We start from the raw sequence: 54,337 nt of genomic DNA on the forward strand, positions 1-54,337 counted from the left end.
TCACGACGCATTCCAGGCCGGCTGCGTTGTCCGGGTTGCCGACGGCCGCGTTGAGGAGGGCGAAGGTGAGTTCGTCGACCGCGCCCGAAGGCGGTACGCCGACATCCCAGAGACCTTGCCGACCGGCCAGGTCCTGGATCGTGGTCTGCATTCCCGGCCGGACGACGGTGAGTCGAGCCATCAGTGCCACCAGCCGAGGAGCTGTACGGGAGTGGGGTTCCAGCCGTTGCAGGGGTTGTTCAGCTGGGGGCAGTTGCTGATCAGGACGAGTAGATCGCGAGACGCCGTGAGTTCGACGTACTTGCCTGGGGCCGAGAGGCCGTCGGCGAAGGACAGGTTGCCGCCCGGATCGACGGGGACGTTCATGAAGAAGTTGAGGTTGTGGCCGAGGTTGCGTTGGCCGATGCCGGCCTGCGCGCCGTACCGGAGGAAGGTCTGGCGACAGGCGTGCTGGTGACGCGTCGCCTCGCCGTACCGGATGACGTTGCTCTCCTGCGAGCAGGCGCCGCCGATCGTGTCGTGCCGGCCGCAGGTGTCGCCCGTGATGACCGCGAGCTCGTCGAGGCGGGTCGAAAGTAGGCGGGATCCGGTGGTGAGGAAGACCGCTCGCTGTTCGCGGACGGTGTCGAACGCGGAGTACCGGTTGTCGAGGTCATGGGCGTCGTAGAGCAAGGTGTCGACAGCCTGGTTGCCGTGCAGGTCGACGATGCGGAGCCGGCCGCCTGCCGGTACGGCGATCAGGGCACCGTCGCCCGCAGCGATGGTGGTGTCCAGGGTCGACTCGAGGATGGTCGTCATACCAGCGTCCTCCTCGACATCTCGAGAGCGCGGGCCGCCTCGTCCCGTTGGGGTCGATGGAGTTCTGTCGCGGGTGTCACCTCGACACGGACGGAGGCGGGGTCGTGGTAGGAGAGCGGGTGTGGGGCAGTCGAGATGACGACGAGGACGTCCTGCTCGGTGCGGAGATCGACGGTGTCGCCTGCTGCCGCGTGGCCGGGGCTGTAGGCCAGCCTCGTGTCGTCGGCGATGGCGACCTTCGAGAAGAAGTTGATGCTGGCGTGCAGGTCGGCCTCACCGAGACCGTGCTTCGCCAGTTCGGTGCAGAGGAGTTGGTCCTGCCGGAAACCGGTGAGGCAGTCGTGCCAGTCGAGAGTGGAGGCGGTCACGGACGCGAGCGCCAGGCCGCGATCCGACATGAGGACCATCGGGGGCCGGATGCACGCCGACATCTGCGCCTTCAACGTGTCCGGGACATTGAGACGGTCGAGACGGTCGGGGCCGAACAACAGCATGGTCGCGTTCGCGTCGGGGCCCAGGGCGGTCAATCTGATCAGGCGCCCGGCACGGACGGGGAACGACCAAGCGGTGCCGCCTGGGAGCTCGTGCTGGTAGCTCACGCGTTCACCTCCGCCACCTGGGGCGCCCGGCCGATGGACGCGTGGTACGGCGTGCGCTGGTACCGATAGGCCAGTACGCCGCCGATCGCGGTGACTGCCAGCGTGATCAGCGGGAGGTAGTGGAGGTACCAGCCGTCGCCGGCCGGGTCGTAAACAGCTGCTCGCGGCCAGCCGAGGTTGATCGCCATCGCGAGTCCGTAGACCACCGCGACGCCGTTGATCAGCAGACCGAATCGGCCCAGGGAGAAGAGTTTCCGACCGTCCTCGTCGACACCGTCCGGCAACGGATCGCCCTTGAGCCGCTGGACGAACAACGGCACGGTGACGAGCAGATAGGCGATGTAGAGCAGCGTGATGCACACGCTCGCGAGGCCGAGGAACAGGCCCGCGTTTCCGACGTTGACCACGAGGCAGAGGGCGGCCCCGATACCCGGTACGACGGTCGCGAGTACCGGCGTACCGGTTCGTGGTGAGACGCGGCGGAGCTGGCTGGAGAACGGGAGGACGTTGTCGCGGGCCATCGAGAAGATCATCCGTGCCGCGGCGGTCTGGATCGCCAGCGTACAAACGCAAACCGCGAAGGCGACGTCGAGCAGGAGGAGTTTGCCGGTGGTGGTTCCGAGGCTGCTGGTGAGCACATACGGCAGCCCGCCGAGCGCGAGTTTGCCGTCGGTGACCGACGGCGCCGCCATCAGTGCGGCGACGATGAGGAACGCGCCACCGATGCCCGAGGCAACGACCGCGCGGAAGATGGTGCGCGGCGTGGTGGCCCGCGGCTTGTGCGTTTCCTCGGCCAGTTCGCCTGCGCTGTCGAAGCCGACGAGAACGTACGCTGCCATCAACGCGGAGATCAGCAGCGGTACGACGTACCCGGTGGTGTGGTCCAGGTTGGTCGTGTGCAGCACCACCGAAGGGCCGCGCTTGGAGTGAGTGACCAGCAGGACGACGAGCAGGACCACGCCGATGAGCTCGCACGTGACACCGACGGAGTTGACGATCGCGGTGACACGAACGCTGACCGCGTTGAGTGTGGTGGTCACCACGAGCAGGAGGCAGCCGAGCAGTACGGCGTTGGCCGCGCCGTCGCGGGACGCCAGCGAGGGATCGGTGCCGATCAGTTGGAAGCCGGTCCAGACGGCTGGAAGCACCACCTGCAAGGCGATCGCGGCCGCCGCGACGGTGATGATCTGTGCGATCACCATCGTCCAGCCTGCGAACCAGCCGACCACCGCGCCACCGAGCCGTCGAGACCACTGGTAGATAGCGCCCGACAGCGGATAGCGGGCGGAGAGTTCGGCGAAGCAGAGGGCCACTGTCAACTGGCCCGCGAGAACGGCCGGCCAGGTCCAGAAGAACGCCGTACCGCCGAACCCGAAGCCCAGCCCGAACAGCTGGAACACCGTGGTCAGGATCGAGACGAACGAGAAGCCGGCCGCGAACGACGCGTAGCGCCCGACCCGCCGATGCAGTTGCTGCTCATAGCCGAAGCCGCCGAGCTCGGCCGCGCTGACACCGTCCGGCGTACCGGCCACCGCGGTGTGATCGAGGGTTGCTGACATTCGGGCCTCCCGCATCGTCGGCCCGGAACCCACACGGCAACCCGGGCCATCAAGGCCTCCCGGGCTTTTGTCCCGCCGTGGAACGGACCCGGCGACAGCACCCGGTCCGTCTCCCCTCTCGGACCAGCCCTCCCGTCACCGGAAGCGGAACCCTAGGGGCGCCCCACCACTCCGGCGGGTCCCCCTCAGTCCACCCCCCACGTGTTACCCCCCACCCCCTCCCCTGTAACACCCCCATGAACACACCCTCACACCCCCAGCCCCATCCCAACCGACACCTGTGAGGTCAGAAGCGGGTCCACTTCCCTTCGGAGGGTTACCCCACTGTCCTAGCAATGGGGTAACCCCTCGAAGGGGAGTGGACCCGTCTCTTCGGGCGTAGTACGGGGTGATGGGTTGCGCTACGGGTGGGGGTGGGTTTACGGTCCCGGTTAACGTTTAAGTGAGCGTTGGTGAGTGATTTGAGCAAGATTAGATCACTAACGGTCAGCGATGGGAGTGAGGTCAGCGATGTCTACGGAGAGTCACGTCAGCAGGCGGCGGTTTCTGCAGTTGACCGGCGGGGCGCTGGGGGCGGCTGCGCTCGGGCCCACCTTGGCGGGGTGTGGGGACGGCGGGACGGCGGACGGTGGGGCGAAGGCCTCGGGTGAGCTGAAGCTGCCGACGTACAAGGCGTTCGAAGGAGTGCAGCCGGATCTGCCCGGGGCCGAGTCGGGGCTGGAGCCGGGCTTCCTGCGGTTCCCGGAGAACGCGATCGCGAGTGTGCAGACCGCGCCGCTGAAGAACGCGGTGACCGCGCTGACCGAGACGTTCGCGACGCCGCCACCGCCGATGGGCAGCAACCAGATGTGGCAGGCGCTGAACCGGGCGCTCGGCGCGGACCTGAAGCTCACCATCGGTACCGACCCGGGCTACCCGGAGAAGTTCGCCACGCTGCTGGCCAGTGACTCGCTGCCGGACCTGATGTGGCTGCCGCCGAACCAGGGCATCCCGAACGTCGGTCCGATGCTCGAAGCCAAGTTCCAGGACCTCACCAAGTACCTGTCCGGCGACGCCGTACTGGAGTACCCGAACCTCGCCGCGCTCAAGCCCGCCTCATGGCGGACCGCGGTGGTGAACGGCAAGATCTGGGGCGCCCCGATCCCGTCCACGCCGTTCGGCCAGGTGATGATGGGCAACCCGAAGACGTGGGCCAAGGTCGGCGGCCTGCAGTGCTCGACGGCCGACGAGTTCTTCGCCAAGTGCAAGGAACTCACCAACGGCACCAACTACGCCCTCGAGCCGGCGATCATCAACATGCTGCACATGTTCGGCGAGTGGTTCGGCGCCCCGAACAGCTGGCGGGTCAACACCGACCGGTCGCTCACCCACCTGTACGAGACGGACAACTACAAGGCTGCCGTCGAGTACGCCGCGAAGCTGTGGGCCGCCAAGGTTTTCTACCCCGACCTCAACCTCGCCGACGCCACCCCGAAGACGGTCAACGGCCAGATCGCCGCCCAGGTCGTCGTCGGGCCGCGAGCGACCGCGGACTTCCGCGCGATCGACCCGACCTTGTTCGTCGAGACGATGATCCCGTTCGGCCACGACGGCAAGGCCAAGCCGGTCTACGACATGGGCTACGGCACCGTCGGTTTCACCCCGTTCAAGAAGACCGACGAGGGCCGGATCCGCGAACTCCTTGCCCTGATCAACTATCTCTCGGCGCCCTTCGGCACCAAGGAGTACCTGCAGAAGAACTTCGGTACGGCGGGTCAGCAGTACAACCTCGACGCCAACAAGAACCCGGTGCTCACCCAGGCCGGCAACCAGCAGGCACCGGGCCTGGTCAGCGCGCTGCAGATCATGACCTCGCCGGAGAGCGTGATCTTCAACCCCGCGTTCCCCGAGGACACCAAGAAAGTCCATGCCACCGAGCAGAAACTGCTCGAGCACGCGATGCGCAACCCGACCGCGGGCACGTACTCCGACACCAGCAGCAAGGTCGGGCCGAAGCTGACCGCGGCGTTCCGCGACACGATCGTCGACATCGTCACCGGACGGCAGAAGATCGGTGCGTACGACGAGGCGCTGAAGCGGTGGAAGAGCGGTGGCGGCGACAAGATGCGCGGCGAGTTCGAGGCCGTGCTGCCGTCGAGCGTCCCGGTCACCCAGTCCTGAGTCCGCCGATGGAGACCAGCACGCCGATGGATGCCAAGAGCACCAGCACGACAACGGAACCCAGCACGCTGACGACCAGCGCGACAGCCGCCCCGCCGCGCGGCACCGAGCCCACGCCACACGGCGCCGGCGCACGCAGTACGAGACGGGTGAAGGCGAAGTTGCCGTTCGGCGTCCGCTGGCGCCGAGACTGGCAGATGGTGCTGATGATGGTGCCCGGCGTGCTGTTCCTCATCGTCTTCTTCTACCTCCCGGTGCTCGGCAACGTCGTCGCGTTCCAGGACTTCCAGCCGTACCTCGGAATCATGCACAGCGAGTGGAACGGCCTGCAGAACTTCGTCAACCTCTACGCCAACCCGGACTTCTGGGACGCGCTGAGAAACACGATGATCCTGGCCGGCGTCCAGTTGCTGCTGTTCTTCCCGGTGCCGCTGGCGATGGCGCTGATCGTGGATTCGCTGGTGAGCAACAGGATCCGGCGCGCGTTCCAGACGATCGCGTACCTGCCGCACTTCCTCTCCTGGGTGCTGGTGATCGCGTTGTTCCAGCAGTCGCTGGGCGGTGCCGGGTTCGTCAACAACCTGCTCCGGCAGGCCGGCCTCGATCCGATCCCGTTCATGACGAACCCGGACACCTTCCCGCTGCTGGTCGTCGGACAGCTGATCTGGAAGGACGCCGGGTGGGCGATGATCATCTTCCTCGCCGCGCTGTCCGCCGTCGACGTCTCCCTGTACGAGGCGGCCGCAGCGGATGGTGCCGGCCGGTGGCGCCGGTTGTGGCACATCACCCTGCCGTCGATGCGAACCGTCATCGTCCTGCTGCTGATCCTGCGCATCGGCGACATCCTCAGCGTCGGCTTCGAGCAGTTCATCCTGCAACGCGACTCGGTCGGCCCGGGCGCAGCCGAAGTCCTCGACACCTTCACGTACTACGCAGGCGTGGTCGGCGGCGACTGGAGCAGCGGAGCAGCGGCCGGGTTGGCCAAGGGGGTCGTCGGTGCTCTGTTGCTGTGGGGCGCGAACTCGATCGCCCATCGCCTCGGTGAACCCGGCATCTTCCAGAAGCGGAGTGGATCATGACGACGCAGGTCTTCCGGGCGGCGGCCCGGCCAATCTGGAAGGAGCGCCCGGCACCGGCGTACCAGTCGATCAAGGCGCTCGTCCTCGGCGGGTTCGCGATCGCGATCATCGTCCCGATCCTGGTCGTGATCTCGACGTCGCTGGCCAGTGACAAGGACATCATCGAGGCCGGCGGCTACGTGCTCTGGCCGAAGCACCCGACGGTGAAGGCGTACGAGACGCTGTTCTCCGGCGGACTGATGGGCCGGGCGATCATGGTCAGCGTCTTCGTCACGCTGGTCGGTACGGCGTTGGCGCTGGTCACCACGATCTCATTGGCCTACGCGACCTCGCGGCCCGTGCTGTTCGGCCGGCCCGTGTTGTTGCTGGTGCTGTTCACGCTGTTGTTTGCCCCGGGCATCATTCCGATGTTCCTGATCGTCAAGCAGTTGGGGCTGATCGACAGCTTGTGGTCGCTGATCCTGCCCGGAGCGCTAGGCGCCTTCAACTTCGTGGTGATGCGCACGTTCTTCATGAACGTGCCGCAGGAGTTGCTGGAGAGCGCCCGGATCGACGGCGCCAGCGACTTCACCATCCTGCGCCGGATCGTGATGCCGCTGTCGAAGGCGGTGATCGCGGTGGTCGGGCTGTTCTACGCGGTCGGGTTCTGGAACGCGTTCTTCAACGCGTTGCTGTATCTCAACGACACGTCGAAGTGGCCGGTCCAGGTGATCCTGCGGACGTACGTGCTGCAGGGCAAGTCGCTGTCGGCCGATCAGCTCGGAGTGACCCCGCCGCCGCAGCCGCAGTCGCTGCAGATGGCGGTCGTGGTGGTCGCTCTGGTGCCGATCGCGATGGTCTACCCGTTCCTGCAGCGGCACTTCACCAAGGGAGTCATCACCGGCGCCGTCAAGGGCTGAGTTTCACCACCTCTGAGAGAATCGATGTCATGTCCACGGGGATGACCGACAAGCCGACACTCCGGACGGTCGCCGCGGCGGCGGGAGTGTCGATCGCGACCGTCTCCTACGTGCTGTCCGGGCACCCGCGCAGCCAGGCGATCTCCGAAACGACCGCGCGCCGGGTCCGGGACACCGCGAACCGGCTCGGGTATCGCCGCAACGACGCGGCCAGGGCGATCCGGACCGGCAAGTCCGACCTCGTCCTGCTGTCGCTCAGCGTGCTGGCCGACCCGTGGGCCCAGGCGGTCGCGGCCGAGATCAGCGCGGCGGTGACCCCGCTGGGCAAGACCGCTCTGATCGTCGCCGACGGTGACTGGCGCACAGTGTTGTCGAACCGGACGCCGGACGTCATCTTCATCGACCACGTGCCGCCCGACCCGGACCTGGTCGCCGATCTGCAGGCGTTCGCGGCCCGCGGCGTACAGATCGTCGCCTTCAGTGAGACTCTCGAGCCGCGCGGCTTCGACGTGATCCGGTCGGGCGCCGAGCCGCGCTGCCATCTGGCCGTCGAGCACCTGCTGGAGCGGCACACCCGGATCGGCGCGCTCACCTCGAAGACCGAGGGATCACCCCGCTTCGACGCCTACCGGAACACGATGGCCGCGGCCGGCCTCCCGCTGGGACCGGTGGCGACCTTCGAGCCGCATCCGGAGGGTGCCTACCGCGCCGCACGGGCGTTGTTGACCGAGACCGACCGGCCGACCGCGCTCTATTGCACGACTGACTTCGCGGCGATCGCCGCGATCCGGGTCGCCCACCGCTTGCACCTCGACGTACCGGGGGATCTCGCCGTCATCGGCGTCGGCAACACCCCGGAGGGCGAGCGCTACGACCCGTCCCTGTCGACCGTCGGTCCGGTCGGTTTCAACGAGGCTCTCAGCCAGATCATGGTCGACCGCCTGACCACCCGCGAGGGCGCGCCCGGCAAGGTCTTCGACTTCCCGTGGCAACTGATCGTCCGCGACTCGACCTCACCAGCCGCGGGCGCGCCAAGCCTGCAGTGACGGGGCTTCGGCTCCGACCGTGGTGGAGTCGCCGTGCCCAGGATGGATGCCGACAGCAACGTCGTACGCCGTGAGCAGGTGCTCGACCGAGGTCATGATCGTGTCGAAGTCCGACAACGGCCAGCCGGTCAAACCCGGACCGCCGGGGAACAACGTGTCCCCGGTGAGCAAGTGACCAGGCATCGCGAGCGTCACCCCGTCCGGCGTGTGCCCGGGGGTGTGCACGACCTGTACTACGAGTCCGCCGACGACCAACTCCTGCCCGTCAGCGAGCTCGCCGTCGATCCGGGCATCCCAGAGGCGTAGTCCGGGATCGAACTCGAGGAGACCGGTGGGCAGCAGCTCGCCCGTCGCCGTACCGGCATCCCAATGGCCTTGTTTTCTTGCCTGTTCGAGCTCATGTGCCCACACCTCGGTCGCCGCCCGATGGGCGAGTACCGGCGCGTCCACAAGCTCCGCGAGCAACGGCAATGCGAGAACGTGATCGAAATGCGCATGCGTCAGCACGATGCCCTGGATCCGGAGATCCTGTACTTCGGTGGCGAGCCGCTCCGGATCGTCGCCCGGATCCACCAGCAACGCGTCCCGGCTGCCCGCCGCGTGGACTACCCAGGTGTTCGTGTCCAGCACGCCGGCGACAGACCGCCGCAGTACGACGCTGTCGGTCATCTTCGCGCCGCACGCCGGAGGATGTCCTCGAAGACCTCCGGCCGATCGCTGTCGACGACCGGAAAGCCGGCCGCCCACGGACCTTCCCAATGCACGGTGATACCGGGGTTGTGCTCGGACGTACCGTCAGCCAGGAAAAGGTGCGGACTGCCCTTCACCTCGTCGCCCTGGCTGATCGCGAAGTCGTCCATCAGCGCACGCCGGTAGCTGCCGTTGTCGAGGTCCTCGGTCAACCGGGCCAGGTCGAGGTCGAGACCGCTCGCGATCCCGAGGATCACGCTGCGATGGCTGATCGACTTGCTCTCCAGCCAGAACCCGACCCGCAGCGCCCGGTCGAGCAGTTCACTCGCGCGCAGGCTCTGCGCCTTGGCGGCAAGAACGGCCTCGGCAGCCAGCAGGACCGTGTGGGGATAGAGATCGTCCGCGTGAGCCCAGACCCGGAAGCCGGCTTCCGGAGCGATCTGGCCGAGCCCGACCGCCTCGGTGTCGGTACCGCGCCGAGGGTGCGGCCCGTCGAACAGTTCGAGTGGGAACACATGATGGTCGAAGCCGACCACGTCCTCCAGGCCCAGCTTCGCCCGCGTCTCCCAGAGCCGATGGACGGCGACATGCGCGAACGGGCAGAGCAAGTCCGACCAGACCTGGACCGTCCGGGCCGCGACGGCCGGCCGCTGGATGCTGTTCATCCGTGCTCCTGATGCTCGGTCCCGGCCGGATTCGTGCGGAAGCGCCGTGGCGACAGCAGCACGGCCGTACGCCGCTCGCTCGCCATCACCCGGTCGTACTCGTCGAGGTCGTCGTGCTGCCCACCCGCGGCAAGGTAGATGTCGCGCAGCAGTTTCCTCAGGCCCTCCGTGTCGAGCCCGTCCAGTGGGTCGTCCGGTCCGGCGAGAGTGACCTCCCCTTCGACGGAGACCCACTCCCATCCGGCCCGGAACACCAACGTGGCTTGCGGATGCCGACGCAGGTACCGCGTTTTCGCAGTGTTGCCCCGGGCAACAAAAGCAACCACCTCGGCACCGGTGACCGGGTGCCGGACGATCCCGCTGTTCACCACACTGACGGCAGGCTCGCCCGACTCCCGCAACGTCACCAGTACTGCGAGCCAGCTGTCCGCGGCCCCGTACTTCCGAACCAGCCCGAGCCCATCGCTCGTCGTCAACGCCATCCCGGCAACCCCTCCCACATCGTCAATCGGACCATGGTCCGGTTGACGATGTTACGGACCGCGGTCCGCTATGGCAAGCCTGCGCTGACGGGTGGCGCCGGCTGCCTCAGCCGATGGCTTTGACGAGGGCCTCGTTGAACGCAGGCAGGTCGTCCGGCTTGCGGCTGGTGATGAGGTTGCCGTCGGTCACGAGTTCCTGGTCGACCCAGGTCGCGCCCGCGTTGCGCAGGTCGGTCTGCAGGCTGGGCCAGGACGTGACGGTCTTGCCCTGCACGACGCCGGCCTCGATCAACGTCCACGGCGCGTGGCAGATCGCCGCCACCGGCTTGCCCGAGTCCACGAACGCCTTCACGAAGCTCACCGCAGCGTCATCGGTACGAAGTGCGTCGGGGTTGGCCACGCCGCCAGGAAGGACCAGCGCCGCGAAGTCGTCGACCGACGCGTCGCCGACGGCCTGGTCGACCGGGCGCTTCTCGGCCGCGGTCAGGTGGTCGAAGGTCTGCACCTCGCCGGTCTTCGGGCTGAGCAGCACCGGCTGGTGACCGGCCTTCGAGACAGCCTCCCAGGGGTCGGTCAGCTCCACCCGCTCGATCCCCTCGGCGGCCACCAGGAACGCGACCTTCTTGCTGTCTGCCATATCCGTTCACCCTCTCGCTGTGTGATGTCGCGCCCCCTGTACCCGGTCGTCAGGATTTGAAGAGGGCGCTGTACGCATTCAGGGCGAGTTGGCCACCGAGGTGGGCGTAGAGGACGTTCGACGTCCGCGGGATGTCGCCCGAGCTGACCAGGTCGATCAGGCCGGCCATCGATTTGCCTTCGTAGACCGGATCGAGAATGACGCCTTCGAGGCTGCCGGTGAGCCGGATCGCGTCGAGCGTCGAGGCGACCGGGATCCCGTAGTACTCGCCGGCCCAGCCTGCCAGCACGGTGATCTCGTCGTCGCGGAGTTCCCGGCCGAGGCCGATCAGTTCCGCCGTACTACGGGCGATCCGCTCGACCTGGGCCCGGGTCTGCTCGATCTTGGCCGACGCGTCGATCCCGATCACCCGGCGCGGGCGGTCCTGGCCGGCGAACCCGGCGATCATCCCGGCGTGGGTCGACCCGGTGACCGAGCAGACCACGATCGTGTCGAAGAAGACGCCGAGTTCGGCCTCCTGTCGCTGGACCTCGTCGGCCCAGTTGGCGAACCCGAGGCCACCCAGGCGATGGTCGGAGGCGCCGGCCGGAATCGGGTACGGAACACCGCCCGCCGACCTGATGTCCTCCAGCGCGTTCTCCCAGCTCTCCTTGAAGCCGATGCCGAAGCCGGCGTCGACCAGCTCCACCTGGGCACCCATGATCCGCGACAGCAGGATGTTCCCGACGCGATCGTTGACGGAGTCGGGCCAGTCCACCCAGCTCTCCTGGACCAGGCGTGCCTTGAGCCCGAGTGAGGCGGCCACGGCGGCGACCTGGCGGGTGTGGTTCGACTGCACTCCGCCGATCGTGACCAGATGGGTGGCGCCTTGAGCGAGGGCCTCCGGTACGAGGTACTCGAGCTTGCGGGTCTTGTTACCGCCGAACGCGAGGCCGGAGTTGCAGTCCTCGCGCTTCGCCCAGATCGCCGCGCCGCCGAGGTGAGCGGAGAGTCGCTTGAGCGGGTGGACCGGGCTCGGACCGAACGTCAGCGGGTACCGCGGGAAGTCGCTCAGGCTCATTGGTCGCGCTCCGATTCCATCGTCAGCAAGGGTTCCAAGGTCTGCCAGTTCTCCCGGGCCGCGAGTCCGGCGGCGGTCGCGTCGCCGGCCGCTGCCAGGGTGATGATCCGCTCGTGCATCGCTACCGACGACCGGCCGGACAGGGACGAGAACTGGACGCGCTCGATCCGGCGCAGCATGGGCGTGACCTGCTCCAGTACTGCGCGCAGCATCGGGTTCGCGCTGGCGACGACGGCGACATCGTGGAAGTCGTCGTCGGCTTGGAGTGCGGCGTCGACATCGTTGGCCCGCAACGCCTTGGCGAACCGGTCGTTCGCCTCGCGCATCGCCGTGAGCTCGTGTTCCGACATGAGCGGAACGGCTTCCCGTACGGCGAGTTCGTGCATCGCCGCCGCGACGAGCTGGGCCGATCGTGTCTGGCGGAGATCGAGCGGACTCACGATGGTGAACCTGCCGGGCTTGGTCTGCACCAGACCGGCCTGTTCGAGTCGGGCGAGCGCCTCGCGGATCGGCGTACGGCTGATGCCGAGCCAGGCAACCAGTTCGGGGTCGCTCAGCCGCTCGCCAGGAGCAAGCGTGCCGTCGACGATCGCGTCCCGGATCGCACGGTAGGCGTCGTCGCGCAGCAGGGATCGGGCGACGAGACCTTGGGTCTGGGGGATCGGCATGCAATATATTGCACGCGAGATGCTGGGCGGTGTCAACTGAGAGGGTTGGGAAGAGGACGGAAAGCGTCTGGATCCGGTTCTACGATGACGCGCATGGAAGCTCAGTACGGCCCGCATCGGTTCTCCGGTGGCGGCGACGAGACCACGCAGTACCGGGGCGCGACCTTCGACGTCGCCGATCTGCGCGCGGCGAGATTCCGCGACTGCGACCTGAGTGGGGTCAAGATCATCGACTCCACGCTGGTCGATGTCGACATCTCCGGCTACGTGAGCGGCCTGGTCGTCAACGGCATCGATGTGACGGCGTTCGTGGAGTCCGAGCTGGACCGGCTTCATCCCGAGCGAGTGCAACTCCGCTCGATCCGCTCAGTCGACGACTTCCGCGCCATGTGGGAGACCATCGAGCAGCTCTGGGCAGAGACCACAGCTCGCGCCGACCGACTACCGGCTCCGGCGCAGCAACCTGTGGATAACTCCGCTGGAGCGGCGGAAGAAACAGTAGACTTTGCAAGGAAGGACAGAGGGCAGCACCAGCGGGTTGACGGCGAGTGGTCGTTCGCCGAGACGCTGCGGCACCTCATCTTCATCACCGACGCGTGGGCGAGCCGGACGATCCTCGACCAGGAGCGGCCCTACCATCCGATCGGCATCACCCAGAGCTGGTATCGCACCGAAGACGCGAAGGCCCTCGGGATCGACCCCGACGCGAACCCGACGTACGAGGAAGTGCTGGCGGTCCGGGCAGACCGGATGGCTGTGGTCCGCCGCATTCTCGACGGCCTCAGCAACGCCGAGCTGGGCCGCACCTGCCAGCGGACCCCCGCTCCCGGTTATCCCGAGGAGGATCGACCGGTGAGTGAGTGCCTGTGGGTCGTGATGGAAGAAGAGATCGAGCACCACCGGTACGCCACCCGGGACCTGAGCGTCCTCGAATCCCGTTCCCGGTAACGCGACCGGGCCGCCGGTGGTTGCCGGCGGCCCGTTTTCCAGCGGTGCCTACTGGATTGTTCCAGCGGTGCCTGTTGGTATTTGCGCGGTGCCTACTGGATGTCGTCGTCCTGGCCGTCGAGCGCGTCCAAGCGGTCCTTCGCCATGTCGCCGCCCTGGTCGATCTTGTCGCCGTACTTGCCGCCGGTCTTCTCGTCCAGGGCATCGCCGGCCTTGTCTACGCCTTCGCCGATCTTGTCGCCCTGGCTGTCGACCGCGTCGGCCGCCTTGTCCTTGAAACTGTCGAATGCACTCATCTCGCCGAACTTCCTTCCCGTTGGCGCCCCGTTGGAACCGTCTGGGGTGTACCGAGACGCTCCTGATGTTCACTCTGCGTGCCAGGTGCCCATCACTTCGATTGCCAAACGCAAGGAGTTCAGGAGGCCTTGCGGGCGAAGACGACGGTCTTCGCGCCGCTGTCCTCGACGCGAGTACCGGTTCGCTCGAAGCCGCACTTCTCCGCCACCCGGATCGACGCCGCGTTTCCTTCGTCGGCCTCCAGGATCAATTGGCCGAGTCCCAATTCGCCCAAGGCCCAGTCGCTCACCAGTTCGACCGCCCGCGGTGCGATTCCCTGACCACGGTGGGTCGGGAAGACGCTGTACGCGATGGTCGCCACCTCGTCGTCACGGAACTGCAGGTTCACGATGCCGACCGGCTCGTCGGAGTCGGCGGCCGCGATCACCATCGGTGCCGCCTGGCCGGTCCGCCACGCCTCGGCGACCCGGTCCAGACTCGTACGCCGGGCCTCGGTGTCCATCGGTGGATCCGTCAACCACCGCAGACTTTCTGGATCGTGACTGGCCGCCGCGATCGCCGCCAGGTCGGACTCGCGTCGCAGCCGCACTGCCACCACGCCGTCCGTCAACGGCCCACTTGGCGGCTCGATCGGTCCGGATCGCCCCATGCCTTGCTCCTTCCGCGTTCTCGAAGAGTCCATAGGAGCACGCGGAAGGTGCAGGCACGGCGGGATCAGGGTTTGTAGACGGCGGCGCTGTTGTAGAGCTTGTTGGTGAAGGACGAGATGTAGGTGTGGCTGTCGGTGCCGCCGAGGTCGTAGGTGAGGAACACGCCGTACCCCTCGTTCACGGTGCGGGTCGCCAGGCTTGCCGCGGTCGACGTGCTGGTCGCGTTGATCTGGATGGCGGCGGGGGAGAGCTTCGACTTGTCGCTCGGGCCGCGCGGTACGGACCACGTGCCGTAGTACGGGTTCCAGGCGTAGTCGAAGGTGTTGGCGATGCTCTGGCCGTTGTAGGTCAGGCGCTCGGCCGACGGGCCGATGTCGTACAGGGTGATCAGCTTGGTCGGCAGCTTCTGGCGCAATGCCCTGACCAGGTAGAAGAACGAGCTGTCGTTCGGCTGTCCGGTGCCGTTGTTCCCGTACTCCGCGTACTCGTCGTCGAAGTCGATCCCGTCCAGCCCGTACTGCGTGACCGCGTCCGCCAGCTCCTGCGCGAACGCCTCGGCCGCCTGCTGGGACGGGAAGTTGGCGAAGCCGGCGCCCTGGTGGTTGCCCAGCACGGACAGCAGCACCTTGATGCCTTTGGCCTGCAGCGGCCGGACCTCGGTGGCGACGTTGTCGAGGACGCGCTGGACGTTCTCGTTGAAGGACAGGTAGGCCTTCGTGCCGTCGTAGTTGATGTTGGCGGCGAAGATGACCCCGATGTCGAACACCTGGGCACCGCCGTTGGCGAGTGTGTACTTGCCGACGTTCACCATGCTGTTGTTGTTGACCTCGACGTAGGCGACCGAGATCGGGCCGGACTTCGCCGCATGCCGGCAGGCGGGTCGCGCCGCGGCGGCCGGGCCGGCCGAGGTCACTCCGGTCGCGGCCGCGGCGGTGCCGGCCGCGAGTAGCGACAGCAAGGTCCGGCGCCGCATGAGTTCTTGACTCATTCTCAACTCCTCTTCGGGCGGGGGGAGGGCGCTATACCGGTTAACCAACGATGACCCGCCCAATGGGCTGCCTGTGGATCACAGAGATAAACCGGTATAGCTCCCAGATCATCGAACGCCTCGCACCGTGTGTCAAGACGTGACCACGCCCGGTCAACTCACCAGGTTGTACTCCGGAAGCCGGGTCACGCCAAGACCCCGTAACTGAGCAGCACGAGGCCGTCGCCGACCCGCCGAGATCCGATCAGCTGCAGGTCTCGCAGTTTGCCGGCCGAGGCGAGCGGCTGATCGCCGGCACCGGCGATACAGGGATAGACCATCAACCGGAGCTCGTCCACCAGTCCATGCTCCATCAGCACGGGGACGAGCCGGCCGCTGGCGTAGACCACGATGTCTCCGTCCACCGCCTCCTTCAGCTTCGAGACCTCGGTCACCACGTCTCCCCGCAGTACGGTGGAGTTGGCCCACTCGAGGTCGTCCAGGGTCGAGGACACGACGTACTTCGGCAGGCTGCGCAGCCTGTCCGCCCACTCGCTGGTCCGCGAGCCCCAGCCTCGCGCCATGAAGTACTCGTAGCTGCGTCGGCCCATCAGCAGCGCCTCGGCGCTCTGTGCCTCCTCGAACTCGGACAAGACCCACGCCTCACGGTCCTTGGCACCGATGCTGTTGAACCAGCCGCCGCGCTCGAACCCGTCGTCCCCGGTCGGATCCTGTACGACGCCGTCGACCGTGATGGTCTCGCTGATGACGATCCTGCCCATCTCGGGCCTCCCATGGTTGTGTGTGACTGTCACCGGTACAGACACCGCCTTCGCGGGAGAAGGGCCGCCCCTTTTCGGCCTCGAGCGGTGTCCGTACTGGTGATGGCCTTTCCAGAGGAAGGTGGGAGAAGTGGCGACCGACCTGATCTCCAGGGCGCGCGCGGGCGACGGCGAGGCGTTCCGGCGACTGACCGAGCCCTACCGGCGAGAGTTGCAGGTGCATTGCTACCGGATGCTCGGTTCGCTGCAGGACGCCGAGGACACCTTGCAGGACACTCTGCTCGCCGCCTGGCGGGGCTTCGGCGGGTACGAGCGGCGCGCCTCGTTGCGAACGTGGCTCTATCGGATCGCCACCAACCAGTGCCTCAACGCACGCCGGTCGGCCGCCCGCCGCCCTGCCAAGGCGTGGGACGTGCCGAACGTCGAACCGCCCGAACCGACCCGGCTCGGCGAGATCGTCTGGCTGGAGCCGATTCCGGACGTCCTGCTCGAGGGTCCGGAGGCGCGCTTCGAGCAGACCGAGGCCGTCTCGCTGGCCTTCGTGACGGCTCTCCAGACGCTGCCGCCGCGCCAGGTCGCAGTACTGATCCTGCGGGACGTGCTCGAATTCCCCGCGGCCGAGGTGGCCGCGATGCTGGACACGACGGTCGAGTCGGTCAAGAGCGCGCTCAAGCGGGCGCGGGCGGGACTGCGGCAGCACCACGGTCACGAACGCCCACCCGCTGCCGGGTCGGCCGCCGAGAACGCGATCGTGGCCAGATTCGTCCGGGCGTGGGAGTCGGCCGATCTCGACGCGCTGCTGGCGCTGCTGACCGACGACATCACGCTGGCGATGCCGCCGATGCCCTTCGAGTACGAGGGGCAGGACGTCGTACGCCGGTTCTGTGCCGGCATCTTCGGGGCCGGCCGGAGATTCGACCTCGTGCCGACGCGAGCGAACGGGCAGCCGGCGTTCGGGGCCTATCTGCGGGGAGCCGAAGACGTCAGTCACGGCACCGGGCTCTATGTCCTCACCCTCCGTGGCGACCAGATCAGCGCGATGACCCGGTTCGAGAACAGCGTGTTCGAAGCCTTCGGGTTGCCGCGATCCTTGCCGAGCCGGTGACGCGGGCGGGATTTCGGCGAAACGCACATATCCGCACCGATCGTGGGCACTGGGGGTGCCTAGTGAAGGGAGGTTCCCGATGGGAGCCGGAGACAAGATGAAGAACACCGCCGACAAGCTCAAGGGTGACGCCAAGGAGAAGATCGGCGACGCCACGGACAACGAGGACCTGCAGGCCGAGGGCCGCGTCGAGGAAAGCAAGGCCGACCTGAAGCAGGCCACCGAGAAGGCCAAGGACGCCTTCAAGGGATGACACGCGTGTAACCAGGGCTCCTTGGGTACTCGGACCGCACGACTATCGGACCGGACCCAAGGAGCCGCTGATGTTACGGACCCTGGCGCTCGTCGCGACACTCCTGGCCGTGCTGGCCGGCTGTGGCGATCCGGATCAGAAGATGCTGACCGAGGGTGCACGGGCGGCTCGCGATGCTGCGTCCGCAGTCGGTACGGCGCGGCTGGCGGCCCAGTCCGCGCTCGACCACAAGCTCTGGAACGCCCCGGCGACCCAAATGGTCTCCGACGCCGAGAAGTCCATCGGTAAGGTCGCCACCACGTTCGATGCCCTGCAGCCCAAGACCGGGCATTCCCGCGCCACCTACGACTCGTACTCGAAGGCGCTCTCGACCGCTCAGGACGAGATCACCGACCTCCGGATCGCGCTGACCAACAACGATCTCGGCACCGTGGCCGATCAGGTCACCCAGCTGCAGACGCTCGGCCAGCAGTTACACCGGCTCGGGGAGCAGGCGAAATGAAGAAGTTGCTCGCCGTCACACTCGGCATCCTGACGGCGATCGGCGGCTTCGTCGACATCGGTGACCTGGTCACCAACGCGCTGGTCGGCGCCCGGTTCGGGATGCGGCTGGCCTGGGTGGTGGTGGTCGGCGTGATCGGCATCTGCCTGTACGCCGAGATGTCGGGCCGGGTTGTGGCGATGTCGGGCCGGCCGGTGTTCGACCTGATCCGTGAGCGGCTCGGCCGGCGTACCGGCTTGTTCGCCCTCATCGCGTCGTTCCTGGTGACGCTGCTGACGCTGATCGCCGAGATCGGTGGCGTGGCGCTTGCCTTCGAGCTGGCCAGCGGGGTGAACTACCTGCTCTGGATGCCGCTGGCCGCGATCGCTGTCTGGCTGGTGATCTGGCGGGTCAAGTTCTCCCATCTGGAGAAGGTCTTCGGCCTGCTGGGTCTATTGCTCATCGTCTTCGCCGTCGCCCTGTGGAAACTCGGTCCGAACTGGGGCCAGCTGGCACACCAGGTCACCCACCCCGTGCCGACCGGCCACGAGACCTGGCTGACCTACGCGTACTACGCGATCGCGCTGTTCGGCGCCGCGATGACGCCGTACGAGGTTTTCTTCTTCTCCTCCGGCGGGGTCGAGGAGAAGTGGAGCCGCAACGACCTCGGTACCGAGCGCGCGAACGTCTACCTCGGCTTCCCGCTGGGCGGCCTGCTGTCGCTTGCGATCGCCGGCTGTACGGCGGTGCTCTACCTGCCGGCCGGGATCAAGGTCGAGACCCTCGGCCAGGTCACCCTGCCGACAGCCGTTGCCCTGGGCAAGCTCGGACTGGCGATCGTGCTGGTCGGCGTGTTCGCGGCCACCTTCGGCGCGGCGCTGGAGACCGCGCTGTCGTGCGGCTACACGATCGCGCAGTACTTCGGCTGGCAGTGGGGCAAGTTCGTCCGGCCGCGGCAGGCCTCGCGGTTCCACCTGATCATCGTCATCTGCCTGGCTCTGTCCATCCTGGTGCTGCTGACCGCGGTGGATCCGGTGAAGGTGACGGAGTACTCGGTGGTCTTCGCGGCGATGGCGCTGCCGCTGACCTATCTGCCGATCCTGATCATCGCCAACGATCCCGACTACATGGGCGAGTCGACCAACGGCCGGGTGCTGAACTTCCTGGCCCTGATCTATCTGGGACTGTTGCTATTGGCATCGATCGCGGCGATACCGCTGATGATCGTGACGAAGGCGGGGCAATGAGATGACCGGAAAGATCCTGCACGCGCAGCTGCACCTGATGGACCGCCAGCTGATCGAGTACCGCAGCGGCGCCCTGCTCGGCAAGGTGGACGACGTCGAGCTGGACCTGCGCTCGGAGATACCGGTGGTCGCCGCGCTGATCTCCGGGCACCAGCGGATCCCGGCGGCCGACATCGCCGAGATCGACAGTGCCGTGAAGATCACGCCGTACCAGCTGAATCTGACCAAGGGCGACGACTGGGTCGAGCAGCACCTGATCGGCAAGATTCCGGGAGCCGGCAATGAGACTGAGTGACCTGCTCGGAGTACGCGTCGTCGATGCCCGTGGCAACAACGTCGGTACGGTGGCGGACGTCCGGCTGGTGCAGGACGGCCCGCTGCAACAGTCGAAACAAGCGGCACTGCGCGTCGACGGCCTGATCGTCGTCGAACGCCGGGTCACCAGACTCTTCGGCTACGAACGCCACGTCGGCCCGGCCCTCCTCCGCCGCATCGTCCACAGCCGCCTGGGTGCGGTCCGCTACCTCCCCTGGCAAGACATCGAGCACCTCTCGCCCGACCTCGTCCGCTCGCGCTCCACCGACCTGCAACCCTTCGAGGAGCTCCCCACCCGCCTCGACCCACACCAGCTCCCCAGCCACTGACATCGGCGGGTCGAGGTCAGCCGGTGATGTCGGCGGCCAGCTTCTCGGCGTCCGATTTGCTGAACCCCGACGCGATCTGCACGTCGCCGCCCGGAATCGCCGACATCACGGTCGGGGCGCTCACCACGCGACCGCGAACTACGATCGCGAGCTGATTCTGCGGCGGCTTCTTCTGGGCCAGGTCCGCGGTGAGCTCGCCGAACAACCGGCTGCCGGCGGAATCCAGCTTGAGGTTCACGTACCAGTCTGAGTTCTGACCAGCGACCGCCTTCACCTGGGTCACACTGCCGCCGTCCAACTCCACCTTGCCAAGCGAGTACCGATTCCCGCCCGAATCGCAGGCCACCCCCGCCGGCGCGGCATCACAGTTCCCAGCCTCCGCCTTGAGAACCCGCCTGAACTCCACCACTCCAGCCGCAGCCGGCCGCCTCCCCGACGCACTGTCCGCCTTGTGGTCATCACCTTTGACAAGCACCACAGCCCCCACCGCCACGACGACAACAAGCACCAGCACGAGCACACCCACCAACACCAGCGCCCCGCGCCCCTTCTTCGGCGGAGGCCCCCCGTACTGCGGCCCGCCGTACTGCGGACCCCCGTACTGCGGCGACTGCGAACTGTCACTCATGGTGCGAATCTATCGCTGACCAGAGTCACCGCTCCCCGTTCAAGCTCGCCTCATGACGGCACCGGAGGTCTCCCTGCGCCCCCTGGCTGCGTCCGATGGGGACACCTACGCGTCCTGGAGTGAGGACCATCGCTTCTGCGAGCACGCCGGCTGGACCGCCGGCCTGCCTTTGACTGAGCATCAGGCACATTGGCAGAAGATCATCACTCATCCGAAACCAGACCACCTGAGACTGGCAGCCGTTGCTGGCGAACAGGTGGTCGGCTATGTCGACTTCGCCGGCGACGAGCCGCGGCGACGCGAACTCGGGTACGTGATCGGACCCTCCGACCGCTGGGGTCAGGGGCTGGGCAGCGCGGTCGCGCGGCTCGGCCTCGACTATGGCTTCGGTCAGCTCGGCCTCGACGAGATCTGGGCCGAAGCCGTCGACGCCAATCACGCCTCGGTTCGTATTCTGACCTCTCTCGGAATGTCTGAGACAGGTCGCGGCGAGGACGAGCTGTTTCTCGGTACGCCGAGCTTCTACCGCCAGTTCAGGATCGACCGCACTGCTGATTGAAACTTCGGTGTCTCTTGGCGCATCTAGCAGGTGTCCAAGGGGGCATCGTGAAATCTCTTCACAGCATTCGTCCGGTTCATCTCCGCCGACCTGTCCGCTCCGCATGACCACCACGGTTGCGCTGCCGGACGATTACACCTTCCGCCCGCCTGAGCCGAACGACGCCGAGGCGATCGTTGACCTGCTCTCGGCCTACAACCTGGCAATGATCGGGTTCGCCGACTGCACGCTGGACGGCGTGACCGCCTTCCTCGCAGAGCCGGGCTTCGATCGGGGCACCGACAGCTGGCTCGTGCTCGCCGGCAACGGCCTGCCGATCGGGTTGGCAGCCTCGTTCGGCTTGGGTGACCGGCAGGTGGTCCAGATCGACCTGACATCGCAAGAGCCTGCGGTGGCGGCCTGGCTGTTCGAACGGGCGACCAGCCGTGCCCGCGAGATGGGACACGAACGCGGGCACGCCGAGGTCACCGTCGACTTCTTCATCTTTCGTGCCGACGAGCCGCTGCGTGCGTTGTTGAGCGACCGCGGCTGCGCGTTCGGTACGACGTACCACCGGATGCGGATCGACCACACCGCGGACGTCGCCGTTCCGGGCGTGCCTGAGGGCGTCGTGGTTCGCCGCGGGGCGTTCGACGACGCGGCCCGCTCGGCGGCTCAGAAGGTCGTCAACGAGAGCTTCCGCGGTCAGTTCGGGTTCGTTCCCCGGCCACACGACGAGTGGGTGGAGGCGCTCGAGGCGCTGCCGACGTTCGACTGGTCCCAGCTGACTGTGCTGGAGGTGGATGGGCGGGCCGTGGCGGTCCGGCAGTGCAACGACGGATTCGTCGAGGAGGAGAACTGTGGACACATCGCGATGCTCGGCGTGCTCGAAGAGTTCCGGGGGCGGGGACTGGCGAAGTTCTTGCTGCGCGACGCGTTCGCCCTCGACACGGCGGCCGGGCGAGCCGGCACGATGCTGCACGTCGACACGAACAACCCGACCCCGGCGCTCGGCCTCTACCTGTCGGTCGGCATGAACCCCATTCTCGTCATGGACGGGCTGCGTTGCGTTCTCCCCACCGCCCGAGTTGGAAGCTGACGGAATCGGGTACCGGAGGGTCAGCGAGCAATACCTTAGGAGGTACTGCGATGAGTTCGACGAATCCGATGCCGCCGGTTCCACCGGTGGTTCCGGTGCCTGATCCGGACAACCCGGACCCCGGCAACCCCGATACCGCTACCCCGGACATCGGCATCAGGCCGGGGGACGACAGTCCGTTGCAGCAGCCGGTTCCCGAGCCTGATCCGGACGAGGACCCCAACGAGCAGCTACCCCGCGACTGACCATGTCCACCACGGCCGAGCCGAATCCGATCGAGCCCCTGGGCAGGCCCGAGGATCCGGCGACGCCGGGCGGTCTGGATCCGGTGCACCCACTGGGTACACCGGATCCGGACGAGCCACCAGAACTCGACGACGAACCGAACCCTGCCGACGAACCAGCGCCCGGGACGAACTAGCGCCCCGGCGACGAATCAGCTCAGTGAAGAACCGGCGCCTGGTGACGAAGCTCAGCGACGAACCAGCGCCTGGTGACGAACCAGCTCTGCGAAGAACCGGCGCCTGGTGACGAAGCTCAGCGAAGAACCAGCGCCTGGTGACGAACCAGCTCTGCGAAGAACCAGCGCCCGGCGACGAACCAGCTCAACGAGGAACCGGCGTCCGGGACGAACTAGAGCCCGGCGACGAACCAGCGGCCGGCGACGAACCAGCGGCCGGCGACGAACCGGCGCCCGGCGACGAACCGGCGCCCGGTGACGAACCACCAGGGCCTGAGGTGGGTCAGGCGTCGTCCAGCTGGTTCAGCACCGACGTGTCCGCCTTGACCCAGATTCCCCAGACCTCGGCGATCTTGCCGTCGTCGAGGCGGTAGACGACGAATTCCTGTGTGCTGATTTTCCGCCCGTCCGGCAGCACGCCCGTGTCCTTGAACCGGGACGCCAGCCGGTCGCCGTCCGCGAGCAGGTCGAGTACCTGCCAGCGATAGTCCACGAACGGTTCGACCATCGCACGCAGCCCGGCGGCGTACTGCTCGAGGCCGGCAGGTTCATCGTTGATCCGCACGTCCTGATGGACGAACTCACCCAGCTCGTCGAACCGGTGGGCATTGCAGCGCTCCATGTATCGCCGATAGAAGTCTTCCGCGATCTCGTGATCCACGACCTCTCCTTTCTTTGCCGGCAAGTACCCAAAGCCGTCGCGATCAGATAGTTCAAGCCATAGATAAAGAGGTGAACTATGTCTAGGCTGTCGCCCGCAAGCGCTTTCCCCGCGCCTTGAAGGAGGCATCGTGAGGCGATCCATCTCCGCGGCGGTCCTCGTCGCCGCCGCGGCAGGCAGTGTGCTCGCGGCGACCGCAGGCCTACCCGCGACAGCCGGCCGGTCCCCCGCCGAAGGCCTGCTCGCGACAGCCGGCCGGCCCGTGACAGCTGGCCGGCCCGTGGCAGCCGGGACGGAGCCATCACTCACCCGGCCGGCCCACAGCCCGAGCGACGGCCCCGATCACAGCCCAGAGCACGGCACTGTTGTCACCGGCACATATTCGACCGGCGCTGCACAAGCCTGGCAGCCGCTGCCGACCACCCGGATGGGACGAGACGAGGGCGGCGCTGGTGACGCCGAAGTCGTCATCGACCCGAGCACGCTGCGGCAGCGCTACTCCGGTATCGGCTTCTCCCTCGACGAGACGAGCGTCTCCAATCTCTGGAAGCTGACCCCGGCCGAGCGGGACCGTGCGATCAAGCTCCTGGTCGACCCGAGGACCGGCGCAGGCTTCGACCGTTTCCGGCTGACCATCGGCAGCCCTGACCTGATCGAGCACCTGCCGTTCTGGTCGTACGACGAACTGCCGCCCGGCGTCACCGAAGACTTAGACCTGAAGTATTTCTCGATCCAGCGCGATCTCGATGCGCACATCGTCGACACGGTCAAGCTGATCCAGCGCTACAACCCGCGTGCCACCTTCTTCGCCTCGGCCTGGAGCGCTCCGGCTTGGATGAAGACGAACAACAAGTTCACCGGTGAGGTCGCGCTGAAGCCCGGCAGCACCACGTCGTACTACCAGGTCGGCAAGTTGCGCGACGATGCCATCGACGTGTTCGCCCGGTACTACGTGAAGTACGTGCAGACGTACGCGAAGCACGGGATCAAGGTCGACGCCCTGACCCTGCTGAACGAGCCCGGTATCGACGTCGTCTACCCGGCGATGGACATCAGCGTCGAGCAGCAGCAGAAGCTGGCGGTCGCGATCAAGCGCGAGGTCAAGCGGGCCGGCCTGCACACAGAGCTCTACGTGCACGACTTCAACTTCTGGGACTGGCGCGACCCGAACAGCACCGAGACCAAGAACTACTACCGGATTCTCAACGATCCGTTGGCCGCCAAGGCCGCGGACGCGATCGCGTTCCACCCGTACTGGGGTGACCCGACGGTGATGCGAGACGCGTACGAGCAGACCGGCAAGCCGGTGCACATGACCGAGACCAGCGACCTGAGTCCCGCCACGATCCTGAACTACTTCCGGCTGGACGCCTCGTCGTACGTCATGTGGGCGCAGACCACCGACCAGGACGGTGGCACCTTGCACTGGACTCCCGCGCGGGACAACAACATCGACTGGGAAGAGGTCGGCCGTACCACGAAGTGGCCGAACCGGCTGGTGAAGGTCGACACCACGACGAAGACGTTCAGCGTCCGCGACGAGTTGTACGCGATGGGCCAGTTCGCCAAGTACCTCACGCCGGACGACGTACGGGTCGAGTCCAGCGCGAGCACGGACGGAATCGCCAATGTCGTCTACAAGGACCGCGGCAACCACTTCGTCGCGATCCTCGGCAACAGCAACGCGACTCCCAAGACGGTCCGCGTGCTCCTCGCCGGAAAGTCGTTCACCACAACGGTTCCCGCGAACTCTTATGCCACCTACCGCTGGCAGGGCGACGTCCCGTCGGCGCACGGCAACCACGCTCCCGTACTGCGTGCCGTGGCTGATGTCGTCGCCGACCAGTACTCCACCACGCAGGTACAGCTGTCGGCGACCGACCGCGATCGTGACCGGCTCGCGTATTACGCGACCGAGCTGCCGGATGGCGTCAGCCTCAACGCCACCACCGGCGTGGTGACACTTCACCCGACGACGGCTGGAGAGCTGAACCTGAAGTTCCTGGTCACTGATGGCGCGGCGCACGACGAGGTGACCTTGCACGTGACCGTCCGCCCGCACGGTACGCCGATCGGCGAGAAGATCGAGGCGGAGTCGTATGTCGCCCAGCACGGTTGGACCGACGGCGGCGCGAACTTCATCGAGAGCAACTCGGCGGCCAGCGGCGGCAAGAACGTCGGCTGGACGGCGGCCGGCAACTGGTTGCAGTACCGGGTGGATGTCGCCCAGGCCGGCACCTACGACGTGGAGTTCCGCGTCGCGAACGGTACCGGTGCGGTCGCACCCGATGCGATCTCGCTTCGCGACGCGTCGGGCGCCGTACTGGCCAAGGTTTCGGTGCCGGACACGGGCGGCTGGGCGGCGTACCAGTCGATTCACACACAGGTGACGCTGCCCGCCGGCGAGCAGGTGGTCACGCTGTTCTGCGAGACCGGCGGGTTCAACGTCGACTACCTGAAGCTGAGCTAAACCAGGTCCGCGTCGTGGGCCAGGATGGCGAGTTGCACCCGGTTGTTCAGCTCGAGCTTCCGTAGCGCGCGCGTCAGATGGGTCTTGACGGTGGCAAGGCCGAGATCGAGTTCGTCGGCGATCTCGGCATTGCTCTTGCCCTGGGCAACGGCCAGCGCGACGTCGCGCTCGCGACCGGTGAGCACACTCAAGGTCGTGACGGCCGCTGCCCGGCGGCCGTCACGATCGGTCGAGCTCACGTAGTCCATCAGCTGACGCGTCGATCGCGCCGACAACACGGACTCGTCGGCAGCAACGCGTAGTACGGCGTCGACGATCTCGGCGGGGGCAGCGTCCTTGAGCAGATAGCCGGATGCGCCGGCCCGCAACGCGCTGAGCAGGTATGCGTCGGAGCCGAAGGTGGTCAACATGATCACGGCCGGTGGATCCGTACGCCGCCGGATCGCCGCGGTCGCCGCGACGCCGTCCAGCACCGGCATCCCGATATCCATCAGCACGACGTCAGGCCGGAGATCCCGTACTGCGTCGATCGCCTCGCGCCCATCACCGGCTTGGCCGACCAATTCCAGTTCCGGTACGCCGCCCAGCATCGCTGCCAGTCCGGCGCACACCAGCGGATCGTCGTCGACCAGCAAGAGGCGAACTGTCATCGTGCGTCCTTCGGCCAGGGGAGCCAGGCGGCCAGGCGGAAGTCGCCGGACCGCGTCTCGCCGTGTTCGATCCGACCACCCACCAGCGAAGCGCGCTCACCGAGCCCGATCAATCCGACCTGAGACCCCGGCCCACCCAAGCCTCCGTAGCCACCCGAGCCGGCCGAGCCACCCGAGCCGCCGAGGTCGGATGAGCTATCCGGGCCTTCGAAGCCGGCCCAGGCGGCCGAGCTGCGCGAGTCGCGGGATCTGGGTGGGGGCAGTGGGTTGAGAATCTCGATGGTCAGCCCGTCGGCGGGTTTTCCGTCTATTGCGACGCGTACCGGTTGGCCTGGGGCGTGTTTGCGGGCGTTGGTGAGGCCCTCCTGGACGATGCGGTAGGCATGGCGGCCGACGGATTCCGGGACTGTGGTCAGGTCGATGCCGACGGCAACTTCTACGGTCATGCCAGCCGAGCGGCAGTCGGCGACGAGGTCGTCGAACTCGGCAATGCCCCGGCGAGGACCGTCGGCCGTGGAGTGCGAGCGGAGTACGCCGACGATTTCCCGCAGGTCGCTGACTGCATCTCGGGCACTGCTGCGGATGACGCCGGCGATCCGGGAGAGTTCGTCGGGAGGTAGCTCGGGCCGGAACTCGACGGCGCCCGCGTGGACCGAGAGCAGCGACAACCGATGGCCGAGCGCGTCGTGCATCTCGCGGGCGATCCGCTCGCGTTCCTGCTGTCGGCCTTGCTCGACTCGCAGCCTCTGCTCGGTCTCCGCGCGGACCGCTCGTTCGGTGAGTGAGGCCATCAGTTCCCGCCGGGTCCGCACGACGATGCCCCAGGCGGTCAGCACCAGACAACCCAACGCGGCGATGCCGACCGCCAGCCAGTACGACGCCGACCCGGCCGGCGGGTAGACCCAGAACTGAACGATGCCGGAGGCAACGCCCGCTCCGCAGAGCGCCAGGCTGACCTCCGGCCTGCGATGGACAGCCGCGCTGAACAGCGCCAGCACGCTCGGACCACCGACGGGCGGGAAGAACACCGAGAGCAGGATCAGGACGACGGCCAGACCGACGGGCCACCGGCGCCGCAGGGCCAGTGACAACGCGGATGCGATCCAGGTGGTGACAATCAGCCAACCCGGCGGGTCGAATCTCGCCGTACTCGCGACGTCGCCGAGTCCGAGCGCTCCGAGCAGGAAGCCGACCACGACGAACGCGACGTCAACGACGCGGTCCCGCGGAGTCGGCCGGTCGTACCCGGGCGCGGCCCGCGAACCGGGCGTGATCAACGCGGCGAGCATCCCCGCCTCCGACTGACTAGCCACCCTCCCCAGGCTAACGGTTGTTCCGCACGACGATGCGCCGGCGGCACCGGGCTAGGGCTGCGGTGGGCGGTGCCGGGGTCAACCTTTAGTTGCTGAGTTGATGCTGTTGGGGGACTCGGTGAGGGGGGTGGAGAGGCGAGGCTGGGAGGATGTCGAGCGAACTGATCCAGCCTCAGCAGCCTCCGAAGAAGAAGCGGCACCGGATTCGCCGCGCGTTCGGCGGACTCGTAGTACTGGCCCTTGCCCTCGTCCTGGTCTTTCTTGCCGGGACGAAGATCTGGGCCTGGCAGGACGGGCGCAAGGCGGAGATGACGACCTCCGGGCCCTACACCGCGGATCTGAAGTCGCTGAACAAGCACCCGTTGCCGAAGTGGTTCCAGGATGCCAAGTTCGGCGTGATGATCCACTGGGGCCTGTACTCCGTGCCGGGCTACGCGCCGACCGGGACCACCTTCAACAAGCTGCTGGAAACCCAGTACGACCACGCGATCACGCGGAACCCGTATGCCGAGGACTACGCGAACGCGATGAAGGACCCGACGTCGCCAACCGCCAAGTTCCACCGGGAGCACTACGGCGACGCGCCGTACGCGGACTTCGCCAAGACCTTCACGGCCGGACTCACTCACTGGAACCCGGACCAGTGGGCGGCGCAGTTCAAGGCAGCCGGTGCCTCGTACGTCGTGGTGACAGCGAAGTACGCCGATGGGTACTCGATGTGGCCCACCGCAGTACGGAATCCGCACGCGCCTGACTTCCACGCCCAGCGGGACCTGATGGGGGAGCTGGCCACCGCGGTACGCAAGCAGGGGTTGAAGTTCGGAATGTACTACTCCGGCGGTGTCGACTGGACGTTCCAGCAGAAGGTCGTGCAGACCCTCGGCGACTACTCCTACCTGCGCTACGGCGAGGACTATCGCCGATATGCGATCGACCAGATGCACGAGTTGATCGACCGGTACAAGCCGGACATCCTCTGGAACGACATCTCCTGGCCTACCGGCTCGAAGCGGCTCTACTCGCTGATCGCGGACTACTACAACACGGTCCCCGAGGGCGTCGTCGACGACCGCTGGCGGACGGCGTCGTTCGGCAGCCAGGTGATGAGTCCCAAGCCGATGCGCTGGGGATTCGACACGCTGATGAAACCGTTGTTCAAGAACAAGGATGTTGCCGACAGCATCAGTACGCCGGCCGACGTGCCGCACAGCGACTTCCGGACCCCGGAGTACACCGACTTCGACAGCATCCAGGCCAAGTTCTGGCAGCAGGATCGGGGGATCGGCGGCTCGTTCGGCTACAACCGGGCGGAGACCGAGGCCGACTACGCCAAGACGCCCGACCTGATCGCTTCCCTGGCCAAAGCGGCCGCGAACAATGGTGCCTTCCTGCTCAACGTCGGCCCGAGCGGCGGCGAGGGCAAGATCGTCCCGGCGCAGCTCAGCTGCCTGACCGGAGTCGGCTCGTGGCTACGCACCAACCGCGAGGCGATGAATGGCACCCGCCCCTGGACCAGGTCGTCGACGACCACGGCCGCCGGCGACAAAGTCGTCTTCACTGCCAGAGGCAACGACCTGTACGTCGTTGTCCTCGGCAACCCGAAGGGCGACATCGTCCTCAACGACGTCTCCCTGAGCGGCAAGGCGACCAGGCTGAGCGGCAACACAGCCGTCCAGCTGACCATCGGCGGCGGCAAGACGGTACTGAAGGCCGCCGCCGATGGCCGCTATGGTCCCGTCTTCCGGATCACAGACGGGGCCGGTCAATAGGGCCTACCTGACCGTCACGACCTGACCGAGATCGTTGTAGCCGGTCGCGGGCTGCCAGGTGCCGACGTTGGCGAACCGGACCGAGTAGGCCGGGTTGCCCTGCAGCCGCGGCGACGCGTCGGCGACCTTGAGCAGGAGGCGGTACCGGCCCGGTACGACGGGCGCGTTCACCTGTTGTGTGAGTGTGGTCGTCGTGCCGGGAGCCCAGCGGCGCGGGTCGACCGGCAGCGTCACCTTGTAGGTGTGCTTGGCGCTCTGGAAGATCAGCTGGACCTTCCGTGGGTTGTACGGCGCAGCCCAGCCGCTGTTGCGGATGTCCAGGCTGACCGTCACCTTGCCGTGCGGGTGGGTGCTGTCGGTGAAGGTCCCCTTCACCAGTTCGAAGCGGCAACCGAGTTGCTTCTTCGCGGTGGCGACGTTGTCGCCCCAGGTGCTCAGTACATCCTGGTTGTAGTCGGTGTTCAGGAACGAGAAGTGCAACCGAGCCATCTCTTCGGAAGCGGACGGCCAGTCCGATCGGGGCGAGTTCACGGCGCAGGTCTCGCCGCCTTCCGGCACATAATTGGTGTCCTGGGCAACGAAATCCTTGTCGAGCTCGAGCGGATCGCTGAGGTAGGTACCGAAGTCGTCCGGACTGGCCAGGAAGCAGTCGTTGTGATGTCCGATCCGCGCCACCGGCGACCCGTCGTAGGCGTGCGCGGCGTCGAGCCCACCCGCAGCCCCGGTCGGGAGACCGTACATGCGCTGTTTCATGTACGGCGTGCGCACCTGGATCATCCGGTCGAGGGGGAGCGCGCGGAGAAGCGCGTCGGTGACGGCCTTGCGATCGGCCCAGTTCTGGTCGGTGACGATGCTCGGGTCGGCCGGGTCGGAGAAGTAGTCGGTGTAGTAGCCCTCGCCCCACAACCCGATGAAGCCCTGCTGCACGAGCTCGATGACGTCGGCGTTCTCACGCAGGATCGGTGTCAACTGCGCGATGTGCTTGAGCACCCGGGCCACCGGCGCATCGCCGTACGGCGTGGGTGGTGGCCACCCGTCGCCGGGCAGGGCGTAGGCGAAGCGGACGATCGTCTTCACCCCGGCCGCGCGGGCGGTCCTGAAGTCGGCGCGGACCTTGTCCAGATAGGCCTTGTCGAGGACGTCCTTGCCGGCGAACTTCTCCAGGTAGAAGACCCGCAGGATCTGGGTGATGTTCTCCTGGGTCCGGAAGTTGCGCAATGTCGTCACGTCGAGCGGCACGTAGCCGGTGCCGTCCGCGTAGTAGTGGGTCTCGGTGTGGTGGTAGAAACCACGCTCCGGGTTGGCGATCACGTCGGTGGACGACGTGTAGGTCCGGGTGGTGGTCTTCGATCCGTTGCTACTGGCAACAGCAGCCTGAGTCGGCAGGACCAGCCCCAGCAGGGCGATACCCGCGAACAGTCGTTTCACAGCGGTCTCCTTGAATCAACTGACGGTGAGGGTGCGGAGGAGCGAGTTCATGCCGGTCGCCGGCTCCCAGGTGGACTGGTTGGCGAAGCGCACGGAGTACTCGGGGCGACTGGACAGTTGCGGGTCGGGCAGGTTGAGGAGCAGGGCATAGCTGCCGGTCGGAAGGCCTGCGGGGATGGTGAGCGTCTGCGAGATGGTGGTCGTCGAACCGGCCGTCCATCGGCGCGGATCGGTGTTGATCGCCAGTCGCTGGGCGGCTCCGGTCGACGTGTTCCGCAGTACGAGCTCGACGCTGTGCGGGTTGTACGGGGTGGCGAAGCCGTCGTTGTGCAGGTTGATCGTCACGGGGAGGCTGCCACCTCGCGTGGCGGTGGTCGGGAAAGTGCTGTTCTGCAGGGTGAAGCGGTAGCCGAGTCGTTTGGTGATGTCCGCGAGGCAGCCGCCGGTGCTCCACGAGTTGAGGACGTTGGGTTCGTAGTCGGTGTTCAGGTAGGACCAGTGGAACTGCGCCAGTTCGGTCAGGGCCGTGGGACAGCTCGACCGTGGTGGGTTCGTGCCGCAGGTCTCGCCACCCATCGGCACATACGTCGTGTCGGACTGCAGGTAGGGATATTCGACCGAGGTGTTCTCGTAGGTGCCGAAGTCGTCCGCGCTCGCCAGGAAGCAGTCGTTGTGGTGACCCACCCTGGAGAGAGCCGATCCGTTGTAGGCCTGACCGGACGTGACCGGGCTGGTCGAGTAGAGCGTCCGCTTGAGCTTCGGTGTACGGACCTGGATCATCCGGTCCGACGGCAGCACGCTGAGGATCTTGTCGGTGACGGCCTTGCGGTTGGCCCAGTCGGCGGCGCTGATCACGCCGGCGTTGCCGAAGTTCTTGGTGTAGTACCACTCGCCCCAGGCGCCGATGAAGCCCGCCTGCATCACGGTGATCACGTCCTTGTTGCTGCTCAGGTAAGGCGCGAGCTGGTCGAGGTGGGACTTCACGCGGGACAAGGGCGCGTCGTCTCCGCTGGTCGAAGTGGTGTAGGCGAACCGCAGTACGACCTTGAGGCCGGCTGCCCGGACGGTCGCGAGCTGCTGCTGGAGATGATCCAGTGCGGACTGCGCGATCGCCGAGTTCTTGTACTCCGCGAGGTAGAAGATGCACATCACCAGCGAGATGCCCTGGCCGGTGCGATAGCTCTGCAGAGTGGCGAGCGAGAAGTCCGTCTTGTCGCAGTCTCCGGTGTGGTGGTAGAGCCCGCGCTCGGGGTTGGCGAAGTTGTCGGTCGCCGGCGTGTAGGTCAGCGGAGTCCCGGGGTCATCGGTTGCCGGGAGCGCGCTGGTGGTTGCGTGGGCGGGGAAGACGACGGCGAGGGTGGCAGCGAGCACGGCGGCGAGCAGTTCGAGTGGGCGGAGAGATTTCATGGCGGTGTCCTTCTGGGGCGGCGGAAGGGGTCAGCCTTTGATGCCGGAGGTGGCTATCCCTTGGATGAACTGGCGTTGCAGGACGGTGAAGACGGCGATGATGGGCAGGGAGGCGAGCAGCGATCCGGCCATCAGGACGGGGTAGTCGGTCTGGAACTGTCCTTGAAGGGAGGCGAGGCCGGCCGACAGCGTCATCTTGCCGGGGTCGGTGTTCACGACCAGCGGCCAGAACAGGTCGTTCCAGGACCAGAGCAGGACCAGCAGGGCGAGTGCGACCAGGCCGGGACGGGCCAGCGGCAGCACGATCGACCAGTAGATGCGTACCGGTCCGGCGCCGTCGATCGCCGCGGCCTCCTCGAGTTCCTTGGGCAGACCGAGAAAGAACTGCCGGAGCAGGAAGACGCCAAACGCGCTGAACAGACCCGGAACCACCAACGCCTGCAGGGAATTGAGCCAGCCGAGCGAGGAGATGATCTGGTACTGCGGAATGATGAACAGCTGCGGCGGCACCATCAGCACCGAGAGCAGGATCCCGAAGAGCACATTGCGTCCGGGGAACCGCAGCCGGGCGAACGCATAGGCGGCCATCGAGCAGAACAGCACCTGCCCGATCGTGCGCAGCCCGGCCATCAGCACGGTGTTGAGGAACTGATGACCGAACGGCAGAACGTCGAAGACCTTGCCGTAGTTGTCCCAGCGGCCCTCGGGCAGCAGCGACGGCGGAACTTTCGTTGCATTGCTCAACGACTTGAGTGAGGTGACGATCTGCCAGCAGAACGGCGCCACCATCGCAAGCGCGGCGGCGATCAGAATGGTGTGCACCCCGAGGTTCTTACGCATAGTGCACCCACCTCTTCTGGAACCGGAACTGCACGGCGGTCAGGACGACGATGACGAGCAGCAGCATCATCACGATCGCTGCCGCGTAACCACGGTCGTTCGTCACGAACGCCCGGTCGTAGAACAACTGGACGACGGTCTCCAGTCGCGGGAACGCAGGATTCGCCCGGGCGCCCGCGCCGGAGCCTGCCATCACGTAGACCAGGTCGAACAGTTGCAAGGAACCGATCACCGAGACCACCGACACGAAGAACGCCGTCGGCGAGAGCAGCGGCAGCGTGACGCTGAAGAACTGGCGGAACGGGCCGGCGCCGTCGATGGCGGCCGCCTCGTAGTACTCCTTGGGGATCGCCTGCAGCCCGGCCAGGAAGATGATCAGGTTGTAGCCGACGCTGCTCCAGACGCCGACGACGACCAACGCGTACAGGGCGGTCGCCGGATCGGCGACCCAGTTCGGTCCGTCGATCCCGATCAGCGACAGCAGGTAGTTGATGAGCCCGTAATCGCCGTTGTAGAGCCACCGCCACACCATCGCGATCGCTACCGGCATCGTGACGACGGGAAGGAAGAACAGCGTGCGGTAGAACCCGACGAACCGCATGCCCTTGCGGTTGAGCAGGACGGCGAAACCGATCGCCAACGGGATGCTGAGCAGGCCGAGGCCGGTATAGGTCAGCGTGTTGACCAACGCCCGGCCGACCTCGGGATCGCTGCTCAGCCGTCGGTAGTTGTCGAGACCGGTCCAGGTGTGGCCGCCGAACGCACCCCACTCGGTGAGTGAGAAGTACGCCGTCTGCAGGACCGGCCAGAGGTAGAAGACAGCGATCCCCAGGCCGGTCGGAGCGATGAAGGCGTAGCCCCACAACGCCTCTTTCCGGCGGCTGGGGCCTCGCCCCCGCCGCGGTGCCCGGCCTCTCCGCCATCCACCGCGCTCCGCTCCGCGCCGCGCACCCGCGGTCGCGGATCGGTGCGGTGGGGTCATCGTCGTGGTCATTCCTTCGCCAGCAACGTGTCCATGGCCTGGGCGAGCTCTGTGGCGGCCTTGTCGATCGGCTCTTGACCGGTCCAGGCCTTGGTGAGGTAGGTGAGCTCGGCCTCGTTCCACGCCGCGGTGTTCTTCGACACCGGGAACGGCACCGCGTAGCTCACCGAGTCGAGGAAGGTCTGGAGCTTGAGCTCGGGATGCGCCTTGACCCACGCGGTCTGCGTGCCGTCGTACGCCGGGATGGGCCCCTTCTGGCCAAGGATCTCCGCGGCCTGCTTCGAGCCGAGGTAGCGGACGAACTCCCAGGCCTGGTCGGGGTGCGACGTCTTGGTGGAGACGACGTTCGCCACCCCGTGGATGATGGTGGCCTGCTTCTCGCCGCGGGGGAGCGGGGCGACGTCGACCTTGCCCTTGGTATAGCTGTTCGCGGTGAACTCGGAGACGTTCCACGAGCCGCCCCAGTACATCGCGATCTTGCCGGCCTCGAACAGCTGGATCGGAGTGGTGTCGGTCATCGTCTTCAGGTCGGGCGAGGACTTGTTCTCGATCAGGTCGGTCCAGAACTTCAGGCCGGCAATGGTCTTCGGGTCGCTGTAGCCGGACTTCTTGCCGTCCGGCGAGATGACGTAGCCGCCGGCCTGCGCGATCGTGTCGTACTGGTACTCCTGGAAGCTGCCCAGTTGGGCCGCGGTGCCGTAGACGCCCTTGGCCGGGTCACTGAGTTTCGCCGCGGTGTCGGTGAAGTCCGCCCAGGTCCAATCGTCCTTCGGATACGGGAGTTTCTTCGCGTCGAAGAGCTTTTTGTTGTACCAGACCGCGACGGTGTCCATGTCCTTCGGCAGACCGTACGGCTTGCCCTCGAAGGTGTAGAGGTCGGTCAGTGGCTTGGGGTAGACCGACAGGTCCGCGTCGCCCGGCATCGGCGCGATCACCTTGTTCGAGGCGTAGAGCTGGAAGTTCGGGCCGTTCATCCAGAAGACGTCCGGCGCCGCACCACCGGTCACCGCGGCCTTGAGCTTGGTCCAGTAGTCGGCCCACGGTGTCAGCTGCACCTGGACGGTGATGTTCGGGTGGGTCTTGGTGAACTCAGTGGCCAGCGTCTCCATCACCGGCTTCTGGTTGGCGTCCCAGACGCCGTACGACAGGGTGACCTTCGCGTTCGGGTCGGCGGCGGCTGCCTTGCCGTCACCGCCGCCCGAACAGGCCGACACGGCCAGCATCGTCGCGAGCGCGACCGCGCCCAGCCTCTTCGACATCCACATCCTGGTCCTCCAGACACATCCCGGTGATTGGGATTAATCATGGAGTCCATGGAAATTATGTCAAGGGGTCGGCGCGAATCACCTGCCGCCGGCCGGGCCGGCGGCCCGTCGCCCCGAGGCACCCGCGATTCCGGCCGGCGAGAGCTCGGCGCCGTCGTACAGGCGGGACTCGACCTGTTCGAGGGCGAGCCGGACGGCGCCGAGCGCCACCCCCTCGTCGCCGAAGGTCGAGACCCTGATCTCGGGCGTCCGCAGGCACCAGCGGTCCAGCTCGGCGCGCAGCGGCTGGAGGACGAGATCCGCCGAGCGGGAGAAGCCACCGCCGATCACGAGCAACTCCGGGTCGAGGGTGAGGATCAGCGCCGAGACGCCGATCGCGATGTCGCGGGTATAGCGCCGGACCGCGCGGACGGCCGCGCGATCGCCGTCGCGGGCGGCCAGGAAGACGTCCTCGAACTCGTCCTTGTCGCCCGCCCAGGCGCGCAGCTGGTCGGGCGCCTTGAGCCAGCCGATCGCCGGCAGGGCGCCGATCTCACCCGCTGCGTTGCCGAACCCCCGGTGCAGTTTGCCGTCGATGATCAGGCCGGTACCGGTCCGTACGCCGGCCAGCAGGAACACCACGTCCTTGGCGTGCCGGGCGACGCCCCGCCACGATTCGGCCAGCGCGGCCACTTTGCTGTCGTTCTCCACCCGGGCCGGTGCTCCGACCAGCTTGCGGAGATGGGCGGCCAGATCGACGCCGGTCCACTCGGCCAGCGAATCGGACAGCATCACCTTCCCCGTTCCGTCGACCAGGCCGGTCGTGGCGACGCCGGTCGACCAGATCTGCCCGGCGGTCACGTCGGCGCCGGTGAGTGCCGCGGCCACGCAGGTGTCCAGCGCGGCGAGGCGTTCCTTGCGGCCGAGTTGGGGAGTCACCGGCACGCTGGTGGAGTGCTGGACCGCACCGTCGAGATCGGTGACCAGCGCGCGGATCGAGTGCCCGCCGATGTCGACGCCGAGCACTCGTCCCGCATCGGCGCGGAACCGGTAGCGCCGGGCCGGCCGGCCGACGGTACCGGCGGTCGGCTCGGCCTCGGCGACCCAGCCGCGCTCGATCAGCTCCCGGGCGACGTCCTCGGTCGACGCCCGGGACAGGCCGGTTCGCTTGGCCAGCTCGGTCAGCGTCAGCGGTTTGTCGTCACGCAGCGCGCGCAGGACCGCCTGTGCGTTGAGCTGCCGCAGCCTCGACAGGTCGCCGCCGCTCGGCTCCTCGGTCATCGTCCGCCCCTTGAGGTTCGTCGTCTTTGGTGTCAATAATGATGGACTCCTTAATAATTCGGAGAAAGGAATCCATGACAACCGTGACTCTAGCCCTGGTCGGCGGCGGCCTGCGGGGACAGCTCTACGCCCGTGGCGCGGTCGGCTCCGGAGCTGCCCGGGTGACCGCGATCGCCGAGCCGGATCCGGGCCGCCGATCGGCACTCGGCACCGAGTTCGGCGTACCGCCCGAACACCTGTACGCCGACTGGGCCGAGCTCGCGGACGCCGGCCGGCTGGCCGATGCGGCGATCATCGCCACCCAGGACCAGTTGCACCGCGATCCCGCCGTCCGGCTGGCGGATCTCGGCTATCACCTGCTGCTGGAGAAGCCGATGGCGACGACCGAGGACGATGCCGCCGCGATCGCGAGCGCGGCCGAACGCAACGGGATCATCCTGGCGGTCTGCCATGTGCTGAGGTACACCCCGTACACGCGGATGGTGAAGGAGTTGCTCGGGTCCGGCCGGATCGGGCGGCTGGTGAACGTGCAGCACCTGGAGCCGGTCGGCTGGTGGCATCAGGCACATTCGTTCGTCCGTGGGCACTGGCGGCGCGCGGACACCTCGGCGCCGATGCTGCTCACCAAGGCCTGTCACGACCTCGACTGGCTCGTTCATCTGTTCGGCGCGGCGCCGGCGCGGGTCAGCTCGTTCGGCAGCCTGACCCATTTCCGCGCCTCCGAGCGACCGGCCGGAGCTGCGGCGCGCTGTGTCGACTGTCCGTTGGAGTCGAGCTGCCCATACTCGGCCAAGCGTCTCTATCTCGGTTGTCTGGCCGATTCCGATCAGCATTTCTGGCCGCTGGGCGCGGTGACCGATGAGCGCACCGAGGCCGGCGTACTCGAGGCGCTCCGGACCGGGCCGTACGGGAGATGCGTGTATGCCTGCGACAACGACGTCGTCGATCATCAGGTGGTGAACCTGGAGTTCGCGGACGGTGCCACCTGCTCGTTCACGATGAGCGCGTTCACCCCGATGGAGCATCGCCGGACCAGATTGCTCGGTACGCACGGCTTCCTGGACGGCGACGGCAGCACGATCCGGCTGGTCGACTTCCGGACCGGCGAGGAGGAGCTCCTCGCCGTACCGGAGGCCGACGGTGACGGCCACGGCGGCGGCGACCAGGAACTCACGGCCGCCTTCCTGCGAGCAGTCGAGTCGGGCGATCCGACCCTGCTACCCACCGACGCTGCCACCAGCCTTGCAACGCACCGAGTCGTCTGGGCCGCCGAAGAGGCCCGGACGACCGGCACTGTCGTTTCGCTTTAACTGCAGAGCGCGGTGTCGAGGGACTTCGCTACTCGTTTGGCGTCCTCGATCGTGGTGGGCATGGCGGTGACCGCCACGGCTGCCTCGCGGCCGTCGGTGGTGACGGCGTTGCGGGTCTCGAAGCCGAAGATGTCGCCACCGTGACCCCACGCCGTACCGCCGCAGGAGAGCTTGAGCTGGGCGATGCCCAGGCCGTACCTCGAACCGCTGACGACGTCGAAGTCCGGTGCGTCCACGGTGGTCAGCATCTCCTTGAGTTGCGCGGGCTTCAGGAGCTTGCCATCGATGAGTGCGGTGAAGAAGCGGTTCAGGTCGGCGGGTGTGCTGATCATCTGGCCCGCGGACCAGCCGAGGGACGGATCGAGTTCGGTGACGTCGGTTTCCTTGCCGTTCGGCGTGGTCTTGTAGTAGCCGTGCGGGTGCGGGCCCAGGATGCGCTGGTCACCCAAGGACGGCCAGTAGGTGTCGCGAAGGCCCGCGCGGTTGATCACGCGCCGGGTGATCTCCTCGCCGATCGGACGGCCGGTGACCTTCTGGGCGATCAGACCGGCCAGGATGTAGTTGGTGTTGCTGTACTCCCAGCTCGTGCCGGGTGGGAAGGAAGCCTTCCTCCGCAGCGCGACGTCGACTATCTCGCGCGGTTCCCAGTAGGTGTGCTGCAGCGGCAGGAAGTCGACCAGGATGTCGTCGTAGTCCGGGATGCCGCTGGTGTGCTGCAGCAACTGCCGGACGGTGATGTGACGGCCGTCGATGCCGTCTCCCCGGACCATGCCCGGAAGGTACTTCTCGATCGGGGTGTCGAGGCCGATCTTTCCTTCGCCGACCAGCTGCAAGATGACGGTCGAGGTGAAGGGCTTGGTGTTGCTGCCGATCCGGACGCGGCTGCCGGGCGCGATCCGCGCACCCGTCGTACGGTCTGCAACGCCTGCCGTGTAGGTGCGGACGTGGCCGGATCGATCCCGGACGGTGGCGATGGCGCCGGGGAAACTGTTGCCCTGGACAAGCTTGTTCAGATTGTCCTGGACGGCGTTGTGCGGTCGGCTGGTCGCGGCTTCGGCCGCCGGCGCAGCTGAGGTGAGGGTTGCTGCGCCGGCGAGACCGGTGAGCGACGCGACAGCGGTGACCGCCACCGCGAACCGCCTGCCGGACAAGCCGATGCGGTGCTTGAGATCTGGGCGGGAGGGCTCAGTCATGACTGCTCCTTGAGGGACGTTGTGGTTGGTCCCAACGCTAGGAACGCAGCGGCCGCCGAACCATCCAGCTGCCGGGCGGATCGGAGTACAGCAGGCTCTACCTTTGCCGTGCCGGATCGGGGGCTTGTACTGTGAGTCGCCGTGACCGAACTGCGCGATTCGCGACCGGCGCCACGCGTTCCTGCGTGGCTTGCTCTCCTCGTCCTCGTCGCGGCCTTGGTGGCTGCGGCAACGCTCGACGGGGGCGCGGCGTCGACTGCTGCGGCCGTGGTCGCCGTGGTAGCGGGCTGGCTGGCTGTCGCCGGAATGGCACGACGCTGGACGATCGGCCCCTGGGGCGCACTCGCGGGAGGCTCGGCAGTAGCCGGGATCTTGTTGGTGCGCGATCCCGGCTACCGGCTCCCCGGCGTATTGCTGCTCGTCGTCGGGCTCGTCGGTCTTCCCATCCTGCTCGCGATCGCCCGGGTCAAGCGGTACGCCGACCGGATCCCCGAGCCCGGCCGGAGCACCGACAGTTCGGACCTGCTCGGCGGCGGTAACGTCGAACCGGGCACGGGTCCCTTCGACTGAGTCTCAGAACGAGATCCGGCGGGTGGAGCTGACCTTCACGGTGAGGCTCTGGGTGGTCGCGTCCCAGGACCAGTCGCCGCTGCCGCTGACTGTGGCAGGTGCCGTCGGTACGCCGAGGAACTTGACCGTCCACTCCCGTGCGCTCACCTGACCTGGGAATCGGCCTTGTGCGGGACCGAGGGTCAGAGTGTGCTTGCCGTGATTCTCGGTGTAGGTGAGCTTCGTCTTCGCGCTCTGCGCCTTGTTCGTCGTCGAGCCGTTGTCCTCGTAGAGCGTGAACGTTCCGCTGGCGCCGGTCGCGACGGTTACCGTTGCCTTGGTCAACGGGTTCTGTACGTCGTTCGCCACGTTCGCAGTGCGTGTCGTCATGATGCCGCCGGCCCGGAGGAACACCGGCATGGTGTCGAGGCCTGTCGTGATTTGCTGGGTCGTTCCACCGGCGTACGTCTTGCCGGTGAAGTAGTCCGTCCACTGGCCGGGCGGAAACCAGACGGTGGTGGTCGCCGTAGTCCCCGGCGTCGTCACCGGAGCGACCAGGAGATCCGGCCCGTAGAAGTACTCGCTCCCGGCGGCCGTGTATGCCGTCGGCTCCTCCGGATATTCCAGGTACGTCGGTCGGACCACCGGTACGCCGGTCGTCGCCGCCTGCTGGGCGAGCGTGTAGGTGTAGGGCACCAGATTCTCGCGCAGGTTGAGGAATCGGGTCGCCGAAGCTGCCGCCGCGGGCCCGTACTGCCAGGGCAGCCGGTCGCTGTGATTGCTGTGCAGCCGGTCGATCGGCTGGAACGTCCCGAGCTGGACCCAGCGCGCATACATGTCGTCGGGCAGCTTGGCCGTACGACGCTGTTGCCCGCCGGACGTGTAGATCTCACTGCCGGGCAGGCCGGTGGTGTCGTTGTGGCCGCCGATGTCGTGGCTGATCGCGGACATGCCGGTCGCCGCCGATTCGGCCGGAGTCACGCCGACCTCCATCGCCAGCGTGCCCCATGTCGACGAGGTGTCACCGGTGAAGTGCAAGGTACTGCGCTTGTCCGCCCACGGACCGGTCGCCAGACCGATCGGGCCACCGTAGCCACCGGCCTGCAAGGACCCGTAGGCGCGTGAGATGACGAACCCGCGGCCGATCGCGGGCGCGGCGAGATCGGCGTACTGCTGGTTGATCCACGCATCCGGGGTGACGCCGGCCAGGCTGGAACGAGAGCTGTCGCAACACCAGTCGAGCCACCAGAAGTCGTTGCCCTGTCGCATCATCTCGCCGTGCAGGTCGAGGTAGGCCTTGAGCTGGTCCGGATCGCCCCAGTCGAAGACGTAGCAGTCGGTGCCGCAGCCGGACTTGGTCAGCTTCCCCTTCGCGGTGGCCTGTGCCTGGGCGAACTGTGGGTCGGAGCCCATGATGCTCGGATGAATGTTGAGGTTGTTGTGCAGGCCCTGTGACTTCGACCAGGCGAAGAAGCCGGCCGGGTCGGGGAACTTCGTCCGGTCGAACTCCCAGCCGTTCCAGGTGTCCGGCGCCTTGAAGTCGGTGTCGGTGACGAGCACGTCCAGCGGTACGCCGTTCGAGCGGAACTTCGGCAGGATGGTGTCGCGGTAGTCGGCGGCGGTGCGATCGAAGTACTCGGAGTACCAGACGCCGTACGCCCAGCGGGGGAGCAGTTGCGGCGGTCCGGTCAGCGTCGCCAGGTCGCCGAGGCCCGTCTTGTAGTCATGGCCGAATGCGAAGAGGTAGCCGTCCTGGTACGGGTTCGCGCCGTGCGCCGGTCGCTGCGTTGTCCTGCGGCTCCCGGTGTCGTAGAGCGCCGAGGTCGTGTCGTCGAGGAGGTACCAGCCGTCTCGATGCAGAAGTCCCTCGGTGGTGGACGGCGTGCCGTTGTCGCCGTTCACACCGTCCAGCCCGCGACGGTACCCGCCGAGGGCGAGGTGCGGTCGCGGAGCCGGTACGCCGGTCGCGGTGACCGCGAGCGAGTCGAGGTTCACGTGGCAACTCGACGTACCGGGGCAGGCGAGGACGATCTCGTTCGTGCCCACACTGAGATCGACGGGGACCGAGGTTGTGCTCCAGGTGTCCCAGTCGGTGGTCGCGGGGAAGGACGCCGTACGGGTCACGCCGGCTGCCGTGACGGTGGCGGTCCGGGTCTCGTGCTTGCCGTCGCCCCCGGTGCCGTTGGCGTAGCGGAAGGAGAGTTGATAGGTGCCGTCCGCGGGAACGCCGACGACGCGCTGGGTGAGGCTCGACCCGTCGTTGAGCTCGGCGATGAAGCCGCGTCCGGCGTACGCCGGGTGGTCGCTCGCCAACCTGGCCGAGCCACCGGGGAGACCTGCCTCGGCCTCGCAGCTGACGCCGAACGCGCAGTCGCCGTACGCGCGGGCGCTCGCAGGCGGATAGCCGGAGCCGGGCTCGAGTACCGCGAAGCTGTCGACGTTGACGTTCCCGGAGTCGGCGGCGGATCGGCTGAGCCGTACGACGTGATGCCCGGCGCCGAGCGTGATCGGAGCCGACGCGAGCGCCCACGAATCCCAGCCGTCGGTCGGGGCGAAGGTCAGCGTGGTCGGTGGGCCGCCGTCGACGGACAGACTGAGCGTCCGTACTTCGTGTTTGCCGTCGCCGCCGGTGCCATTGGCATACCGGGCGGTGAGTGTGTAGGTGCCTGCTTCTGCGGCGCTTATATCTGCAGAGACTTGGGCGCCGGTGGTTTCGAACCCGGCGAGGAAGCCGCCGCCGGTGTAGCCGTTGTGGTCGGTCGCGGTACCGAGGCCGTCGGCGGTGAGGTCCTCGGCTTCGCAGAGCGCGCCGACCGGGCAGGTCAGGCGATGCCAGGGCGAGGCGGCGACTACGGCGTTCCCGGCGTTGAGGTGGAGACCGAGGTTGCCGGCGTCGAACGGACCTGAGCCGAGCCGGTACGTCAGGGTTGTCGCGCTGGTCCGGATGGTCAGCACGCCGCCGGAGGTCGTCGAGGTGAAAGGCGTTGCAGGGAAGGCGTTGCGGCCGACGGCGTTGAACGTCGGCGCATCTTGGAACCGGCCGTCACCGGCGTACTCCGTCCGGATCAGCGTCGGGGAAAGCACCTGGAACCGGGCGTTGCCGGCGACGATCGTTCGGCTTGCCGCCGTGACGGTGGCCGTGGGGGTGTCGGTGGCGGCCGCGGTGGTGGATGCGGCGGGTAGGGCGACTGTGCTCGCGGCGATCGCGCAGGCGGCGAGGGCGAGGGGGCAGAGGCGGCGGAAGGTGGTCGCTGTTCTCGTCCGCACGATGGAACTCCGTTCCTGGAGGAGGAAATCTACAGCGTTGTAAATCTGATGCAGCGGAATGTGACCACACTGGAGCAGAGCGTGTCCAGAGGTCGTCGCGCTGTTTGCCGACCGGTGGCTCGGATGTGTCACCTGAGCCGCCCGGTGCGGGTTGCCGGGCCGGGCGCGGAGTTGTTCGGTATCGCGTGGAGTGCTCGGTATCGTTGGTGGTCCGGTGCCGCGGCGACGAGAGGCGTGAGTGAGTAAGGGCTGGTGGTGGGTCGCGATCGGGGCCGTTGTGGTCGCGGCGTGGGCTGCCCGCGGGGACGACTCACCGAAGACGCCGACCACTCCCACGGCTGCCGGTACGCCGACTGCCGCGAACCCGAGTGCCACACCGACGCCTGGTGCCACGGTGAAGCCTGGTGACACGGTGAAGCCGAGTGGCACACCGAAGCCGGGTGGTCCGTCCGAGTCGACGGTTACGCCGGAGCCGAGTGGTGAGGCTTCCGGGGACTGGTTCGTGAACTACGATCCGGCGCATTTCGCCGTCCAGGTTCGCGGGTCGGCGGCTCGGGCCGGAGTGAGCGCTCAGTTGCTGATGGCGATCCTCTACAACGAGGACTACAAGCCGCACAACCCGGAGCTCGAACGCTCCTGGCAACACTTCAAACCCGATGCGGCGTTCGGGATCGCCAACATGCACCGGGCCGCCTTCGAGGAGGTCAGGCGCGGCCGTTCCTTCGCCGGCCGGCGTTGGGACGAGTTGCCCGATCATCCGGAGCTGGCGATCGAGGCGGCTGCCTGGCATCTGCACGACCTGGCTGCCCGGTTGCCGCGCCGTACGGGCGGGAAGTTCGGCCGGGACGAATTGCTTGCCCTCGGCTACAACACGGGCGCGCGGAACATGCACGCCTTCGCGGCGGGCGCCAAGCCGGGCGCTCAGGCCCAGTCCTACCTCGACAAACTGCACGAGAACTGGACGAAGGCCGGGAACGCCGTCAGGAGTTGACCTTCACCGGCGTGGGGCGAGATGGGCGCGTTCTCCTTGCGCGCCGAACAAGGTGAGCAACTCGGCCGGCTGGTTACCCGCGCTGCTGATCGCGTGCGGCAATCGGGTGTCGAACTCGGCCGCTTCACCGGCCTCGAGGAGCAGGTCCTGGTCGCCGAGGATGAGGCGAACCTGCCCGTTGAGGACGTAGAACCACTCGTACCCGTCGTGGGTCTGGAGCTTGATCGAGCGTTCGCGGTTCGCGGGCGGGTAGATCACCTTGTAGGCCTGGATCCCGCCGGGCCGCCTGGTCAGCGGTATCACGGTCAGCCCGAATCGCCGGACGGGCCGCAGGTGGATGCGGGGATCCCCGGTCAGGGGGGCTTGAACGAGGTCGTCCAGCGGTACCGCGTGCGCGCGGGCGAGCGGGAGCAGTTGTTCCAGCGTGGGACGGAGTTTCCCGGTTTCGAGCCGGGACAAGGTACTCGCCGTCAGGCCTGTTTCGGCGGCAAGGCCGGCAAGCGTCACCCCTCGGCTCCGGCGAAGGGCCCGCAGCCGTGGTCCCACGCCGGCGAGAACGTCTTCTTGAGTTGCCATGGTGCCCATGATTGCGGATCCGCAATTTTCCTTGCACGACGGATCACCTGCGGTCCACGCTGGCGGCGGAGGTGACAGCTGATGGTCACGAAGACTGCCAGGGCTCGCCGGGCGGACACGGGTCCGCCGCGAACCGATGGCGACGAATCGACGGTCCTGTTGGCATTTCTCGACTACCTCAGGGATGCGATCGTCGAGAAGGCTGCCGGAGCGCCTGAACCGCAGGTCCGGACCGCTGGAGTTGCCTCGGGCACCAATGTGCTCGGGCTGGTCAAACACCTGACGGCTGTCGAGCGGTTCTACTTCCTGGGCGAGGACGTCAGCAGTTGGGCTGCGACGATGCGGCCGGTCCCGACCGACACGGTGGAGACCGTCGTCACGGCGTACCGCGAAGCCGTCAACCGGTCGAACGAGGTCATCAAGAGTTACACCGACCTGACCCAGCCCGCACCCCGGACTCCTCGGAAGGGCGAGCCGCCGTCGATGAGATGGCTTCTCATCCACCTCATCGAGGAGACCGGCCGCCATGCGGGCCACGCCGACATCCTGCGCGAACAGATCGACGGCGCCACCGGCCGTTAGCGGGCGATGGCTTGCTGGAGAAGAGGGACGAGGGGGACCAGCCGGTCGGGGAAGGCGTCCGCGAGGCCGTCGACGTGGTTGCCGTTGGCGATCCGGCGGTAGATGTGCAGGTTGGAGCGGCCTGCGCGGCGGACGAGTTCGGCGTACACGTCGGAGTCCTGCGAGATCGGTAGCAGGCTGTCGAGGGTGCCGTGGATGGTGGTCAGGGGGCGCCCGATGCGGCCGGTCAGGGCGATTCGGCGTACGGCCTGGTGGGCGGCAGGGCGACTCGCGTAGTCGTACGCCGCCTCGCTGCCGGTGTACGTCGGATCGAGCTCGGCCGCATAGATCCGTTGGGTCAGCTTCCAGTAGACCGTATAGTGATAGTCCCAGAGGAAGTCCGAGCGCGGATCGAAGCCCGCTGCGGCGATCCGGGCCGGAGATTGTTGCTCGTAGCCCCTGATTGCGGGCGGGAGAAAGGTCAGCAGGTTGGGGCTGTCGGCTGTCCACAAGGTGCCTTCCAGATCGACGCCGCGGGTGTACAGCTCGGGGTGGTTCTCCAGTTGCCAGCGGACCAGGTAGCCGCCGTTGGAGATGCCGGCGGCAATCACCTCGCGCGGCGGCCGGTGGTAGTGCTGGGCGACGACTGCCCGGGCGGCGCGGGTGAGCTGGGTGGTCCGCTGGTTCCACTCGACGATCGCGTCACCCGGCTTGACCCCATCGGTGAAGAAGTTCGCGCCGGTGTTGCCTTTGTCCGTCGCCGCGAACGCATAGCCCTTGGCCAGCACGTAGTCGGAGATCGCGCGATCGTTCGCGTACTGCGCCCGTACCCCGGGCGAGCCGCTCACCACCAGACCACCGTTCCAGTTGGCAGGCAGCCGCAGTACGAACTGCGAGTCGTGGTTCCACCCATGGTTCGCGTTGGTGTGCGAGGTGTCGGGAAAGTACCCGTCGATCTGAACGCCAGGCACTCCCGACTGCTGAGGCAGCCCCGCATGCGTCAGCCCCGCGAAGTCGGCCGGATTCGTATGCCCCGAAGCCACGGTGCCAGCAGTCGTCAGATCCGCGAGACAAGCAACTTCCTGATACTCCGCGCCAGGCACCGCAACCCCGGAGCACCGTCCGGCCACGGCAGGCGGTGCAAGGCCCGCGATCAGCAAACAAGTCGTCACGGCGAGGGGTAGTGCATGGCGGCGGCGCATAGTGAGTCCTCCCGGTCGGCTACGCCAGACACGCTAAAAGGCCGCCGCCGTACGAACAGCGTGGTCGGGGCACACAACCGGCTCCCCAAGGATGTGGTCTCAGACCGGTCGGCTGTCGGCGGGTTGTTTGAGGAGGGTGAGGGCGATGGCGGGGAAGACCAGGACGGAGACGAGGCCGGCGCAGGTCAAGGCGGCGGCGGTGACGGGGGACATCAGGCCGGTCGTGACGCCGATCTGGGTCGCGGTCACGATGAACGGCAAAGAGGTTGCCTGGAGCAACGCTACCGCCGCGGTGGAGTGCGGGCCGAGCGCCCGGACCGACAGGTACGCCGGTACGCCGCGGGCCACCAAGAGCGCCAGAAGGAACAGCGGGACCCGAAGCAGTGCGGCCGGATCGGCCAGCAGACCGCCGAGGTCGAGGCGTAGTCCGCTGGTGACGAAGAACACCGGGATGAGGAAGCCGTAGCCCAGCGCCGCGAGCTTCACCCGGAACTGCGGGTGCGAGCTGGAGTCGCGATCGACCAGCCCCACGACGGCACCGGCCAGAAACGCCCCGAGGATGGTCTCCAGGCCGAACTGCTCGGCCAGCGCGACGAAGGCGACGAGGAGCACCACCGCGGCCCGAACCCTGATCTCGGCCGTGGTGTCCTGCAACCTCACCAAGGTGGCTCCGATCCGTCGCGAGCGGGCCGCGGTCGACACCACCAACCCCGCGGTCGCTACCAGCAGGGCGAACAGCGCCACCATCACCAGCCGCTCGCCCGCGCTGCCGCCTTCGGCGGAGAAGAGCAGTGACAGCACCAGCACAGCGGCGAAGTCAGCGATCGAGGCGGCCGCGATGGTCGACTGCCCGACTTCGCCGTCGACCTGGCCGGCGTCCTTGAGCACCGGAACGACCAGGCCGAGCGAGGTCGCGGACAAGGTGACCGCGAGCAGGTACGGGCTGTGCACCCAGCCGGCCGCGGCGAAACCGGCGCCGGCGAGACCGCCCAGCACCAGCGTGATCAGGTAGCCGAGCAGGGCCAGCCGCAGTACTGGGCCGCGCAGCCGGTGGACGTCGATCTCCAGGCCGGCCAGGAAGAGCAGGAATCCGAGACCGAGCAGCGAGACGATCTGCACCGGCAGGTCGATGTCGACGAGGCCGAGGCCGTGCGGTCCCAACACGATGCCCGCGACGATCTCGAGGACCACGGCCGGGATCCGCAGTCTTGGTGCGAGCCCCAGCAGCAGCGGCGCCAGCAGCGCGACCAGGACGACGGCGAAGAGGTTGGTGAACTGGACATCCGGCATTGCGGCCCCTCGTGAAGCAGCAGGCGCGCAGGTACTAGCTGTCGCGCGGGAAGTTGCGGAAGGCATCGAGCAGCCGGTCGCGGGTCTCCTCGGAGAGGCTTTCCGCGCGGAGTCGGCCCACTTCGTCGATGCTGCGGCGGATCTGGTCGAGATAGATCTCGCAGCCCTCGCAGATCGCCAGGTGCTCGACGAATCGTCGTTCGGTCTCGCTGTCCAGGGTTCCTTCGAGGAAGGCGGTGACGAGTTCGACCAGCTGTGCACACGTCATGAGGCGCCGCCCGTCGTCGCCGCGTAGTACTGCTCCAGGTGGCTGCGGACGGCTGCGCGGGCGCGGTGCAGGAGGACGCGCTGGTTGGCGGTCGAGATCTCCAGCAGGCTGCAGACCTCGTCCGCGCTCTGGCCGTCGATGTCGCGCAGGGTGAGGACGACCCGCTGCCGGGCCGGGAGTCCCTCCAGGGCAGCGGCCACGACACCTCGCACCTCCCTGGCGAGCACCTCGCTCTCGGTGCTCGGCCAGATCTTCGGAAACGTCAGCCACCCATCGGGGTACGGATCCTCCGGGCCGCGGAAGCGGCTCTGGTCGACTGTCGGTCCGTCGTCGGTGCTCAGGCTCGCCCACGGCACTGTGCGCTGCTCGCGGACGCCGCGCTTGCGTGCGGTGTTGACCAGGATCCGGTAGACCCACGTCTTCAGCGACGACCGGCCCTCGAACCTGCCGATGCCCTGGAACACAGCCAGCCAGGTGTCCTGGACGACCTCCTCCGCACTGGCGGCCGTCGACACGAAGCTGCGCGCGAGCCGCAGCATCGAGGCGGACCAGCCGTCCAGCAGCCGCGCGAAAACCTCCTCGTCGCCGGCTCGGAGTGCGGCGAGGAGGACCTCGTCCGGCGGCAGGGGTGTGACCACAACTCGAAGGTAGTGGACAAACCCCGCGCTGGAAGGCGTTCGGCTCATTACCCCTGCCTTACCGGTACCGCGGGTCAGCGGTACTCCGGGTTCTCGAAGTCGAAGCGGCAGCCCGCGTCCCACTCCGACCGCTGGTTCCCGTACGCCGGGATGCCGCCCGCGTCCTTGAGCATCCGGGCCAGGTGCAGCAGGTTCCAGGTCATGAAGGTGGTGTTGCGGTTGGTGAAGTCGTTCTCGGGTCCACCGGAACCTTCGTCGAGGTACGACGGTCCCGGGCCGGCCTCGCCGATCCAGCCGGCATCGGCCTGTGGCGGAACGGTGTAGCCGAGATGCTGCAGGCTGTAGAGGATGTTCATCGCGCAGTGCTTGACGCCGTCCTCGTTGCCGGTGATCAGGCACCCGCCGACGCGTCCGTAGTACGCGTACTGGCCCGCGGAGTTGAGGATCGAGGAGTTGCCGTACAGCCGCTCGATCACCTGCTTGGTGACGGAGCTGTTGTCGCCGAGCCAGATCGGGCCGGCGATGACGAGGATGTCGGCCGCCATCACCTTCTCCTGGATCGCCGGCCATGCGTCCACTTCCCAGCCGTGCTCGGTCATGTCGGGCCAGACGCCGGTGGCGATGTCGTGGTCGATCGCGCGGATCACCTCGACCCCGACCCCGTGCTTCTCCATGATCTTGCGACTCACCTCGACCAGACCTTCGGTGTTGCTCGGCTCGGGTGAACGCTTCAGGGTGCAGTTGACGAACAGCGCGCGCAAGTCGTCGTATCGGGTGTCGGTCATTGCGGTTTTCTCCTTGTGGGTCAGGGGATTCACAGCAGTTCGGCGTCCTGCTCGATGCAGAGCAGGACCGGGCCGTCGGTCGCGAACAGTTCGGTCATCGCCGCCTCGAGGTCTTCGCGGCGGTCGACCCGCAGGCCGGTCGCGCCGCAGAGACGGGCGTACTGCGCCCAGTCGGGGTTGACGAGTGAGGTGTGCCAGACGGGATAGTCGGCGGCCAGTTGCTCCTTGCTGATCTTGCCGAGCGCGTTGTTGTTCAGCAGCACGTGCTTGATGCCGATGCCGTACTTGACCGCGGTGGTCAGCTCGGCGGCGTACTGACCGAAGCCGCCGTCGCCGGTGACCGCGACGATCGGCCGGCCGGGTGCTGCCGCCCAGGCGCCCAGCGCGGCCGGATAGCCGAAGCCGATCGAGCCGAGGTAGCCGGACATCAACACCGGTTGACCTTTCGACTCCAGATACCGGCCGAGTGAGTAAGCATGGTTGCCGACGTCAACAGTCACGACAGCCTCAGCGGGCAGGTGCCGGGAGAGTACGTCGAAGACGGCGGCCGCCGAGACACCGCGACCGCGGTCGTCGTTCGCCCGGCGCGCCTTCTCCGCCCGCCAGATCGCCCAGCGCTCGGCGACATCGGGACGTTGATCCGTGGCCTTCGTCTCCGGCAGCCGATCGATGAGGGCGGTGAGGCTGAGTGCCGCGTCGCCGAGTACGTCCACCGTGACGGCGTCGAACCGGCCGATCGCGGCGTGGTCGTCGTCGAGCTGCACGATCTGCTTGTACGCCGCGATGCCGGTGTGATTGGAGAACGAGGCGCCGACGACGACGAGCAGATCGGACTCGTTCATCAGCCAGCTGGCCACCGGCGTACCGCTGCGGCCGAGGACTCCGGCGCCGAGCGGATGCGTGTCCGGTACGAGTCCCTTGGCCTTGAAGGTGGTCAGGACCGGGGAGTTGAGGTGCTCGGCGAGCCGGCGTACTTCGGCTTCCGCACCGCGGGCGCCGTGGCCGACGATAATCACCGGTCTGCGGGCGTCACGGATCAGCATGGCGGCGCGGGTCAACGCGTCCTCGTCCGGACGGATCCGGCGGGCCGACAGTCGTCCGCGAGGCGTTGCCGCGGGGGAGTCCGAGGGCAGTACCTGGACCTCGTCCGGCAGCACCAGATGAGCGACACCCCGGCCGTCGATCGCGTGCTTGACGGCCAGACCGGCCAGTTCGGCGTGGTCGCTGCCGGCCTGGATCGCGGTGCTCGAGACGGCGACGTCCTTGAAGACCGCGGTGAGATCGAGGTCCTGGAACGCGCCGCGACCGAGCACCTTGGACGGGACCTGGCCGGAGACGGCGAGAACGGGGGAGCCGTCGAGCTTGGCGTCGTACAGGCCGGTCAGCAGGTTGGTGGAACCAGGGCCGGCGATCGCGAAGCAGGCGGCGGGACGGCCGGTGAGCTTGCCGTAGGCGCCGGCCGCGAAGGCCGCGGCACCCTCGTGCCGGATGCCGATATAGGTGAGTTCACCCCGCTCCTCCGCGCGCCGCATCGCCTCGGCGAACCCGAGATTGGAATGCCCGACCATCCCGAAGACATGACTGATGCCGTGGGCAACCAACGTCTCGACCAGCACGTCCGACACCGTCCGCACCGCCTCCGGTACGCCGGGAAGCCGGACGTAGACCCCATCGGCTCGTTCGTCGACGGGATAGGCGGTCACCCCGTCGGAGAACCCCTCCGGGGGTTGCCCGGTGATCGGGTCGTAGTCGTACCCGTGCCACGGGCAGCGCAGCAGACCCTTCTCGATCGAGCCCTCCCCGAGCGGCCCGCCCTGGTGTGGACAGTGGTTGTCCAGTGCTCCCAGCCGGGCCCCGCAGCGCGCCAGAGCGACGCTCCGGCCGTCCACGATCACACTGCGAACCCGGCCGTCCTCCGGTACGTCGACGGGTTCGACCCGATGCCATCCGTCCCCGGCCATGTAACGCCTCCCCACCTCGGCGACACGAACGTGTCTGAAGGGTCAGTGCCGTCAGGGCGCCTGGCGTTACACGAGGAGACTGGGAACCATGGACGAGCAGAAACTGGTGAGCACGCGGCGAGCGCTGCACGGCGTGGCCGAGCTGATCCTGGCCGGTCCGCAGCACCGCCTGGGCGGCGGGATCCGGCTGCGCGTCGTACCGGGCGGGTTCGCGACCGTCGCCGCGCCGGACTTCCGCGTGGACGGCGACCTGCTCGTCGTACCGGGTGGGTCGATCGAGCTCTCCGGCGGGACCTTTGCCGAGCGTGCGAAGCAGGCCGGCGTCGAGGCGAGCCGGCTGGACGAGGTCTATTCCGGCGGCCCGAAGATCGACCCGGACTCGGCGATCGACCTCGACCCAGCCGCTGCCCGCCTCATCGCCGACGCCTTCGCCCGCGGTGACGCCGCCCTCCGCGCGCTCGACCCCGATGCCACTCCGGTCCTGTGGCCTGAGCATTTCGATGTCGGCATCACGCTCGACGAGGTCAACTACGGCGTCTCACCCGGCGATGACACGATCCCGGAGCCGTATGCGTACGTCGGCCCGTGGGCCGCGCGTACCGGCACCTTCTGGAACGCCTCCTTCGGTGCTACCCGGATGATGACCGACCTTCCCGACTCGGAAGCTGTGCTCGCCTTCTTCCGCGCGGGTCAACAGCAGGCAGGCGTCGTCTAGGCCGACACCAGTGGGGCCTCAGTCGAGGATCCAGTGTGGACTCTCGGCGGGACCAGGGTCGTAGGTGCAGGTGAGGCCGGTGTGGATGGTCGTTCGCAGATGGTGAGCGAGGGGTTCGTCGCTGCCGGCGATCCGGTCGATGGCGGCGGTGATGGCCTTCTTCACGGCGACCCTGGCGCGTTCCTGGCTGGAGCCGGTGGTGCGGGGGCGTCCGTGCAGACCGGTGGCTCGCGCGAGTTCGTCCAGCAGCGCTTGACGTTCCAGCCGTACGGCGGCCTGCCTCTCGAGATCCGACCAGTCGTCGGCTTCGGCGAGTTCGTGGTCGAGGTCCCGCAGGCGTTGCCGGTACGCCTGGAGCGCCTGCTGGTCGAGGATCTCGCCGAGTCCCGATTCGACGGCGGCCTCGGCGCCGACCAGGTCGAGGGCCCCGATCGGGTGGCGCGGCCGGCGCAGCAGTTGGCTGAGGTAGCCGAAGCCGCGGAGTTCGCGCAGCGGGGTGGCGGCGCCGTCGCGGCCGATCAGCCACAGACCGTCGGTGGTCGGCCGGAACTGGACCCGATCGTTGTCCTGGGCAACTGGTTCGTCCGCGAGCGGCCAGGCGGCGAGCCGGTCCCGCCACCATCCGGCGCCGAGTCGCTCGTAGGTCGCCAGGGCGCGGGCGCGGAGCCGGCCGGCCGTGGCTGGATCACCGAGCACTGCTGCCGCGCGGGCCAGCGTGTCGTCGGTGACCCCGTGGAACATCACCGCGCCGGCGTTGAAGACCGCTCGGTCCTGATAGGGGGTGAGAAGCTGAGCGGCTCTGCCGACCAGGTCGCGATCCGAGACGGCCAAGGCTGCCTCGAGAACGCATTGCAGCGTCAGCAGCCAGTTCACGTCGCGGGGGAGGTCGTCGAGCGTGCTGCCGTGAAAGGTGTGGACGAGGGCACGAGTCCGGTTCTGGTCGCCGGTGCGTGCCCAGAGAAAGGCGGCCTCGGCACAAAGCACGGTGATGCCTTCCGACCGGGCCAGAGCCTCGGCGGTCTCGGCTCCCGCAGTGCAGGTCTCGATGTCGCCTGCCTGCGCGGCGGCGTAGGCGGTCATCGCCGCCAGCACCAGCCAGGCATCGGCAAGTCCTGCCTGGTCCGCTGCCTCGGTGGCGATCGCGGTGAGCCGGCTGGTGGTGCCGGTACGGCCCTGCAACAGGTCGAGCATGAGCCGGCGCGACGCCGCGAAGAAGCGCGCGCGAGCCGACTCCTCGCCCAGCCGTTCGAGCGCCCGGAGCTGCCGGTAAATCGCTTGCAGGTCGAGGCTTTCGCAGGCGACCTGCAGCCCCCACAGATGCGCCTGCAGGCGAGCATCCGGATCGAGGACATGAGCCGCCACGTCGTCGAGCCGTTGGGTGAGCGACCGGCGTACGGCGAGATCGTCGGGACCCCAGTGGGCTGCGAGCGCGGCATCGAGACAGTCAGCGATCAACTCTGGAGCACCCGTCCGCTCGGCGCACGCCACTGCCTCGGTCGCGAACTGACCTGCCCGGCCGGCCTCACCGGCGTACACCCAGCAGCGAGTGAGTGCGGCCGCCAGCCGCGCCCGTGTGCTGTCATCGGTCGTGCGGACCAGTACGTCGTACAGCTGAGCCGGCAACTTTCCGGGTTCGGCGCCGAACAGCTGAACACCGGCTGCTCCGAGCACCGCCTCCGTCCAGCCTGGAAGGTCGTCCGCAGCGCGGCTGCGGGTCGCCGCCTCGTCGTACAGGCTCGCGGCGGAGTCTCCTCGACCGGCCGCGCGGGCAGCGTCGGCACGGTCGAGGAGGTCGCGGACCGTCGACGAGGTGACCATCGAATTCATCGTAGGTTTCTCGCTGCCCTGCGAGGGGTGTTCAGGGCCTGATCAGCCGTACGGCGGCCGCGTGCTCGCGCTGTTTGGCCTCGTCCCAGTCGCCGGTGCAGTAGACCGACAGCTCCGAGATCTGGGCGCCGGTCAGGTCCGCCCGGATCATCTCGCGGCTGTACCACTGCTGGCCCTGCTGCTCCCAGCGTTCCTCGAACTCGATGGTGAACCCGCGGTCGGTCGGGTCGACGCGGGTCACCCGTACCTGCCCGGGCGCCGGGTGGCCCGCGAGCCGGATCGCCACGAGTTCGTCCGGCGTGGTGGCCTGCACCCGCCACTGCGGCAGGGTGAGATCGATGAACACGTCCGGGGTGAACAGCCCGTCCGGTGCGACGCCGGTTTCCAGGAACCGGATCAATTTCGCCACGGCAGTCGCCGCGCCGGCCGGAGTACCGGCCTCTTGGGTGGTCATCGCCCTCGTGTCGCTGATGCTGGACATGTCGTCCTCCTTCGGAAGGGTTCGAACTGACACCCTTCAGGCGTGACGACCGGCGGCACATCGTGACGCCGGCCGTCACCGCGACCAGCTCAGACGGCCAGGCGGCCGCCGTCGATGGGGAGGACTGCGCCGTGGACCATGGCGGCGGCGTCCGAGGCGAGGAAGACGATGCCGGCGGCGATCTCGGCGGCCGTGGCTACCCGGTTGAGGGGTGCGGTGGCGGCCAGGTTGTCGAGG

At 67.5% G+C, this 54,337-nt stretch carries 57 protein-coding genes and 1 riboswitch (2 of these 58 running past the window's edge); of the genes, 21 read left to right on the top strand and 36 right to left on the bottom strand.

Annotated features, from left to right (window positions below; all coding sequences use genetic code 11):
- The 4 genes in view from DIZ26_RS36795 to DIZ26_RS36810 are tightly spaced (each overlapping or abutting the next) and all read right to left on the bottom strand, a layout consistent with a single transcriptional unit that may run on beyond the window.
- On the bottom strand, positions 1–181 hold the 5' portion of the coding sequence (locus DIZ26_RS36795) for a 5-oxoprolinase/urea amidolyase family protein (RefSeq protein WP_112249280.1). Its footprint begins 1,769 nt before the window's first position; the window shows 181 of its 1,950 coding nt (coding positions 1–181); it begins with the start codon at positions 179–181; the stop codon falls past the left edge of the window.
- Positions 181–798 carry an urea amidolyase associated protein UAAP2 gene (locus tag DIZ26_RS36800; RefSeq protein WP_112249197.1) on the bottom strand — a complete coding sequence of 206 codons (618 nt, stop codon included), beginning with the start codon at positions 796–798 and terminating at the stop codon, positions 181–183. Before DIZ26_RS36800 ends, DIZ26_RS36795 begins: the two co-directional genes overlap by 1 nt.
- The gene (locus DIZ26_RS36805) at positions 795–1,397 is read right to left on the bottom strand and encodes a DUF1989 domain-containing protein (RefSeq protein ID WP_112249198.1); all 603 of its coding nucleotides are present in this window, start codon (positions 1,395–1,397) and stop codon (positions 795–797) included. The genes DIZ26_RS36800 and DIZ26_RS36805 overlap by 4 nt, the downstream gene beginning before the upstream one ends.
- Positions 1,394–2,956 (bottom strand): amino acid permease, encoded by a 1,563-nt coding sequence (locus DIZ26_RS36810; RefSeq protein WP_112249199.1) that lies wholly within the window; start codon positions 2,954–2,956, stop codon positions 1,394–1,396. Before DIZ26_RS36810 ends, DIZ26_RS36805 begins: the two co-directional genes overlap by 4 nt.
- A gap of 54 nt (positions 2,957–3,010) precedes the next feature.
- Positions 3,011–3,123, bottom strand: a riboswitch (guanidine-I (ykkC/yxkD leader).
- A gap of 343 nt (positions 3,124–3,466) precedes the next feature.
- On the opposite strand from DIZ26_RS36810, the gene DIZ26_RS36815 reads away from it, so the two are divergent.
- Genes DIZ26_RS36815 through DIZ26_RS36830 form a run of 4 tightly spaced genes read left to right on the top strand, consistent with a single transcriptional unit; the run spans position 3,467 to position 8,140 of the window.
- Positions 3,467–5,116: an extracellular solute-binding protein gene (locus DIZ26_RS36815; protein ID WP_198676486.1), complete on the top strand. Its 1,650-nt coding sequence runs from the start codon at positions 3,467–3,469 to the stop codon at positions 5,114–5,116.
- Positions 5,117–5,124: 8 nt separating this feature from the next.
- Positions 5,125–6,195, top strand: coding sequence for an ABC transporter permease (locus DIZ26_RS36820; protein WP_232828959.1), 1,071 nt, complete (start codon positions 5,125–5,127; stop codon positions 6,193–6,195).
- The gene (locus DIZ26_RS36825) at positions 6,192–7,094 is read left to right on the top strand and encodes a carbohydrate ABC transporter permease (RefSeq protein ID WP_112249201.1); all 903 of its coding nucleotides are present in this window, start codon (positions 6,192–6,194) and stop codon (positions 7,092–7,094) included. Before DIZ26_RS36820 ends, DIZ26_RS36825 begins: the two co-directional genes overlap by 4 nt.
- A gap of 29 nt (positions 7,095–7,123) precedes the next feature.
- The gene (locus DIZ26_RS36830; protein WP_112249202.1) at positions 7,124–8,140 is read left to right on the top strand and encodes a LacI family DNA-binding transcriptional regulator; all 1,017 of its coding nucleotides are present in this window, start codon (positions 7,124–7,126) and stop codon (positions 8,138–8,140) included.
- Here the strand turns inward: DIZ26_RS36830 and DIZ26_RS36835 are convergent.
- The 6 genes from DIZ26_RS36835 to DIZ26_RS36860 form a co-directional block, all read right to left on the bottom strand.
- Positions 8,108–8,809, bottom strand: a complete 702-nt coding sequence (locus DIZ26_RS36835; RefSeq protein ID WP_112249203.1) for an MBL fold metallo-hydrolase — start codon at positions 8,807–8,809, stop codon at positions 8,108–8,110. The genes DIZ26_RS36830 and DIZ26_RS36835 overlap by 33 nt on opposite strands.
- Positions 8,806–9,495, bottom strand: a complete 690-nt coding sequence (locus tag DIZ26_RS36840; RefSeq protein ID WP_112249204.1) for a DsbA family oxidoreductase — start codon at positions 9,493–9,495, stop codon at positions 8,806–8,808. Before DIZ26_RS36840 ends, DIZ26_RS36835 begins: the two co-directional genes overlap by 4 nt.
- Positions 9,492–9,977, bottom strand: coding sequence for a pyridoxamine 5'-phosphate oxidase family protein (locus DIZ26_RS36845; RefSeq protein WP_112249205.1), 486 nt, complete (start codon positions 9,975–9,977; stop codon positions 9,492–9,494). The genes DIZ26_RS36840 and DIZ26_RS36845 overlap by 4 nt, the downstream gene beginning before the upstream one ends.
- Before the next feature lie 106 nt (positions 9,978–10,083).
- Positions 10,084–10,614 carry a type 1 glutamine amidotransferase domain-containing protein gene (locus DIZ26_RS36850; protein WP_112249206.1) on the bottom strand — a complete coding sequence of 177 codons (531 nt, stop codon included), beginning with the start codon at positions 10,612–10,614 and terminating at the stop codon, positions 10,084–10,086.
- A 49-nt stretch (positions 10,615–10,663) separates the two neighbouring features.
- On the bottom strand, positions 10,664–11,674 hold the full coding sequence (locus DIZ26_RS36855) for a 1-aminocyclopropane-1-carboxylate deaminase (protein ID WP_112249207.1): 1,011 nt from the start codon (positions 11,672–11,674) through the stop codon (positions 10,664–10,666).
- On the bottom strand, positions 11,671–12,342 hold the full coding sequence (locus tag DIZ26_RS36860) for a GntR family transcriptional regulator (protein WP_112249208.1): 672 nt from the start codon (positions 12,340–12,342) through the stop codon (positions 11,671–11,673). The genes DIZ26_RS36855 and DIZ26_RS36860 overlap by 4 nt, the downstream gene beginning before the upstream one ends.
- A 93-nt stretch (positions 12,343–12,435) precedes the next feature.
- On the opposite strand from DIZ26_RS36860, the gene DIZ26_RS36865 reads away from it, so the two are divergent.
- Positions 12,436–13,290: a DinB family protein gene (locus DIZ26_RS36865; protein WP_112249209.1), complete on the top strand. Its 855-nt coding sequence runs from the start codon at positions 12,436–12,438 to the stop codon at positions 13,288–13,290.
- A 92-nt stretch (positions 13,291–13,382) separates the two neighbouring features.
- Here DIZ26_RS36865 and DIZ26_RS36870 read toward each other — a convergent pair whose 3' ends face one another.
- The 4 genes from DIZ26_RS36870 to DIZ26_RS36885 form a co-directional block, all read right to left on the bottom strand.
- Positions 13,383–13,586 (bottom strand): antitoxin, encoded by a 204-nt coding sequence (locus DIZ26_RS36870; protein ID WP_112249210.1) that lies wholly within the window; start codon positions 13,584–13,586, stop codon positions 13,383–13,385.
- A gap of 119 nt (positions 13,587–13,705) precedes the next feature.
- Positions 13,706–14,236: a GNAT family N-acetyltransferase gene (locus DIZ26_RS36875; RefSeq protein WP_157979940.1), complete on the bottom strand. Its 531-nt coding sequence runs from the start codon at positions 14,234–14,236 to the stop codon at positions 13,706–13,708.
- A gap of 65 nt (positions 14,237–14,301) precedes the next feature.
- Entirely contained in the window at positions 14,302–15,225 is a 924-nt protein-coding gene (locus DIZ26_RS36880; protein WP_112249212.1) for an endo-beta-N-acetylglucosaminidase H, read from the bottom strand.
- Between the two features lie 185 nt (positions 15,226–15,410).
- Positions 15,411–15,986 (bottom strand): dihydrofolate reductase family protein, encoded by a 576-nt coding sequence (locus DIZ26_RS36885; RefSeq protein WP_112249213.1) that lies wholly within the window; start codon positions 15,984–15,986, stop codon positions 15,411–15,413.
- 130 nt (positions 15,987–16,116) lie between these two features.
- Here DIZ26_RS36885 and DIZ26_RS36890 point away from each other — a divergent pair, with 130 nt between their 5' ends.
- The 6 genes from DIZ26_RS36890 (at position 16,117) to DIZ26_RS36915 (ending at position 19,716) form a co-directional block, all read left to right on the top strand.
- Positions 16,117–17,091 carry an RNA polymerase subunit sigma-70 gene (locus DIZ26_RS36890; protein WP_112249214.1) on the top strand — a complete coding sequence of 325 codons (975 nt, stop codon included), beginning with the start codon at positions 16,117–16,119 and terminating at the stop codon, positions 17,089–17,091.
- A gap of 79 nt (positions 17,092–17,170) precedes the next feature.
- Positions 17,171–17,344, top strand: coding sequence for a CsbD family protein (locus DIZ26_RS36895; RefSeq protein WP_112249215.1), 174 nt, complete (start codon positions 17,171–17,173; stop codon positions 17,342–17,344).
- A 70-nt stretch (positions 17,345–17,414) separates the two neighbouring features.
- Complete coding sequence (locus DIZ26_RS36900; RefSeq protein ID WP_112249216.1) at positions 17,415–17,846, top strand: hypothetical protein; 432 nt, start codon at positions 17,415–17,417, stop codon at positions 17,844–17,846.
- Positions 17,843–19,072, top strand: coding sequence for an Nramp family divalent metal transporter (locus DIZ26_RS36905; RefSeq protein ID WP_112249217.1), 1,230 nt, complete (start codon positions 17,843–17,845; stop codon positions 19,070–19,072). The genes DIZ26_RS36900 and DIZ26_RS36905 overlap by 4 nt, the downstream gene beginning before the upstream one ends.
- A 1-nt stretch (position 19,073) precedes the next feature.
- The gene (locus DIZ26_RS36910; RefSeq protein ID WP_112249218.1) at positions 19,074–19,367 is read left to right on the top strand and encodes a hypothetical protein; all 294 of its coding nucleotides are present in this window, start codon (positions 19,074–19,076) and stop codon (positions 19,365–19,367) included.
- Positions 19,354–19,716: a PRC-barrel domain-containing protein gene (locus DIZ26_RS36915; RefSeq protein WP_112249219.1), complete on the top strand. Its 363-nt coding sequence runs from the start codon at positions 19,354–19,356 to the stop codon at positions 19,714–19,716. The genes DIZ26_RS36910 and DIZ26_RS36915 overlap by 14 nt, the downstream gene beginning before the upstream one ends.
- 16 nt (positions 19,717–19,732) lie before the next feature.
- Here DIZ26_RS36915 and DIZ26_RS36920 read toward each other — a convergent pair whose 3' ends face one another.
- Positions 19,733–20,344, bottom strand: a complete 612-nt coding sequence (locus DIZ26_RS36920; protein ID WP_112249220.1) for a SecDF P1 head subdomain-containing protein — start codon at positions 20,342–20,344, stop codon at positions 19,733–19,735.
- A 52-nt stretch (positions 20,345–20,396) separates the two neighbouring features.
- On the opposite strand from DIZ26_RS36920, the gene DIZ26_RS36925 reads away from it, so the two are divergent.
- The 3 genes from DIZ26_RS36925 to DIZ26_RS36935 all read left to right on the top strand — a co-directional run bounded on the left by DIZ26_RS36925 (position 20,397) and on the right by DIZ26_RS36935 (position 22,226).
- Positions 20,397–20,903: a GNAT family N-acetyltransferase gene (locus DIZ26_RS36925; protein WP_112249221.1), complete on the top strand. Its 507-nt coding sequence runs from the start codon at positions 20,397–20,399 to the stop codon at positions 20,901–20,903.
- 103 nt (positions 20,904–21,006) lie between these two features.
- A complete protein-coding gene (locus DIZ26_RS36930) occupies positions 21,007–21,981 on the top strand; it encodes a GNAT family N-acetyltransferase (RefSeq protein WP_112249222.1) in 975 nt (324 codons plus the stop codon).
- A 50-nt stretch (positions 21,982–22,031) separates the two neighbouring features.
- Positions 22,032–22,226, top strand: a complete 195-nt coding sequence (locus tag DIZ26_RS36935; protein ID WP_112249223.1) for a hypothetical protein — start codon at positions 22,032–22,034, stop codon at positions 22,224–22,226.
- Between the two features lie 498 nt (positions 22,227–22,724).
- Here DIZ26_RS36935 and DIZ26_RS36940 read toward each other — a convergent pair whose 3' ends face one another.
- Complete coding sequence (locus DIZ26_RS36940) at positions 22,725–23,102, bottom strand: ester cyclase (RefSeq protein ID WP_232828961.1); 378 nt, start codon at positions 23,100–23,102, stop codon at positions 22,725–22,727.
- A 130-nt stretch (positions 23,103–23,232) separates the two neighbouring features.
- On the opposite strand from DIZ26_RS36940, the gene DIZ26_RS36945 reads away from it, so the two are divergent.
- Entirely contained in the window at positions 23,233–25,572 is a 2,340-nt protein-coding gene (locus DIZ26_RS36945; RefSeq protein WP_198676487.1) for a carbohydrate-binding protein, read from the top strand.
- Here DIZ26_RS36945 and DIZ26_RS36950 read toward each other — a convergent pair.
- A complete protein-coding gene (locus DIZ26_RS36950) occupies positions 25,569–26,222 on the bottom strand; it encodes a response regulator (protein ID WP_112249224.1) in 654 nt (217 codons plus the stop codon). The genes DIZ26_RS36945 and DIZ26_RS36950 overlap by 4 nt on opposite strands.
- Entirely contained in the window at positions 26,219–27,535 is a 1,317-nt protein-coding gene (locus tag DIZ26_RS36955) for a sensor histidine kinase (RefSeq protein WP_157979941.1), read from the bottom strand. The genes DIZ26_RS36950 and DIZ26_RS36955 overlap by 4 nt, the downstream gene beginning before the upstream one ends.
- A gap of 149 nt (positions 27,536–27,684) precedes the next feature.
- Here DIZ26_RS36955 and DIZ26_RS36960 point away from each other — a divergent pair, with 149 nt between their 5' ends.
- A complete protein-coding gene (locus DIZ26_RS36960; protein WP_112249226.1) occupies positions 27,685–29,304 on the top strand; it encodes an alpha-L-fucosidase in 1,620 nt (539 codons plus the stop codon).
- 3 nt (positions 29,305–29,307) lie between these two features.
- Here DIZ26_RS36960 and DIZ26_RS36965 read toward each other — a convergent pair whose 3' ends face one another.
- The 6 genes from DIZ26_RS36965 to DIZ26_RS36990 all read right to left on the bottom strand — a co-directional run bounded on the left by DIZ26_RS36965 (position 29,308) and on the right by DIZ26_RS36990 (position 36,486).
- Positions 29,308–30,732, bottom strand: a complete 1,425-nt coding sequence (locus DIZ26_RS36965; RefSeq protein ID WP_112249227.1) for a DUF4832 domain-containing protein — start codon at positions 30,730–30,732, stop codon at positions 29,308–29,310.
- A 15-nt stretch (positions 30,733–30,747) separates the two neighbouring features.
- Positions 30,748–32,139, bottom strand: a complete 1,392-nt coding sequence (locus DIZ26_RS36970) for a DUF4832 domain-containing protein (protein WP_112249228.1) — start codon at positions 32,137–32,139, stop codon at positions 30,748–30,750.
- 30 nt (positions 32,140–32,169) lie between these two features.
- Positions 32,170–32,979, bottom strand: coding sequence for a carbohydrate ABC transporter permease (locus tag DIZ26_RS36975; RefSeq protein WP_112249229.1), 810 nt, complete (start codon positions 32,977–32,979; stop codon positions 32,170–32,172).
- Positions 32,972–33,973 carry a carbohydrate ABC transporter permease gene (locus tag DIZ26_RS36980; protein WP_232828963.1) on the bottom strand — a complete coding sequence of 334 codons (1,002 nt, stop codon included), beginning with the start codon at positions 33,971–33,973 and terminating at the stop codon, positions 32,972–32,974. The genes DIZ26_RS36975 and DIZ26_RS36980 overlap by 8 nt, the downstream gene beginning before the upstream one ends.
- Positions 33,970–35,220: an ABC transporter substrate-binding protein gene (locus DIZ26_RS36985; RefSeq protein WP_112249284.1), complete on the bottom strand. Its 1,251-nt coding sequence runs from the start codon at positions 35,218–35,220 to the stop codon at positions 33,970–33,972. The genes DIZ26_RS36980 and DIZ26_RS36985 overlap by 4 nt, the downstream gene beginning before the upstream one ends.
- A gap of 84 nt (positions 35,221–35,304) precedes the next feature.
- Complete coding sequence (locus DIZ26_RS36990; protein ID WP_112249231.1) at positions 35,305–36,486, bottom strand: ROK family transcriptional regulator; 1,182 nt, start codon at positions 36,484–36,486, stop codon at positions 35,305–35,307.
- A 74-nt stretch (positions 36,487–36,560) separates the two neighbouring features.
- Between DIZ26_RS36990 and DIZ26_RS36995 the strand changes: the two genes are divergently transcribed.
- Positions 36,561–37,796 (top strand): Gfo/Idh/MocA family protein, encoded by a 1,236-nt coding sequence (locus DIZ26_RS36995; RefSeq protein WP_112249232.1) that lies wholly within the window; start codon positions 36,561–36,563, stop codon positions 37,794–37,796.
- On the opposite strand, the gene DIZ26_RS37000 is transcribed toward DIZ26_RS36995, so the two are convergent.
- On the bottom strand, positions 37,793–38,989 hold the full coding sequence (locus DIZ26_RS37000; protein ID WP_112249233.1) for a serine hydrolase domain-containing protein: 1,197 nt from the start codon (positions 38,987–38,989) through the stop codon (positions 37,793–37,795). The two genes, DIZ26_RS36995 and DIZ26_RS37000, sit on opposite strands and share 4 nt — an antisense overlap.
- 141 nt (positions 38,990–39,130) lie before the next feature.
- Here DIZ26_RS37000 and DIZ26_RS37005 point away from each other — a divergent pair, with 141 nt between their 5' ends.
- Positions 39,131–39,559, top strand: coding sequence for a hypothetical protein (locus DIZ26_RS37005; RefSeq protein WP_112249234.1), 429 nt, complete (start codon positions 39,131–39,133; stop codon positions 39,557–39,559).
- Between the two features lie 3 nt (positions 39,560–39,562).
- Here DIZ26_RS37005 and DIZ26_RS37010 read toward each other — a convergent pair whose 3' ends face one another.
- On the bottom strand, positions 39,563–42,805 hold the full coding sequence (locus DIZ26_RS37010) for a TIM-barrel domain-containing protein (RefSeq protein WP_112249235.1): 3,243 nt from the start codon (positions 42,803–42,805) through the stop codon (positions 39,563–39,565).
- A 238-nt stretch (positions 42,806–43,043) separates the two neighbouring features.
- On the opposite strand from DIZ26_RS37010, the gene DIZ26_RS37015 reads away from it, so the two are divergent.
- The gene (locus tag DIZ26_RS37015; RefSeq protein ID WP_112249236.1) at positions 43,044–43,796 is read left to right on the top strand and encodes a lysozyme family protein; all 753 of its coding nucleotides are present in this window, start codon (positions 43,044–43,046) and stop codon (positions 43,794–43,796) included.
- 3 nt (positions 43,797–43,799) lie between these two features.
- On the opposite strand, the gene DIZ26_RS37020 is transcribed toward DIZ26_RS37015, so the two are convergent.
- Positions 43,800–44,372 (bottom strand): helix-turn-helix domain-containing protein, encoded by a 573-nt coding sequence (locus tag DIZ26_RS37020; RefSeq protein WP_112249285.1) that lies wholly within the window; start codon positions 44,370–44,372, stop codon positions 43,800–43,802.
- An 81-nt stretch (positions 44,373–44,453) separates the two neighbouring features.
- Here DIZ26_RS37020 and DIZ26_RS37025 point away from each other — a divergent pair, with 81 nt between their 5' ends.
- Positions 44,454–44,954, top strand: coding sequence for a DinB family protein (locus DIZ26_RS37025; protein WP_112249237.1), 501 nt, complete (start codon positions 44,454–44,456; stop codon positions 44,952–44,954).
- On the opposite strand, the gene DIZ26_RS37030 is transcribed toward DIZ26_RS37025, so the two are convergent.
- The 6 genes from DIZ26_RS37030 to DIZ26_RS37055 all read right to left on the bottom strand — a co-directional run bounded on the left by DIZ26_RS37030 (position 44,951) and on the right by DIZ26_RS37055 (position 51,077).
- On the bottom strand, positions 44,951–45,904 hold the full coding sequence (locus tag DIZ26_RS37030; RefSeq protein ID WP_232828965.1) for a tannase/feruloyl esterase family alpha/beta hydrolase: 954 nt from the start codon (positions 45,902–45,904) through the stop codon (positions 44,951–44,953). The two genes, DIZ26_RS37025 and DIZ26_RS37030, sit on opposite strands and share 4 nt — an antisense overlap.
- A gap of 330 nt (positions 45,905–46,234) precedes the next feature.
- A complete protein-coding gene (locus DIZ26_RS37035; protein WP_112249239.1) occupies positions 46,235–47,425 on the bottom strand; it encodes a cation:proton antiporter in 1,191 nt (396 codons plus the stop codon).
- Between the two features lie 34 nt (positions 47,426–47,459).
- On the bottom strand, positions 47,460–47,693 hold the full coding sequence (locus tag DIZ26_RS37040) for an anti-sigma factor family protein (protein WP_112249240.1): 234 nt from the start codon (positions 47,691–47,693) through the stop codon (positions 47,460–47,462).
- Positions 47,690–48,331: an RNA polymerase sigma factor gene (locus tag DIZ26_RS37045; RefSeq protein WP_232828967.1), complete on the bottom strand. Its 642-nt coding sequence runs from the start codon at positions 48,329–48,331 to the stop codon at positions 47,690–47,692. The genes DIZ26_RS37040 and DIZ26_RS37045 overlap by 4 nt, the downstream gene beginning before the upstream one ends.
- A gap of 74 nt (positions 48,332–48,405) precedes the next feature.
- On the bottom strand, positions 48,406–49,116 hold the full coding sequence (locus tag DIZ26_RS37050) for a flavodoxin family protein (RefSeq protein ID WP_112249242.1): 711 nt from the start codon (positions 49,114–49,116) through the stop codon (positions 48,406–48,408).
- Positions 49,117–49,145: 29 nt separating this feature from the next.
- Complete coding sequence (locus DIZ26_RS37055; protein WP_112249243.1) at positions 49,146–51,077, bottom strand: thiamine pyrophosphate-binding protein; 1,932 nt, start codon at positions 51,075–51,077, stop codon at positions 49,146–49,148.
- Between the two features lie 88 nt (positions 51,078–51,165).
- On the opposite strand from DIZ26_RS37055, the gene DIZ26_RS37060 reads away from it, so the two are divergent.
- The gene (locus DIZ26_RS37060; RefSeq protein ID WP_112249244.1) at positions 51,166–51,792 is read left to right on the top strand and encodes a hypothetical protein; all 627 of its coding nucleotides are present in this window, start codon (positions 51,166–51,168) and stop codon (positions 51,790–51,792) included.
- Positions 51,793–51,810: 18 nt separating this feature from the next.
- Here DIZ26_RS37060 and DIZ26_RS37065 read toward each other — a convergent pair whose 3' ends face one another.
- From DIZ26_RS37065 to DIZ26_RS37075, 3 genes are all read right to left on the bottom strand, one after another.
- Positions 51,811–53,610, bottom strand: a complete 1,800-nt coding sequence (locus tag DIZ26_RS37065; protein WP_112249245.1) for a hypothetical protein — start codon at positions 53,608–53,610, stop codon at positions 51,811–51,813.
- Positions 53,611–53,650: 40 nt separating this feature from the next.
- Positions 53,651–54,100: a hypothetical protein gene (locus DIZ26_RS37070; RefSeq protein WP_198676488.1), complete on the bottom strand. Its 450-nt coding sequence runs from the start codon at positions 54,098–54,100 to the stop codon at positions 53,651–53,653.
- 89 nt (positions 54,101–54,189) lie between these two features.
- Positions 54,190–54,337: the 3' portion of an SDR family NAD(P)-dependent oxidoreductase gene (locus tag DIZ26_RS37075; RefSeq protein WP_232828969.1), read on the bottom strand. The gene runs 284 nt beyond the window's last position; the window shows 148 of its 432 coding nt (coding positions 285–432); its start codon lies beyond the right edge, outside the window; it ends in the stop codon at positions 54,190–54,192.

Source organism: Kribbella monticola, assembly GCF_003261635.1.
In the GTDB taxonomy this organism is placed as follows: Bacteria; Actinomycetota; Actinomycetes; order Propionibacteriales; family Kribbellaceae; genus Kribbella; species Kribbella monticola.

Bases quoted from the DNA above. Each gene is read 5' to 3' on its own strand.
- DIZ26_RS36800 (WP_112249197.1), bottom strand. From the start codon at position 798: ATGACGACCATCCTCGAGTCGACCCTGGACACCACCATCGCTGCGGGC.
- DIZ26_RS36810 (WP_112249199.1), bottom strand. From the start codon at position 2,956: ATGTCAGCAACCCTCGATCACACCGCGGTGGCCGGTACGCCGGACGGT.
- DIZ26_RS36815 (WP_198676486.1), top strand. From the start codon at position 3,467: ATGTCTACGGAGAGTCACGTCAGCAGGCGGCGGTTTCTGCAGTTGACC.
- DIZ26_RS36820 (WP_232828959.1), top strand. From the start codon at position 5,125: ATGGAGACCAGCACGCCGATGGATGCCAAGAGCACCAGCACGACAACG.
- DIZ26_RS36825 (WP_112249201.1), top strand. From the start codon at position 6,192: ATGACGACGCAGGTCTTCCGGGCGGCGGCCCGGCCAATCTGGAAGGAG.
- DIZ26_RS36830 (WP_112249202.1), top strand. From the start codon at position 7,124: ATGTCCACGGGGATGACCGACAAGCCGACACTCCGGACGGTCGCCGCG.
- DIZ26_RS36835 (WP_112249203.1), bottom strand. From the start codon at position 8,809: ATGACCGACAGCGTCGTACTGCGGCGGTCTGTCGCCGGCGTGCTGGAC.
- DIZ26_RS36840 (WP_112249204.1), bottom strand. From the start codon at position 9,495: ATGAACAGCATCCAGCGGCCGGCCGTCGCGGCCCGGACGGTCCAGGTC.
- DIZ26_RS36845 (WP_112249205.1), bottom strand. From the start codon at position 9,977: ATGGCGTTGACGACGAGCGATGGGCTCGGGCTGGTTCGGAAGTACGGG.
- DIZ26_RS36850 (WP_112249206.1), bottom strand. From the start codon at position 10,614: ATGGCAGACAGCAAGAAGGTCGCGTTCCTGGTGGCCGCCGAGGGGATC.
- DIZ26_RS36855 (WP_112249207.1), bottom strand. From the start codon at position 11,674: ATGAGCCTGAGCGACTTCCCGCGGTACCCGCTGACGTTCGGTCCGAGC.
- DIZ26_RS36860 (WP_112249208.1), bottom strand. From the start codon at position 12,342: ATGCCGATCCCCCAGACCCAAGGTCTCGTCGCCCGATCCCTGCTGCGC.
- DIZ26_RS36865 (WP_112249209.1), top strand. From the start codon at position 12,436: ATGGAAGCTCAGTACGGCCCGCATCGGTTCTCCGGTGGCGGCGACGAG.
- DIZ26_RS36870 (WP_112249210.1), bottom strand. From the start codon at position 13,586: ATGAGTGCATTCGACAGTTTCAAGGACAAGGCGGCCGACGCGGTCGAC.
- DIZ26_RS36875 (WP_157979940.1), bottom strand. From the start codon at position 14,236: ATGGGGCGATCCGGACCGATCGAGCCGCCAAGTGGGCCGTTGACGGAC.
- DIZ26_RS36880 (WP_112249212.1), bottom strand. From the start codon at position 15,225: ATGAGTCAAGAACTCATGCGGCGCCGGACCTTGCTGTCGCTACTCGCG.
- DIZ26_RS36885 (WP_112249213.1), bottom strand. From the start codon at position 15,986: ATGGGCAGGATCGTCATCAGCGAGACCATCACGGTCGACGGCGTCGTA.
- DIZ26_RS36895 (WP_112249215.1), top strand. From the start codon at position 17,171: ATGGGAGCCGGAGACAAGATGAAGAACACCGCCGACAAGCTCAAGGGT.
- DIZ26_RS36900 (WP_112249216.1), top strand. From the start codon at position 17,415: ATGTTACGGACCCTGGCGCTCGTCGCGACACTCCTGGCCGTGCTGGCC.
- DIZ26_RS36905 (WP_112249217.1), top strand. From the start codon at position 17,843: ATGAAGAAGTTGCTCGCCGTCACACTCGGCATCCTGACGGCGATCGGC.
- DIZ26_RS36910 (WP_112249218.1), top strand. From the start codon at position 19,074: ATGACCGGAAAGATCCTGCACGCGCAGCTGCACCTGATGGACCGCCAG.
- DIZ26_RS36915 (WP_112249219.1), top strand. From the start codon at position 19,354: ATGAGACTGAGTGACCTGCTCGGAGTACGCGTCGTCGATGCCCGTGGC.
- DIZ26_RS36920 (WP_112249220.1), bottom strand. From the start codon at position 20,344: ATGAGTGACAGTTCGCAGTCGCCGCAGTACGGGGGTCCGCAGTACGGC.
- DIZ26_RS36925 (WP_112249221.1), top strand. From the start codon at position 20,397: ATGACGGCACCGGAGGTCTCCCTGCGCCCCCTGGCTGCGTCCGATGGG.
- DIZ26_RS36930 (WP_112249222.1), top strand. From the start codon at position 21,007: ATGACCACCACGGTTGCGCTGCCGGACGATTACACCTTCCGCCCGCCT.
- DIZ26_RS36935 (WP_112249223.1), top strand. From the start codon at position 22,032: ATGAGTTCGACGAATCCGATGCCGCCGGTTCCACCGGTGGTTCCGGTG.
- DIZ26_RS36950 (WP_112249224.1), bottom strand. From the start codon at position 26,222: ATGACAGTTCGCCTCTTGCTGGTCGACGACGATCCGCTGGTGTGCGCC.
- DIZ26_RS36960 (WP_112249226.1), top strand. From the start codon at position 27,685: ATGTCGAGCGAACTGATCCAGCCTCAGCAGCCTCCGAAGAAGAAGCGG.
- DIZ26_RS36970 (WP_112249228.1), bottom strand. From the start codon at position 32,139: ATGAAATCTCTCCGCCCACTCGAACTGCTCGCCGCCGTGCTCGCTGCC.
- DIZ26_RS36975 (WP_112249229.1), bottom strand. From the start codon at position 32,979: ATGCGTAAGAACCTCGGGGTGCACACCATTCTGATCGCCGCCGCGCTT.
- DIZ26_RS36980 (WP_232828963.1), bottom strand. From the start codon at position 33,973: ATGACCACGACGATGACCCCACCGCACCGATCCGCGACCGCGGGTGCG.
- DIZ26_RS36985 (WP_112249284.1), bottom strand. From the start codon at position 35,220: ATGTCGAAGAGGCTGGGCGCGGTCGCGCTCGCGACGATGCTGGCCGTG.
- DIZ26_RS36990 (WP_112249231.1), bottom strand. From the start codon at position 36,486: ATGACCGAGGAGCCGAGCGGCGGCGACCTGTCGAGGCTGCGGCAGCTC.
- DIZ26_RS36995 (WP_112249232.1), top strand. From the start codon at position 36,561: ATGACAACCGTGACTCTAGCCCTGGTCGGCGGCGGCCTGCGGGGACAG.
- DIZ26_RS37000 (WP_112249233.1), bottom strand. From the start codon at position 38,989: ATGACTGAGCCCTCCCGCCCAGATCTCAAGCACCGCATCGGCTTGTCC.
- DIZ26_RS37020 (WP_112249285.1), bottom strand. From the start codon at position 44,372: ATGGCAACTCAAGAAGACGTTCTCGCCGGCGTGGGACCACGGCTGCGG.
- DIZ26_RS37025 (WP_112249237.1), top strand. From the start codon at position 44,454: ATGGTCACGAAGACTGCCAGGGCTCGCCGGGCGGACACGGGTCCGCCG.
- DIZ26_RS37035 (WP_112249239.1), bottom strand. From the start codon at position 47,425: ATGCCGGATGTCCAGTTCACCAACCTCTTCGCCGTCGTCCTGGTCGCG.
- DIZ26_RS37040 (WP_112249240.1), bottom strand. From the start codon at position 47,693: ATGACGTGTGCACAGCTGGTCGAACTCGTCACCGCCTTCCTCGAAGGA.
- DIZ26_RS37050 (WP_112249242.1), bottom strand. From the start codon at position 49,116: ATGACCGACACCCGATACGACGACTTGCGCGCGCTGTTCGTCAACTGC.
- DIZ26_RS37055 (WP_112249243.1), bottom strand. From the start codon at position 51,077: ATGGCCGGGGACGGATGGCATCGGGTCGAACCCGTCGACGTACCGGAG.
- DIZ26_RS37060 (WP_112249244.1), top strand. From the start codon at position 51,166: ATGGACGAGCAGAAACTGGTGAGCACGCGGCGAGCGCTGCACGGCGTG.
- DIZ26_RS37065 (WP_112249245.1), bottom strand. From the start codon at position 53,610: ATGGTCACCTCGTCGACGGTCCGCGACCTCCTCGACCGTGCCGACGCT.
- DIZ26_RS37070 (WP_198676488.1), bottom strand. From the start codon at position 54,100: ATGTCCAGCATCAGCGACACGAGGGCGATGACCACCCAAGAGGCCGGT.